The sequence below is a fragment of the Nitrospirota bacterium genome (genome assembly GCA_015233895.1).
Lineage (GTDB): Bacteria > Nitrospirota > Thermodesulfovibrionia > Thermodesulfovibrionales > Magnetobacteriaceae > Magnetomonas.
Window position 1 is genome coordinate 115,343 of sequence record JADFXG010000002.1, and the last position, 57,671, is coordinate 173,013.

Sequence of the window (57,671 nt, forward strand, 5' to 3'; positions counted from 1 at the left end):
CATCTCCGGCATCTGCACATCCATGAGGACAAGATCAAAACTGGCTTTAGCCAGTATTTTTACTGCCTCCAATCCGGTTACTGCAACTACCGGCATAATCCCTCGTTTTTGCAGAACCTTGACTGCAAGTGTTTGGTTTACTATATTATCCTCCGCTAACAAAATATTAAGAGACCTTTTTGACCTTTGCATCATATGACGAGTCAGAAGCGGCGCCAGAGGGTTATCCCAATTCTCTATTATCATAGAAAGTATTTCTTTTAAGTCAGATTTATAAATTGGTTTAACCATATAACCGCCAATACCCAGCTCACGGCATTTTGCATCATCTCCTTTCAAACCTGCTGATACAAGCATTATTACTTTAACCTGTGACAGTTTCTCTGTAAATTTCATGTTTTTTGAAAATGCAAAGCCATCCATATCGGAGAGTTGGAAATCCAAAATTACTATTTCATATTCCTTAGTTGAATAGTTAAGCATACCGAATGCTTCAAAACCGCTTGAAGCAATATCAACATAAAACCCCTCGCTTCTTAGCATGTCGGCTATTTTTTTGTTTTCGGACGTGTTGCTGCCTACTGCAAGTATGTTTTTAGTCCTGAATTCAATCCTCTCCATATTTGTGGCACTTGTGGCAGGTTGTGTCAATACTGAAAACTTAACAGTGAAATGAAACGTACTGCCCTTTCCCAACTCACTTTCCACCCATATATCGCCGCCAAGCATTGTCACAACCTTTTTTACAATTGCAAGTCCAAGCCCTGTTCCTTCATATTTTTTGGCCGCGGTATCTTCTAACATGGTAAAACTGTCAAATATCACGTCCAACTTTTCTGTGGGAATTCCTATTCCGGTATCAGAGATTGAAAAATGTAATATCTGTGTTTTTCCTTCACCGGGAGACACTGCTTGTAATACCTGCTGAGCCAAATCCACTTTCAACTCTATCTTGCCATGTTCTGTAAACTTTATTGAGTTGCCGGCAAGATTAACCAACACCTGCCTCAACTTTCCAGCATCGCCTTTTAATGCTGTTGGCACATCTGGTGAAATTTCAACACTAAATTTTATTCCTCTGTTTGTTGCCGTAATGGCCAAGGGTTCTATTGTGGTTTTTATTGTTTTAAATAAATCAAAATCAACTTCTTTTATTTCCAGCTTGCCAGCTTCTATTTTAGAAAAATCCAATATGTCGTTTATCAGATTAAGCAGATGCGTTGACGAGTTTTTAACTATGGTCAGATACTCCCTTTGTTCAGAGTCAAGAAGAGTATCCAGCGCAAGGTTAGTCATTCCAATTATCCCGTTCATTGGAGTACGAAACTCATGGCTCATGCTGGCTAAAAATGTGCTTTTTGACCTGTTTGCCGCCTCAGCTAATTCTTTTGCTTTAAGTAATTCATTTTCAATTTGTTTACGTTCCGATATCTCATCAATCAGCTTATTGTTAGAGTCGGTAAGTTCAATAGTTCTTTCATCCACTCTAATTTCCAATTCTTTATTTTTGTTTCTTATCTCATTCTCTTGTAGACGTAATTGCTGTATTGCATCTTGTAATTTATCTTCTACTATTTTACGTTCAATTATTCCAGCCACAGCATTTGCTACAGAAGTTAGGCAGTTCTCTTCTAATTCATTTCGTTTATGTCCTTCAATGGTATATAGGTTTATAACGCCTAACACCTTCTCTCTTGATATTATAGGAACACAATAATGTCCATGATTTTGCATATCCTCGAATGTTATATCATGCTCAACATCTAACGATGATTTAAATATCATTTTACCTGTTTCGGCAGCACGTCCACACAGGCATTTTCCTACCGGCAGGTAACTACAGGAGTTAAATAGTTCTGAAGAGACTCCTTTATGAGCTTTCATTACAAGAATATCTGGATTATCTTCCATTAAAAAGATACAGCCAGTAGATTTTTCTGAAAGCCATGATATAGTGCTGATTATTTCAAGTATCTCTTGTAACTGCTCTTTTAATGAAATCGGTTCAAGAGATACTAACAATATCTGATTTATCACGGATTGTATTAAGTAATTATTTATTATCTTTTCCTCAGCTTCTTTACGAACCATTACTCCTGCTATGGTATTTGCCACGCTTTTCAGGAAATCCTCTTCACTTTTGTTTCTTACATGTCCATCGTTTAAATAAATATTAATAATCCCGAAAAGTCTATCTTCTAAAATAATAGGTACACAATAATGACCATGTGACAGCATATTTTTGTATTTAATAGAATGTTCATTTTCTATACAATCAGATGAAAATACTACATCTCTTGTGTAAGCACACATACCACACAGGCATTTACCGTATGGCAATGATGAGCACGTTGTCTGTTGTTCATCAGAAAAACCCTGAGACACAGTAAGTTCAAGCATACGGGATTTTTCATCAGTAATGAAAATAGCGCCTTTTGAATGTATTGAAACCCACGAATTTTTCATTATAAGCTCTAATATCATTTGCAACTGTATCCGGAGGGAGTCGGATGATAACGATATTTTTAGAATAGAGTTTACAATATTTCGGGTTTTAATATTTTGTTTAATATTTATTTCTCTCCTATTTAACTGTTCTACCGTTTCCTGAAGTTTTTTCCTTGATTCATAATTTAATAGTTTAATCACTCCAACCATAGAGAAGGCTATAATAAAAGCACTGATTGCTCTGAACACTTGAACCGGCATATGCACATAAGTCAGAAAACTATCGGTATTAAGCATATTTGCAGGAAAGAAATTACCTTTAGGTACGATAAATCCTGCTAAAAAACCATATATAAAAAAAAATATTGCTGATAGTAAAAAATATCTATCAAGCTTTAAAATTTTAATCAGAGTCTCTTCTTTACAATAGTACCTAAAACCCACTGTAATCATGATGGCTCCTGGTAAAGCCAGAAAATACCTTGTTAATATTTGTACCACCTTTAAAGATTCCTGGGATTTGTACGAAATTATAAAAATAATCGTTAATAGAGCAGGCAATAACCACCATTTTAAATATTTCTGAAGGTTTTTCAGCAAAATGTTTTCACAAATTATTAATGTTCTTCTCCCAAACTCAAATAAGAAACAAAAAGATAATACAAGGCAAAACAAACTCAAAGATTTTAAAATTAGATGTGTCGGATGTATAAACGATAGCATATCAAGACATTCGTTTGCACCATGAATTAAAGCAAAGGCTGTTAATAACCACAGGATTTTTGATAACTTAAACTGATTGTCATTTTTGGGCTGTACAAGTATAGAAATGCCCATAAATATAAAGACAAATCCATAGGCTAGAAATACATAGTCCATATTACTCTTAAAAAATTGTTGTAATGAATCCAAATCCATTTCCCTCTTTACGCACTTACATACTGAAAATTGTAGGAAGAGTACTTAATACCATATCAACACTCTTATACTGCAAAACCAATATCTGTTTAATTTATCTTTCTCTTCAGCAACACTTCCATGTTTGTCATAATGATAAAAGTCATGTTTTATTTCTCATTGTAGGGTGTGTCCGCAGCATTTATATCTTTTAACTCTTCTACTTTATTCTTGATGTACCATTGCTCCAGGCTTTTTAAAGCGTATCTCTGCAGTGCTACCAACGCTGTTACAGTTCGTAGGTTATAGGCTTCTTTAAATTTAACCTCAGCATCATTAACCTTGAAGGTTCTGGCTATATATTCCCACAGCATGGCTTCAAATTCACCACTCAATTTGGTGATAGATGCATACTCGCTTGTTTTAATCTCTATATCGGTTGGTTGTATCTTAACCATGGGTTACAATAATTCATCCACCTTCTTGTACAGTTATTTCACCTAAATTCATCATTTAACATACTGTAACACAAAGCCTTTATAAATATCTGTCCCAGTCCGAAATGTTAAAAACACCCATGTGTCTGCGCAAACCTTAAAAGACATAAAAGGTGTGGGGAGTGTAGATACATCAACATAGGTCGCTATGACAATGCGGCATAAAAGAAAAGGATTGGTTAAAAGATAAGGATTTACGGATTTAGGATTGATAAAAAAATCAGTTGACCCAAGCCGACCAGTATATGTATGATAGCACTGTCCAGACTCGAAATGCTTTCTCAGGTGATCGACATCACCGTAACAGATGGGCAGTTTCACTGGATACGCACCACATTGCAAGATATTGTTACATTATAATAGAGGAGGTAAAAATTATGTCTGATAATGCTCATCTTGAGTTCAAGCCGCTCGACGACAACGACACGCGGAAGCTTCTTCTGGCCGCCATAGCGAAGGACATTGAGCCTGTAACGTTGCCCGAGGACGTGACGACCGTGCAGGTCGCCGAGCTGCCATTCTACGAAGAGTTCAAGTGCTACGCCATATCGGACACGACACTGCCACATCCCAACACTCGCTACGCGCTCTACAAGCCGGGCGACTTCCACCGAATGAACTGGACGAACCCACCGATCTACTACGTGAACGAAATAGCTCCGATTAAGCTCGACCGCGATACCGTCGCTCCATATGCGAGGTTCTTTTTTCATTTCGTGCGCGGCCAGCTCGGACGTTTCATCATTGTGGAGAAACCGGAGGATGTCGTGTGGCTGAACAACGCCAGCACCAAGGAAAAAGACGACGTCGCCAAAAACCTGATGCAGCTGACCTACAAGGGCATCGGGCGCGACAACCTCTTCACGCTCACGGCCACGGTAGTCTTCAAAAATGCGCTGTTCCGGACTGACATCAAGATCGCGCCCTTCGAGATGGAGGTGTTCGACTCCGAGACGGGCGAGCCAGAGCACTTCAGCATCGGCCAACAGAAACTGACCAATGAAAATCTGCTGTTGGAGGACCTGAACATCCCCATCGACCCCCCGCCGGGCGAATTTGGGTAGAACCCTGCGTCAGCAGAGGCAACAAAGTCCCCGTCAAGAATCTCATTTAAGCGAGGGATAGAATGAAGCGCTTCGACATACAGAAAAGCATGGTCGATTTTGGGCTTTTTCCTTATGGAAACGCACCATTGTCTTGATTTCTAACCGCAATTTTTAGGATTCTTAACATATATGGCATATGGATTTCTATGTCTGAGCATCCGTAAGCATCTGTCGTGCATTGGCAAGTCCTTCTATATTCGGAGCAGCACGCTCAAGCAGGTTCAGGTCAATAAGAGCCAGTTTAACGACGCCTTTTGCTGAACATATTGTAAGTGCCTTACGATAGGTCTCAAGAGACGCCTGGCTATCTCCGCTTGCAAGCAATGCCAGAGCAAGTTTATAGAGCTGTTTAAAGAGATCCGGCGTCTTTTCCAGAATCTCCCGGCAAATAGAGATTCCGCGCTTTATGGAATCTTCGGCATCTGCGGACTTGCCTTTTTCGAGCAAAAGTAAACCTAATAGAACAGCACTTTGACAGTTATCAAGGGGGTACTCTAATTTCAAAGACTCACGGTAATATTGTTCAGCATCACTCAGGTTGGAGTGGTAATGAAAGGCATATGCAAGATTTAAAAGAACATATGAGATTTGCACATAATCCTCAACGTTTTTTGCGATCTCAAGCGCTTGCAAAAAATATTCGACTGATTTATTAAAATCCTCTTCTATAAAGCAGACATAGCCAATGTTACCAAGAGTCTCTACTTCACCACGCTTGTACCCAGCCTCTCTGGCTATTGACAAAGCCTGCTCATAGTAGTCAATTGCCTTGCGTGTTTCGCCGAGATTTGAATAGACAATGCCAAGTCTATCAAGCCACCATCCTTCAACGCTCCTTTCCTTAATCTCTCTAGCTATCGCTAAAGCCTGCTCATAGTAGTCAATTGCCTTGCGTGTTTCGCCGAGAACCGAATAAGCATCACCAAAGTTACCAAGCAGTGTTCCTTCAAATTTCATCTCCCCAATCTCTCTGGCTAGAGCTAAGGCCTGCTCATAGTATTCAGTTGCCTTGCGTGGATCGCCTTTCTTAAAACAAGCACTGCCAAGACTGCCAAGCTGGTATCCTTTAAGGCGCTTGTCCTCAATCTCTCTGGCTAGAGTTAAAGCCTGCTCATAGTAGTCAAATGCCTTTTGTGTTTCACCTTTATTAAAATAAGCACTGCCAAGACTGCCAAGCCACCATCTTTCATGGCAACTGCCACCATCCTCTCTGGCTATAGATAAAGCCTGTTCAAAGTATTCAATTGCCCTGTATGTTTCGCCGAGATTCGCATAGGCAGTGCCAAAGTAAAGAAAGTTTGCACAAATAGCACCTTTATTGTTGTCGTTTACGATCTTGAGTGCTTGTTCCAAACACAAGAGAGACTTATACTTCCTGCCTATATCCATATATACTAAACTAAGATAGCTGAGGTTCACTATATTAAGATATATGTCTTTTAATTTTCCGATAAGTTGTTCGCGCTTTGCGATCACAGTTTCATGATATCCCCAGCGTTGCAGGTATTTGTAATCTATGCTATCTAACACGCTTTCTGCCTTTTCATATTGCCCGGCGCGCATCAGATGGTCAATCTCCTGCAATTGGGGCTCAAGGTCATTGATTGTTCCCCACTCTTCAGGTTTTAGCTGCTTTTCCCTGAAGAACTCTGCCGCCTTTTGATGAAACCACGAACGGGTAGGCAAGACGGCTTTTTCATCCTTGCCTTTACCATTATCCGATGTTTCACTCTCAGGGATCCTCTCATAGACACATGACCTTATAACCGGTTGCATGTCATAATAGTCATTGTCAAGGATTATGAGGCAGTTCCAAATAAGACGCGCCAATATAGCCGTTAAATCTTGTTCTTTTATATGAGGGAGTAGGTAGTTAATAGCCTCCAGCGGTGTTGATTTCGAAAATATTGATAATGCCGATAAAGCAAGGCGGGCATCTTGAGATAAGCCCTCGATCTGTTGCGAAATAAGTTTTTTAAGTCCCTTTTCGACATTACGATCATGAAAGTCAAACTCCAGAAACAAATTGTCATCTTTAAGAATATTGACTAGCTTTCTACCAGGATAATGGGCGCGAAGGTATCCAATCATTGATACTAGAGCCGCGGGAATGCAATGGACTCGCTTCACAAAAGCCCGCAGCACCTCTTCGTCCTCGTCATCAAGGCCGCATTTGGCACCTTCCTCCTTTAGATAGTCTATCGCATAATCCTCCGGCAGTCCTTCGAGGTCTATCGATTTGATTTTCTGGCTTCCATTAAACTTTGGTATTGCCCGGCTGGTAACGATCAACCTGACGTTATGCTTTATAGCTGCTGCGGCTTCCAGAAAATCACGAACTTCGGCATCCTTTATGCTATCATCGGTGTCAAGCAGGTCTTCGAAGTTGTCCATAACGAGCCATACAGTACCAACTTTGCTAAGCTCTTTGAAAAAAAACTGCAGTTTTCCGGTAGATGTCATCTTGCTTGCGTAAGCGTCCTCAAATTCATCCTTTTTCCCTGCTATTTCGCCGGCCCCGTCAAATATTTTACCCAGGATATTCTTTTCCTCCTTAGCGCATTTAATGTACAATATCCCATGGACGTCATCGGCTTCTATGCTGGTTCTGGGCGCTATCTCATTGAGCACCCTTGTGACCAGTTCTGTCTTGCCATAGCCTCCCGGAGCTATGATCACAACAAGTCGATTGTCATCGCTACGAAGGCAGTGCAAGATCGTGCCCAGCTTATCTTCACGATCTTTAAACAACCCGCTAAGCTGCGGGAGTAGTATAGGGATTCGATCACACTTGTCTGATTTCGGGAGTGGAGGGATTGGATCACACTTGTCTACTTTCGGAGCTTCTGGTGGCTTTGGTGGAAGTTTATCAATCGCATAAATTACTTTATTTGCAAGATCTTTGGGAGTAGTAAAAAATTTAAGTGATTTTTCGAGCTTGAATTCATTTCTCAATGCGTTGATGCGCAATTGATCTTGTGCGTCACCAAAGTGTCTGTGATGCCAGTCCTTTTTTTCGTCAAGCAAAAAAATTAGTGTTGATTTACCTGCATCTGCTGCTTTCCTGTATTCGAGTTCAGTTATTGATTTGCCATAACCGGGAGGAATGAAACCGTAACGCCATGCAAATATTCCAACATAGATATCGCATCTGCTTACATCAGCAAGACATTTATCAACAGGCCGTTTGTCATCCGATACATAATTTTCCATGAATATAGGATCGGTTTGGATCTTTTCCAGTTCCTTAATTACCGCAGCACGATGTTTTTTCAAATCATCAATAGTTGATGAGACATACACCTTTTTTAAATAAGATGATTCGGCACTCATAGTCCCTGTTCCTCCTTTTGCTGACCATCTGGTGGCCTTTGATACTTACCAACCGCAGTCATTACCTTAATTGCAAGATCTTGGGGATCAGTAAAAAAGTTACACGTTGTGACGAGCTTGAGTTTACTTCTCAATTCGTTGATGCGCGATTCATCTTGTGCGTCACCGCAGTATTCGTCAGGCAAGCAGACATTTTCGTCGAGCGTGAATATCAACGTTGGAATCTTTAAATCGATTGCTTTCCTGTATTCGAGTTCAGTAAATGATTTGTAATAACCTTCAGGAATGTCACCGTAACACCTTCCAAAGATCCCAACGTAAATGTCGCAGTTACTTACATCCTCAAGACATTGCTCAATAGGAGATTTGCTCGCCGCTACATATTTTTCCATACAGACCAGTCTGGTTTCCATCTTCTCCAGTGCGTCTATCAGCTCAGCACGATATCTCTTCAAGTCATTAGAAGTTGATGAAATATACACTGATAAATCATGTTTTTTTGTACTCATTTGTCCTCCCATAAGACTGATACGCAAATCACCTGCCCTCGTTTTGCTTAGCGTTTACAATATTAATAAAACATATTATCACTTTCTGATAATGTGTGTAAAGAAAGGGGCTGTTAAAGTGTGAGTTGTTGGGTTTGCCACGGTCAAGTTATTATTATAAATCAAGGGGTAACTCTGCTTATAACGTTATGCTGATGAATATTATAGACAAACAATACACAGAGAGGCCATTTTATGGAGTACGACGTATGACGGTATTCTTAAAGCGTTGTGGCCATAGTATAAACCATAAGCGTGTAGCAAGGCTAATTTGCTTAATGGGACTGGAGGCTATATACCCTAAAAGAAAACTAAGTCGAAAGGACAAGGAGCATATAATATATCCATACCTACTGAAGGAGCTGGAAATAACAAGGAGTAATCAGACAACAAAGTAGAAATCGGCACGCCTCTGGATTATGGGGCTATCCAACAATTCGGGGGTAAGGCAGGGAGGAATAAGCGAGTTAACCTGCACGTCTATTTCTCATGATTCAGGATGAGGATGTTGTTTTGATTAGCAAAGAATTAAAAGACTATTTAGAGGGGATTACTTAAAAAACTTAAAAAGAGCGAAGATAATTCCTATTTGGCTTGCCCAAAATATAAACAACCATCTTAATGTTTCAGATTTGGATTTTTCTATCTCTGCTTTTACAGATTCTATTTTGATTTCAAGATTTGATATATCTTCTTTTGTCGCAAGCCCCTTTTTTGCTTCTGTATCAATTTTATTAATCACCTCAACAAAAGCATCAGTGCCCTCATCGCCTAATTTCTCTCTTAAAGGCCTTGGAATCGTTATTACTGTCATAACTTCTATATCACGCTAAAAATTTCCTGTCATCACCCTTGACAATTCCCTATCGGAGTGGCTAAAGGGTAATTTCTATAGTCAACAATGGTCAACAGCCCTTTTTAAAAACTCCTCAGAGAATCTTTATAGAATGGCTAATTAAAAGGTAATAGCTGGTGCCCTCTGCGAGATTCGAACTCACGACCCCAGGATTAGGAATCCTGTGCTCTATCCTACTGAGCTAAGAGGGCTGCCCACGAAAGTTTACATGTTTTTTGTTTTTATTGTCAAATTAAATTGCAGCTTTGATTTTCTCACAGTTACTACTATGGGCAGCATTTGTTATCTAACTTTTTTCTGCTAAATATGCTAACATAGCTCAGTTTAACTTTTAATATTAAATTTTACTTTAGAATGCGATAAGAAAATGATTAAACGGCTACTTTTAAAAAAAGACATAAATTCGCTTTTATCAGGGGCATTCGATGAGTCCACTGGGCTCAAAAGAGCGCTGAGTACCTTTGAGTTGGTTTCACTCGGTGTGGGTGGAATTGTAGGGGCAGGCATTTTTGTGTTGACAGGTAATGCCGCAGCCCAGTATGCAGGGCCTGCTGTGACGCTGTCTTTTTTGCTTGCGCTTGTGGCCTGTGGTTTTGCAGGGTTTTGTTATGCAGAGCTTGCCTCTATGATACCGGTTGCAGGGAGCGCTTACACGTATGCCTATGCCTCTATGGGCGAATTTATAGCGTGGATAATTGGCTGGGACCTCATCCTTGAATACTTCCTCGGTGCTACCACAGTAGCCATAGGCTGGTCAGGTTACGTTGTCAGTTTCCTGAAAGACTTAGATATCACTTTTCCCAAAAAACTAAGCGGACCTCTCATTTCTTATGATGCCACGCTGCATAGTTGGCATTTAACCGGAAATATCTTTAATTTACCTGCCTTTACCATTATATTTATAGTAACCATCCTGCTGATTACCGGCATAAGAGCCTCATCACGAGCCAACACTGCTATTGTGGTAATAAAGGTTGCTATCTTACTTGTGTTTATAACAACTGGCCTTTTTTACATAAAACCGGAGCTCTGGCATCCGTTTATACCACCAAACACGGGGACATTCGGTTCGTTTGGAATGAGCGGCATACTCAGGGCGGCTGGGCTTGTTTTCTTTGCCTATATCGGCTTTGACAGTGTTTCCACTGCGGCATCTGAGGCTAAAAATCCTCAAAAATCACTACCAGTGGGTATATTAGGCAGCCTTGCTATTTGCACCTTACTATACATATCAGTCTCACTCATTTTGACAGGTATCGTGCATTATTCAAAATTAGGCGGACCTGCTCCCATTGCAACTGCCACTGACGCTATGGGGCTTACGTTTCTGGCCACACTCATCAAGATAGGTGCAATTGCAGGACTTACCTCTGTTATCCTTGTTCTTATCTTAGGACAGACCAGGATTTTTTACGCAATGTCTAAGGACAACCTGCTTCCTCCGATGTTTTCACTTATTCATAAAAGATACAGAACCCCGCACGTGTCAACCATAGTAGTGGGTGTTGCCGCCTCTTTAGCCTCCACCCTGTTGCCGATAGATATAGTTAGTGAGCTTGTCAGCATAGGCACTCTGCTGGCGTTTTTCATTGTCTGCGCAGGCGTACTGATACTTAAATACACCCGCCCTGAAATAAAACGCATATTCAGGGTTCCGTGGGGACCGGTTATACCTGTAGGAGGTATGATTTCTTGTCTCTATCTTATGGCAGCTCTGCCTTCAGGAACATGGTACAGACTGGTCATCTGGCTGATTTTGGGTTTAATTGTTTATTTTACCTACAGTATAAAAAAATCTTCGCTAAATAAGATAACTTAATGTTATCATAAAGCCGCTGATTATGGAATATCTTTTAAAAGCGCTTGACATGCTGATGCACCTCGATAAGCATCTTACTGATTTAACTGCCGTGTATGGGCAGTGGACGTATGCCGTGTTGTTTACTATTGTGTTTTGTGAAACAGGGCTTGTTGTTACTCCGTTTCTGCCGGGGGATTCGTTGCTTTTTGCAACTGGCGCCATATCAGCCCTTGGCACTTTGAGTCCCATAAAATTAGCCGGTACTCTTTTTTTGGCAGCCATCATAGGGGATAATACCAACTATTGGATAGGCCGATTTCTGGGCCCAAAGGTATTCAGCAAGGAGGACTCAATTATTCTTAATAAAAGGCATCTTGAGCGAACCCAGAAATTTTACGAAAAATACGGCACAAAAACTATTGTCATCGCCCGTTTTGTTCCAATAATCAGAACATTTGCTCCATTTGTTGCAGGCATCGGCAAGATGCGCTACAGTAAATTCATCTCATTTAGTCTCTTAGGAGGTTTGCTGTGGATTTCTCTTTTTATTTCCGGAGGATATTTTTTTGGAAACATCTCTGTTGTTAAGAGAAATTTTACAATCGTTATATTTGTTATAATAATCTTATCTGTAATGCCTGCTGTTATTGAGGTTTTGCGGCATAAATTTGAAAAAAGCAATACTCATAAGATAAACTGATTATACTAAAAAAAAGGAGTGAGGATGAAAACGATAGCCTTGTTAGTTAATAAGGGTACTATGCCTATGATGAGTTTTTCCTTAAAAGGCTTTGAAAAGATAGTTGATATCCGGTATGTAAAGGATGTTGCTCAATTAATGCAGGTCTTTTCCATGCAGCAGGAATGTTGTATGGCCATATTAGAAACTAAGATAAACGAAACGCTTATAACGGATTCACTCCCGGAAATACGCAAGAAATTTGAAAATGTAAAATTATTGCTTATTGACTCAGGCGATATAGCACAGGAGCAGATAATAGAGCTGATAAGAACCCATATGTGCCATAGTGTTGTGCTTAAACCCTTTACAGCACAAAAAATCTCAGACAACATATACACACTGTGCGGATTCCCGAAACCAAGTAAATCGTGGTACGAACACACCAAAAAAATAAACTGAAATGAAATAATAAACCACAGATTAACTTGGATGGATACAGATTATGGTGTTAGATTATCCATTCCCATCTGTGGTCAGGAATCTTTTTTCTCAATCAGAAAATCAGTCAACTGCAATTTTTTCTGTTTCAACCCCTTCAGTCTCACGCATAAGAGTGTCCGGCATTTGTTGTTGAATTTCAATGCCTGAATCGTCAGCAATCCCATTATCAGCGGGCAAACCATAGTCATAACGTGTCATATCAGCAAGAGCGAGCATATGTCTTTTTGTAAGGTCAGCTAAGTCTATATACGAACCGTCTGATAAAACAACTTCAAGGCTTACACGGGCTATACCCATTCTGTCAAGACCAATGTCCTTTGCTGCGATATATGATAAGTCTATTTCCTTTTTCCTGCCCCTGGGGCCCCTGTCGTTAATAACGACCACTGTTGACTTACCATTTGCGATGTTTGTTACCCTTACGAGTGTTCCAAAGGGAAGTGTTTTGTGTGCTGCAGTGCGTTTGTTCTTTTGGAAAACCTGGCCGGATGCAGTTTTCCTGCCGTTGTGTCTTTTCCCATACCATGATGCCTTATATGATGCTGCCTCCACACTAATCTCAAAAATTAAAAGCATCGAAACAATACATAAGACTATAGATAGCAAAATTCTTATCCTTTTCATTTTACCCCCTTGCTTATTGGACGAAAATCTGTACCCCAATACAGATTTTAAATTATATTTCGCAGTGAGCTATCTTAGCATATAATTAAGGCTTTGTCAAGAAAAAAATTTTAAGATGTAACATCAATGGCTTGAACAGAAATACCGTTTCGTGTATCATAATTATAACTCTGCTTGTGTAATCCGGGTTAATGAACAAATGCAAAAACTGAGAACACTTAAACTTTTCACCTTTCCTTTTACTGCTATGGGCACATCGTGCACACTTTTTATCTATAGCACTCAGAACCGAGCTAATAAAGCCGCCCAATATGCCATATCTGAGGCCAGAAGAATAGAGGCTCGATACTCAAGATACCGTTCTGACAGTGTTTTATCTAAAATTAACCGTGCTGCCGAGGTTGGTGCCTCTGTTAAGGTTGATGAGGAGACTGCTGCAATACTTGATTATGCGTATTCCTGTTATCTAAAAAGCGGCGGATTGTTTGACATCACATCCGGAGTTTTGCGCAGGGCATGGGATTTTTCACGTTCCTCACTGCCAAATCAACAATCAATAGATGAGCTTTTACCTCTGATAGGTTTGGAAAAAATTATATGGGAATCTCCACGCCTCACATTTACAATTCCAGGGATGGAAATGGACTTTGGTGGAATCTGCAAAGAGTACGCATCGGACAGGGCAGCCGATTTGTGTAAAGAACAAGGGATCAAACACGGACTGGTTGACTTAGGAGGTGATATTACCGTTATTGGCCCAATCCCTGACGATAAACCATGGCACATAGAAATACGCAATCCTGAAACGCCCGACACAGCAATAACTACAGTAGATGTAATAAGCGGCTCTTTGGCAACCAGCGGCAACTATGAGAGATATATGGATGTAGATGGCAAACGATATTGCCATATCCTAAACCCGCTCACTGGCTGGCCTGTATTCGGGTTATCCTCTGTAAGTGTGCTGGCTCCGCAATGCCTTATAGCTGGTAGTGTCTCAACAATTGCAATGTTGAAAGAAAAGGAGGGTATTCAGTGGCTTTCAGACATGGGATTACCCCATGTATGGGTTGATGACAATGGAGTAACTGGAAAGATGCTGCCTGAACTGATATCGCTTTAGATATGTGTAATATTGATTATTTGTCTGCCCCCAAAGGGGGCAGACAAATAATCATTAGGCATAAATATCAATGGATTTTCCGCTTTTCCCATTTTCAGCAGTGTTCTTACCCAGGGTGTCCAATAAGCTAAGGCTTTTTGCTAATGTCTGTGCAGGTGTTGTTGCACTTTTGGGCGCACTTTGCTGTGTGCTCTTACTCTGAACATTTTGAGCTTGAGACTTCACCTTACTGCTTGCTCCTGACGTTACACGTGGCATCCCACCACCTATACTGTTAACAGACATCAGACCCTCCTTTAATACAATTTCTTGCTTATTTACGGACTAGTTAGCTAATAAACCTTATCGGTTTGTTTAGCATAAAACTTTAATTGCTGTTTATGGCTATAATAATTAGAAAAAAACATTTTTAACGGTAACAAATTTTTGAGTTTTTTAGCTTGTAAAAAAATAAGAAGTGTGTTACAATCCTTCGTTAGGAAAGTTTTTTACTATATCAGGAGGGCATAGAAATGCCAAAGATGAAGACTCACAGGGGTGCAGCTAAACGGTTCAGTAAGACTGGCACAGGTAAGATAAAGAGAAACAAGGCCTATAAGAGCCATCTGATGACTGGAAAACCTGCAAATCGTACTCGCAAGTTGAAAAAGTCCGCCATAGTGGACAGCACTCAGCATAAGAACACAGCGAGAATGATACCGTATTTATAGTTTTTTTTTATTATAAATCGTGTAAATAGAAATTCAAATGAAGTCAGGAGGGGTATAAATGCCCAGAGCAAAAGGTGGATTTAAGACAAGACGCAGAAGAAAGAAGCTGCTGGATAAGGCACGCGGTTACTATGGCGGCAGAAGTAAGCTATACAGAGTGGCCTGCGAGGCGGTAGATCACGCCCTTACACATGCCTACACAGACAGGAAATTGAAAAAACGGGAATTCAGAGCTCTTTGGATAATCAGAATAAACGCAGCCGTAAGAGCAATAGGGCTTACCTACAGCAAGTTCATAGCCGGCTTAAAAAAGGCTAACATCGAGCTTGACAGAAAAGTCCTTGCAGACCTTGCACTTAACGACATAGCCCGTTTTAACGAGATAGCAGAATCTGTAAAGGCCAACTTAGCATAGGTGCGTGGATTACCTTGAATTAAGAAATTCATTTCTCAGTGAGCTCCACAGTGTGTCAAACACGGTGGAGTTACAGGCACTCCGCTCAAAATATACCGGCAAAAAGGGTGTAGTCACTCAGAAACTCAAAGAGATGTCAGCTGCGCCCAAAGAGCAGCGGGCGGCACTCGGTAAAGCAGTTAATGAAATCAAAGACTTTATCGAGACACAGGTAAAGGAAAAAGAGACCGCCCTTTCCAAAAAGGACACTCGCAGCTACGTTGATTTAACGCTTCCCGGAGCTTACATAAAGCCAGGCGGCAGGCATCCGGTAAAAATTATACTTAATGAAATCATAGATATTTTTGTTTCAATGGGGTTTGCCGTTGAAGATGGCCCCGAGGTGGAAACCGACTACTATAACTTTGAAGCGCTCAACATTCCTCAAAACCATCCGGCAAGGGATATGCAAGATACGTTTTATATAAAACCGCTGGGGCATACTGCCGCAACCTCAAGCTTGGAATCAAACGTTGTGCTAAGAACTCATACTTCACCGGTTCAGATTCGTGTCATGGAAAAAAAGAAACCGCCCCTTATGTTTATAGCCCCCGGAAAAGTCTATCGTTGTGATTCCGACACATCGCATACACCAATTTTTCATCAGGTGGAGGGACTTATGGTGGATGAGGGAATAACGTTTGCTAATTTAAAGGCAGTGCTTGAGGCTTTTTTGCACATCGTGTTTGGGCCCGATGTGCCGGTGCGTTTCAGACCGAGTTTTTTCCCATTTACAGAGCCATCGGCGGAGGTTGATTTGTGTTGTTTTGCCTGTAAGGGCTCTGGCTGCAGGGTGTGTAAGAACTCAGGGTGGATAGAGATACTGGGGGCAGGAATGGTTGACCCAAGGGTGTTTAATAAGGCAGGGATTGACACAGAGGTATATTCCGGGTTTGCTTTTGGGCTTGGGATAGAAAGAATAGCCAGCTTAAGGTACGGGATTGATGATATACGGCTTTTTTATGAGGGTGATTTGAGATTTCTGAGGCAATTTTAACTTATGCTATTACCGTTTGAATGGTTAGCGGATTTTATCGAAATAACTGAGCCTCCTGACAAAGTCTCTGCTATGCTTACTATGGCAGGGCTTGAGGTGGAGGCTGTTTATGGAGAGGGACACGACTCAGTATTTGAGGTAAACATAACTCCAAACAGGGGGGATTGTCTTAGTGTGTTGGGGTTAGCCAGGGATCTTTCGGCAATAACGGGAAAACCACTAAAATTAAACGACAAAGACAACAGCGTTATACAAACATCAGAAGAAATATCGGTTGAGATAACTGACACTGATTTGTGCATGCGGTACTCGGGGAAAATACTACGCGGGGTAAAAGTTACGAAATCTCCCGATTGGTTGATAAAACGGCTTGAAGCTGTGGGAGTGCGTGCAATCAACAACATTGTGGACATCACAAATTATGTCTTGTTTGAATTGGGGCAACCGCTTCACGCCTTTGATTTACGCAAACTGCGTGGAAACACCATACGGGTAAAAAGAGCAGGCGGGGCGGTTAAAGTACGTGTGCTTGACGGGACAGAGAGAACTGTTACAGGCGACAGCCTGTTAATTTGGGACGGTGAGGGCGCAGTTGCAATCGCCGGTGTGATGGGATGTGAAGGCTCTGAGGTAACTAATGAAACGACAGATATATTTCTTGAGAGCGCCTGGTTTTTACCTGAATCTGTACGTAAAACATCAAAAACACTTGGGCTTCGTTCGGAGTCTTCTTTTCGGTTTGAAAGAGCAACCGATATTGGCGGCACAGTTAGGGCGATAGACAGGGCTGCTGAGCTTATACTTGAGCTTTGCGGAGGCTCTGCAATGACTACCACAGATGTTTACCCACACAGGTACGAACCTGTTAATGTAGCGCTGAAAAGCAAAAACGTTAAAAGACTGCTTGGTGTGAATATTTCCGATGATACGATACGGGGTATTTTGGAACGTCTTGGATTTATCGTCTCAGGCAATAACGGAGTCTTCTCTGTATCAGTTCCCTCGCATAGAACTGACATTGAACTTGAGGCCGACCTTATAGAGGAAATAGCAAGAATTCACGGTTACAACAATATACCCTCTGTGATGCCGCGTGCCGTTGTCAGTGCTAAGGTAAGCAAGCATAAAGAAATATTATTGAGACCGCTAAGAAACCAGCTCAGACAGGCCGGATTTACAGAAACGATAAACTATAGTTTCATGCCACTGGATACGCTGGATACTTTTTTAATACCGGATTGGGATGAAAGACGAAAAGTGGTTGAGGTGCTAAATCCGCTTAGCAAAGAGCAGTCGGTGCTGAGGACTTTCTTACTGCCTGCGCTCATTGAAAACCTTAAATTAAATTTTAACTTCAGGCAAAATGATATACATCTATACGAGGCCGGCACAGTGTTCATAAACGATGGAAACGTGCTTCCAAAGGAGAGTTTTAAGCTCTCAATGGTTTCCTATATTGGAGCAGCTAAGAAATTATGGTCGGATGATACACCAATATTTTATAAATTAAAGGGGATTGTAGATGCGATAAAAGAATCTCTTTGGCCAGCAGACGAGAGGGACACTGAAGATGGGATATTGTTGTCATATGAGCATGATATTGGGCTGACACTTTCTGAGCAGCCTTTTCTTTCCGCTACGAACTCTGGTAGGATTGTGATTAAAAGAAAAAATGATGCGATACCTATCCCTATCGGGTATATTGGTCTCCTTAGCCCTGAGGTTATGCACAAACTTGGTTTAAAGATGCGAAATTCCGCAGTTGGAGTTGTTGAGTTATCTCTTAATGAGATTTTTAATGTAGGTCAATTGCCGTTGAGATACAGGCCATTTCCAAAGTACCCTTCGATAGTGCGGGATGTGGCTATAGTGGTTAACTCGGTTACCAGACCTGAAAAAATATATGAGTCAATCGAGGCTTACAAAAACACGCACAACATCGATTTAATCGAGTCGGTGGAAATTTTCGATGTTTATACCGGAAAATCAGTGGGTGAAGGGAAAAAGAGCATTGCCTGTCATATTGTGTACAGATCGGCTGAAAGAACCCTTGTGGATACGGAGATAGATGATCTGCATGGACGTGTCGTCAGCTTTTTATTAGAAGAAACCGGAGGGTCTCTCAGAAGTTAGGCAGTGTGCATCCTTTGGGTGCGCGAGTTATCTTAAAATAGTGTAAGGAAAATAGAAAATGAAAAATGTGGAAATGTCACTTTCAGGCAATATTTTAACAATAAAGGTTGATATATCAAAAGAATTTGGTTTATCCTCCTCAGGCAAAACCATTATTATAGGCTCAACTGAGGGTAACCAGAGTGTTGACGGAGCAGAAACGGTGAAGGTTGGCCTTAATGTGTACAAAAAGAAATAACTATTCCAAATAACCCCCCAAACCAACTTTAAAAAAGGGTATTCAATGTTACCACAGCGCATAGCAGTGGAGTATTAAAAATGAAAAAAACCACTGTTCATGCGGGTCTGTAAATTTTACGTCCTCCATGCTAAAATTAATTAAAAAATTTCTCTTTCAATGTTAAAATATAATAATTACAAAAAAATGCTTGTTTAATAAAAAACGAGAAAAAAGCCAGCAATAAAGGAGGTCAACATGAAAGAGATATTTAAATATATAGTGGTTCTTGCAGTTGTTATAACACTTTCGTACACTACTGTTACGGAATGTGCGGACAACAGCACCATTGCAAGCCCCTTTGGGTTTCACCCCGCAAGTGTTTACAAAAGTGGATATACTAAAGGAGCCTTTGACGCAGCAAACGATCTTGGCCTGAAATGGACGCGTGAGACCGTGTACGCATATTGGTCTGTAGTTCAACAAAAGCTTTCAGTCAAACAATATGATTTCACCCTCCTCGACAAACAGTTTGGTGCCGTCCCTAAAGGAATAAACATTCTTGGAAACATAACTGCACATGACCTCACCTCAAGCGGATATACAAAAACTGGTTCTTACATACCCACAGACACATCCTCATATGTGGCCTTCGTAAAGGCAGTAGTGGAGCGTTATGACGGTGATGGTACAGACGATATGCCTGGACTCAAAAACCCTGTAAAATATTGGCAGGTGGACAACGAACCAAGTTTAGAAATCGCAGATGGTTTCGCCACCCTGCAGAAAATAACGTATAATGCTATCAAGGCAGCCTGCTCAGACTGTACGGTACTTATGGGGGGTGTACCCGGCACTCCTCCGGCAGATACGTATCTGCAAGATTTCGAGAAAAACTACAAACCCTTTATAACCGAACTTAACGGAAACTACGTGGATGCCTTTGACTTCCACTGGTATGGTAACGCAACCGGTGACTATAAAGGCATAAAAGATGTCTATAACAGTATACGGCAAACACTCGATGATGCCGGCTTTACCTCTGCGCCTATATGGATTACTGAGCTTGGCTCCTATAGCGGCAAACCCTCTGACGAGGATTATTCTCAGACAGAAACTCAACAGGCTGCTGACTATGTAAAGCGCTATGTTTATGCTCTTTCTATCGGGATAAAAAAGGTGTTTGTAGCCTTCGGTATAATCGAGGGTTTTAAAAATACCGACAGTTACTTCGATCACACAGGGGTCATTTACGACGGAGTGGGTACAAATGACATGGGCGTGGGAGTCAAAAAACTTGCCTACTACGCATACAAGAAAATGGTGGAAACTCTTGATGGCTGTGACTGGTCCACTTCTGAAGAGGTTTTACAAGATAACGACATCTACGTGTACAGGGTTCTCAGAAACAATAAACCTCTCTACATAGCCTGGAATGACTCCGGAAACAGTAAATATGTGACCATATCTGAGACCGGTTACAGTACGGCTAAGGTAACGAAAGCCGTACCCCCGTATCTAAACGGAGCTAATGTAGCTAGCTATAATAGTGCCTTTAGTTCAGAAACTCATAACTTCCAGGGAGGGAGTGTATCGGTAAGTGTTGGACAAGTACCGGTTTACATAGAACTTAATTGAACGTAATAAAATCTTGACAAAGATTGTGCTTTAGTGCTAACTTACAATAGTGGTGGAGTAGAAATGAAAAACAAATCGGCTACTGTCGGATGAGGAGATAATGATTTCTTTAATTTGCTTATAAGAGAAAATAACAACACTAACAGTGTGAGATTCCTCTTCATCTCGTTGTATGTGTTGTTTTTTGTTGTAATTGGAGGCTTAAATAGTTACAGCGAAGCTACTGATAATACGATGGCAGCCACAGGCACATCAATTTATACATATATATATGATGAAAGCATTGGCAATCTAGCAATAAGAATTACCTACCCTTCAACTACCCGTTATACGGACGGCGCTCCTGCTATTATCTATACAGCCCCTGTGGTTGCGGGAACTATTAGTTTTTCAGACAATTCAAATATTAATAGCTTGGGCTTTATTGCAGTTGAGTTCTTATGGCCAGGTCAACAGGCACTTGTAAGCAATACCTATATTAAAAGTGACGGCAATTTTGATTATGGTGGCCAAAACTCTATTAAAGCTATGAGAGATATTGTTCGTTTTATTATGGGCCTAAGTAAAAATACTGACGGCAACTATATAGAAGACATCCTGCCGGTTACTCTCCTTCTAAACGATGTGGGTATATATGCTTATTCACAACCGGGAATGGAAGCCACCAATCTTTTAGCTCAATATGGATCCGATGTACAAAAATTAGCATATCTTGTCTTAATGGAATCTCCTACCGAGGATAAATTATATGATCTTGAAACAGGCTATTATGATGCCGATAGCATTGCGCAATATAATCCATATTATAGTTATCCGGACAATTATCGTTCAAGTGGTATAACTCCTGATTACTCAACCATAGGCTGGTGTGTAAACGTTAATCTTTACCCCGAGGGACGTCCATGCTTTAACTCTAAGAGTTCTAATCCTTTTGTTCTTAGAGGCGATTTCCCTACTATTTATGGAAAACGTACATATTCCATGGACTTAACAAATGCTCTCTATAAAAACGTGTTCTCTAATCGCCAATGGCCATCGGATGTAGCCACACCGGATGAAGCAAAACAAATATGGTCTTTTCGTTCAGTTGTTAGTAATTATTCGCTAATTGCTTCGTATAATTTAGAAACTAAAATAATGCTTGTTTTTTGCAGCCACGACCACAGACAAGTAGCAAATGACAAACCACATATACATCAGGCTTATGATGGATTCCATAAAACAGCAGGTCTGTGGGTTAGATTAAACCCGGATAGTTCCTATGTGCTACTGATGGATTCCTCTCTGGATTCCTCCTCTTTGCCTGACAAAGACGCAAACACTGAGCCCTCCGATTGGCAGTATGCAGAGTATTGGGGATATTCCGATTCTATTGGCAACCTTATAGAAAAAGTATCATTTGCCGCAATACTTGAAATGGCAGACAGGGTTTACAACAATGATTGGTCTGTAAATCTAAACAATGTTTTGGTAAACACTGCCCACCCTTATTTGCAATAGTTGTTTTACACAGCAACATTATAGTGGTTGTCAAGATTTTTTACATAATCTCTTTGCGGGTTATACATTCTTTGTCAAAAACTCCTTCAATTCATTTACGGAACCGGCTGTTTTGATAAGATTTTTGAACTCCTCTAATTTATCTAAAGTATTTATAGCTCTTACTATATTCATAAGCTCAAGCCCTGCAAAACCATGTTTGAGTTCAAGTCCTAACTCTATACCTTCAAGCAGCCCTCTCCGTTCACCTTCAAGCAGTCCTTTCTGTTCACCTTCAAGTAAACCCTTCTCCAGACCATCCAAATAAAGCACATCTTTTGTTATGTCAATAGTTACCGGCATTTTCTTAAACTCCCTTAATATCGAGGGTGCAAGGTTTATAAGTATTTTAATGTTTCTTCAACAGTCAGTCCTATGTCTTTTGCTATTTTTTGTAATAACACAGGCGAAACATCGTATCCTTTGTGAAATGGTACAGTCGTACAACGGCCATCTGAATGACGAAATTGTTTATGAGAGCCGCGTTGCCTAACTTCTTTAAAGCCCATTCTCTCAAGAATGTTTGTAACCTTCTGAGGTTTTAAGGCAGGGAATCTGCTCACAAATTAGGCTACTACTACGTTTTGCGTACCAACATATTCAGATACCATTACAGGTTCGCCGTCCTCAAGCAACATTTCGATTACTTCTTTTAAGTTATAATTCAATGCATCCAAGGTTTCAGCCTGTGAGTGTGCCCCGGGAAAACCAGGTATATACCCAACATATAAACCCGTATCAGGGCATCTTTCAATAACAGCCGTATATATTTTCATCTTTATGCCTCAACTATTAAAAATTCTCTTCTACTAATTATAGCAAACTTTAAAACAAAAATACTGTATTTTATATAGTGTCATGTCAACTGTACAAAGTTGGATAAGTACTATTATAGCCTGTCAGGAATGCCAATTAATTAACTTTGTCAATAACCAGAGTCCTTAGCAAAAATATCTGGACTTAGGAACTTAAAGTGTTTATAGTTTCAGATAGCAGGACATCCGGACGAGCATGTATAAATAATTAATGTTTCCCAATAGTCTCCAAATCCTTCATATAATTGTTCATTGGAGTTTGTTTGCCTTGATGTACCTTAAATATGATTTAACCAAGTGATAAAATACAAAGATTTGAGGAATGAAAAAACCTATGAGTCCATCTGTAAGACCAGTTAAACCATCACTTAAACCGCCTAAAAGTTCCATCTCCCCATCAGGGCGGTATCCCTCTTCACCAGGTCTCCATGGCCCTTGGTCTACTCTTATAGACCAAATAAATGGAAAACCACAAGAGGACGTAACGTCGCCATCATGTGATGTTACTGAACCGCGTGGATACCGTATAAATAGAAAAAATAAAATAAAACCAACAATTAAACAAATTATATAAGTCTTCTTATAGTTTGGAACAGGAACTTTTTTTATTCTTAAGAATGACCTAAATATTAATTTAACTATCAAAAATACTACGACTATCAAAAAAGCATAAAATGCAAACATGTAGTGTTCTTTTGGCATATTTCAACTCCTATTTTTCTATTGCCATTGCTTCACCATGAACCGGACAAATCCTTTTCACATCACAGCAACTGCAGCTCTATGCTCCAGGCCACCTATCAACGAACAATATCACTATTGTACAACTATAGGCTCGGGGTTTTAAGATATTAGGAACATAACATCCGGTTGAGTATAGATTGGGTACAAATTCTCTGTCCTCACCCCGCTCAATGTCCCAATAGCACCAACCCAAGCCTCCTATTACGTCACTTTAAGGTACAGTTTTTAAGGCGACTAACTATATCGTCTTCCTGCTACAGCTTCTGGTGGATTCTAAACAAAAAATAAAATTATGTCAAGTAAAAAATTACCACGTGTTTGCCCGACTTTATCACTTGAGAGTCCAATTACATATTAACTAAAACAGAGTATCTTTATAAATCTTTTAATCTGAACATCAGTTTTGCGGGCAGAGCTCGCAGTGAGACTTTTTAAGCGGCGGAACGCCGGTTAAAAATCTTTACCAACAGACACACAAACAACACAAGGGCGCCAGCCGGTCGCCCCTACAAGACCACCCAAACGCTAACACTAAAACGGGGGGTCACGGGGGAATCATTTCCCCGTGCGGGTGGGTTTAAGGGAGGGCAGCGCTCTCCCTTACTTAAATTACCTTATTATTTTACTTTTTTAACGGCTAATCGGTAGTAAGCAAAAAATCTCAAAAAAAATCCCTCATTTATTTAAAACAACACGATACCACATGGCGCAACTCTCCCGTTGGGTTATGAAGGTTGTAAAATTATGACTTGCTGACTATTACTTTGGCGCTACAACCATTATTATGCTCTTTCCATCAAGTTTGGGTTTAACCTCTATGTTGTAGTTACCCTGAAGTTTTTCAACGATATTGTCAAAGATGGCCATGCCATGCTCTGGCCTTATGATTTCTCTGCCTCTGAAATACATTGACACTTTAGCCTTATCCCCCTCACCCAAAAATCCTATCATCTGGTTGACCTTCCTCTCTAAATCATGGTCTGATATACGAGGCCGGATTTTCACCTCTTTAACGTCCGTTGTTTTCCGGTGAGAGTGCTTCTTACTGATTTGATACTTATACTTTCCGAAATCCATGATGCGGCACACGGGAGGATTTGCTCCGGGCGCTACCTCCACAAGGTCAAGCCCCTTTTCCTTTGCTGACCTTATAGCATCCCTTACCGCTACGATTCCAAGCTGCCCTCCCTCAACATCAATTAGTCTTATCTGCGGGGATTTAATCTGTTCGTTTACTTTAACCTTGTTGTTTATTGAACACCTCCTTAAGTTTTACCTTTTATCTCTTTAAGTAAAAAGGACAGAAAATCCTCTTTGCTCTGAAAAGATATATTGTCGCCATTTCTTTTCCTGACAGAAAGAGCGCCGCTCTCTGCCTCCTTGTCTCCTATTATAACGGCATACGGAATCTTTTTTACAGTGGACTGCCGCACTTTATAGTTAATCTTCTCATTGGCCGTATCCTTTTCAACCCTGATGCCTTGTGACTTTAAGTAAGATGACATTTCATCAGCAAAAGGGGCATGACGCTCAGATATTGTTAAAACCGACACCTGTACCGGCGAGAGCCATACCGGAAACGCTCCTGCGTAGTGCTCTATCAAAACTCCGAAAAACCTCTCAAGCGAGCCCATTAGCGCGCGGTGAATCATTATTGGCATGTGCTCCTTATCATCCGCTCCACGGTACGATATGTCAAACCTCTCAGGGTTATTAAAATCCACCTGTATCGTGCTGCACTGCCATTGCCTGTTAAGCGAATCCTTAACCTTTATATCAATCTTAGGGCCATAGAATACGCCTTCACCCGGGTCAATCTCGTACTTTAACCCCATAGTTTCAAGCGCCTTCCTGAGCGCATTAGTTGAAATTTCCCAGTGCTCAAGAGTTCCCACATACTTTTCCGGCCTCGTTGACAGATACACATCATAGTCCTTAAAACCAAATGTGTTAAGCACAAAAATCGTAAAATTAAGAATCGTTAAGATTTCATCCTCTATTTGCTCAGTTGTACAAAATATATGGGCGTCATCCTGTGTAAATCCCCGCACTCGCATAAGCCCATGCAGCACCCCTGAACGCTCATACCGATACACCGTACCCAACTCGGCATACCGAATCGGCAGGTCTCTGTAACTTCTCAGAGAGCTCTTATAAATAGCCACATGAAACGGACAATTCATAGGTTTAAGCTCAAAATCCACACCGTCTATATCCATAGGGGTGTACATGTTTTCTCTGTAGAAGTCAAGGTGGCCGCTCTTTTCCCACAAGTTGATGCGCGCTATGTGAGGCGTGTAGAGGAGTTTGTAGTCGGCCTTGATGTGTTCGTCTTTCCAGAAATCCTCTATGGTTTTTCTAATGATTGCGCCATTTGGGTGCCAAAGAATCAGACCTGAGCCGATTTCCTCGTTTATACTAAAAAGGTCAAGCTCTTTACCAAGCCGCCTGTGGTCACGCTTTTTAACCTCTTCAAGGAAATTAAGGTAATTTTTAAGCTCCTCAACATTTGCAAATGATGTGCCGTAGAGTCTTTGAAGCATTTTATTTTTCTCATCGCCTCTCCAGTACGCGCCGGCAGTTTTCAGAAGTTTAAAGGCGGTTATAAATCCGGTTGAAGGCACATGAGGGCCAAGGCATAAATCCGTAAACCCTCCCTCTTCATACAAACTTACCTCGTCTGCCTCAAGAGCCTCTATTATCTCCACCTTGTAGTGTTCACCTAAACCCTTGAAAAACTCCACAGCTTCCGCCTTTTTCATGACTTTACGGACAAAAGGCGAATTACGCCTTATAAGTTCTGACATCTTTTTTTCTATCTTTACAAGGTCATCCTCTGTTATAGGACGCTCAGTATCGAAATCGTAGTAAAACCCCTCCTCTGTTGCTGGCCCAATGGTTATCTTAACATCAGGAAACAGTTCCTTTACCGCGTGTGCCATTATGTGGGAGGCGCTGTGCCGGTTTAATTTAAGCCCCTCTGCACTCTCTACAGTAACCGGAATTAACTCCGAGGTGTCATCCATATTTTTTATCTCATTGACATCTATAAGAGCAGAACCAACTCTGTAGGCAAGAGTTTTGCTTTTTTTAGCCCTCTTTAAAATCTCCTCTGTGCTAAGCTCTGACTGTCCGTCTTCTGTTATAAGTTTAATACTGTACCTCCATCATTATGAGTTAGATAATAACTTATTCATTTGTGGTATTTCAATAACTATTTTGCAGTAGTTCCTCAGAGCCACAGGACTGAATCGGACAGTGCTCAGTGCTGTTGTCTAACGGCATCCCATCAGGAACACTGTTACATACCACCTGAGATGGTATGTCAGAAAACTCTGTATGCCAAATGCTGGCAATCTGTGTAAGCGTCATCCACTGCACTTTACCGGCAGTTACGTATGGCGCTAAGGTAAGTATATAATTCGAAACTGTGCTTATAAGCATAGGATCCAAAGCTTTCTGGGGGATAAATATAGAGGCCGTGTAAAAACCCATGGGATTTAAGCCGCCATTGTCTTTAGCAATAATCAGATCTTCTATCCCATACACACTGCCGCAGCCGCCGCCAATATAAAGCAACCTCTGAGACGGGTCATGATCATAAAACCCAAATCCATTTGTAGGCTTCCAAGCTCCGAAACTTTTATCATCCAGTGTACTATGGTCGTACGTAGCCGCTCCCCAGAGGTTATCAGCTTGCCAGAAATATGACGGGAACTGTTGGCCGTATATCCCAAATGAGAACTTTTCCCACGTTTGAGCCTCCGGAGGATAATATAAGAACCCTCCTACATTTCTTGAAGGGGTGACACCAAGCAGAGTAATCAGATAAGCTACATCTGCATAGTTATAAGATATCTCATGTGTGTGAGGGTCCACCTCAAATCCTAAATCCTCAACCATCCATCTGACTATGTTCTTACCGTTTGTGTCACTTACCACATCACCAACATCATAATTCAACACAGCAAGCAGATAGTTCCAGTCAGCCTGAAAATTCATCACAGCCCCGCTTGATTTCACCATCAGGGCAAACTCTCTAAGAAGCGCCCGGTTATCTAAATAGTATTGCGGATTATTAAGATAATCAGGGTGGCTATCATCCGGCTCCTCGTTGTGAACGACTATATTTACATAAACCGGTGTAGAAGCGCCCGCTCCATAAACCGGTTCTGTTAAAATAAGAAACATGAAAACCAAATACAATGCCTTTAACACAATCTACCCCCCTCAGAAAGACACTCTGACATCAGTTATGTTGAAAGCACATTAGCATACATATCCCTTACTTCTGCGAACTGCCAGTGTTGGTCTTTTTGCTAATATCATCCTTAGGAGAGCACGTCTCCTGATGGCTGGTCGCTCAGGTTCTTATCCCAAACTTTGGGAAAACAAAAACCTGTAGCACTATCCAGAAAACCAAAAAACCCAGTAAAACCCATACATCTGACATTTATTTCTTACCCTTTACAGTTTCAGAGGGCTTATGTGCAGTCTCGTAATCAACAAACTCTATAACTGCCATCTCAGCCTGGTCTTTTAACCGGCGACGAGTCTTAATTATCCTCAAATAGCCGCCATTTCTTGCGCTAAACCGCGGCGCTATGTCAGAAAATAACTTGGCTACTGTCTTTCTGCAAGGGACATCGGAAAAAGCTATACGCTTTGCGTGTAAATCCCCTCGCTTACCCAAAGTTACCATCTTTTCGGCCATACCCTTTATCGCTTTGGCCTTTGTTACAGTTGTCTCTATTCTTTCATACTCTATCAAGGCAACCAGCAGACTTCTGAATAATGCCTTGCGCTGATTCGCTGTTCTGTTAAAATGCCTTGTAGCTACTTTGTGGCGCATCACTTCCCTCCGTTTTTAGCCAGTAATTCTTTCTTTACCAAATCCATGTCTATTTTCATGTTAAAATCCAGACCCAGACTTAACAGCACATCCCTGATTTCATCCAGCGATTTCTTACCAAAATTCTTCATCTTAAGCATCTCGTTGTCACTTCTTTGGACAAGATCATAGATATACTTTACGTCAGCATTTTTTAAACAGTTCTGGCTTCTTACTGAAAACTCTAGCTCGTCAACTGTCTTTACAAGGTTTTTGTATAAGTCTCTTGTTGCAGACGATACTGGCTGCTCATGATTTTGATACACTGCAGGTTCATCTCCTGCTTCTGCCCTCTCAACAACCGGTTCATCCTCAGACACATTCTCTTGCTCTGCGGATTCCACTACGTCTGCAGCAAAGCTGAAATATCCCATGTGCTTAATCAAAATAGCAGTTGCCGTGCTTACTGCCTCTTTTGGACTTAAATTCCCATCCGTCCATATCTCAAGAATCAACTTATCATAATCTGTTGCTTTACCGACCCTTGTCTTTTCTACATTAAGCACCACCTTCTTAATCGGTGTAAACACTGCATCTATTGCTATAAAACCGATTGGTGCTCCTTCTTTTTTTAAGTCCTCAGCTTGTTTATAACCGCGCCCTTTGTCTATTGTAAGCTCTGCTACAAACTCAGCATCATCGTCCAGTGTGGCTATATGGGCATCTGTGTTTAAAAGCTCTAAAACCGAATCAGCCTCTATATCCTGAGCCGTTACCTCTCTCTTACCAGAAACATTTATCCTGGCTATTATCTCACCGTCTGAATGCAGTTTAAATCTTAGTTTTTTTAAGTTAAGAATTATCTCAACAACATCCTCTTTGACACCCTTTACGGTAGAAAACTCATGGAACACACCATCTATCTTAACAGAAGTTATAGCGGCACCTTCTATCGAAGAGAGTAATACCCTTCTGAGGGCATTGCCAATAGTAATGCCGTAACCTCGTTCCAATGGTTCAGCAATCAATTTGCCATAAGTCTGAGAATATGTCTCCTCTTCCAGGTAAACATTTTCCGGCAGCTGAAAACCACTATTTTCAAGAAACATATTGCCTCCGTTCATCTATCTCGAATAAAACTCTACGATTAACTGTTCCCTGGCAACAAGAGGAATATCATCTCTCTGTGGCACATGCAGTACCTTGCCGCTTAACGACGCTCCATCTAATTGCAGCCATGTCGGCACACCAGCGTGCTGCGCCTTTGATGTATTTTCCTCAAACACTGCCACAGTCTTGCTTTTCTCAAAAACCGCCACCGTGTCCCCTGCCTTTAATCTATAGGACGGGATGTTGACCTTTCTGCCGTTTACGACAAAATGCCCATGAGTGACCATCTGCCTTGCCTGATTCCTGTTTGAAGCAAAACCCAGCCTGAAAGCAATGTTGTCCAGACGTAGCTCAAGGAGCTGAAGCAAAAGCTCACCAGTTATCCCGCGCTTTTTTGAGGCCTCTTTAAAATACCTCCTAAACTGCCGCTCCAAAAGGCCATAAGCCAATCTAACCTTCTGTTTTTCCCTGAGCTGGATTGCATAATCGGAGAGTTTTCCCCTTCTTAAGCCGTGCTGCCCGGGTGCTGTCTTCCTCCTTTCGATGGAACACTTATCAGTGGTACACCTCTGTCCTTTAAGAAACAGCTTCTCATTATCCCTGCGGCATAACCTACAGAGTGGTCCTGTGTATCTGGCCATGCTACACTCGCCTCCTTTTTGGAGGTTTACACCCATTATGCGGCACAGGAGTTACATCCTTTATTAAATTAACATCTATGCCTGCCGCCTGTATGGCCCTTATAGCAGATTCCCTGCCGGCCCCCGGCCCTTTTATAAAAACATCAATCTGTTTCATTCCCATTTCTATGGCCTTTTTTGCCGCCGTCTCCGCCGCTATTTGAGCCGCATAGGGCGTTCCCTTTCTTGAACCCTTAAATCCCAGGCTGCCTGCCGATGACCACACCAACACGTTACCCGATGTGTCACTTATCGTTACAAGGGTGTTGTTGAATGTTGTCTGCACGTGGGCAACCCCGCTGGCTACACGCTTCTTTTCTTTCTTTGGCCCTTTACGCTTCCTCGGCGGCATTATTTACCTCCTTTTTTCTTGATCGCTGACTTAGTAGGACCCCGTCGTGTTCTTGCATTTGTCTTAGTTCTCTGCCCCCTTACAGGCAGTCCCAGTTTATGTCTTAAACCTCGGTAACAGCCTATATCCATTAACCTTTTGATACTCATAGAGACCTCTTTCTTTAAGTCTCCCTCTACCTTATAGTCTCTGTCTATCACTGCCCGAAGTTTTGCCACATCATCCGGACTCAAATCATTTACCCTCGTATCAGGGTTTACGCCGGACTCTTTGAGAATCTTTCTGGAGGTCGGTCTCCCTATTCCAAATATTCTCGTTAACCCTATCTCCACCCGTTCTTTTCTGGGTAAATCCACTCCTGCTATTCTTGCCATCTTATTCCCTCACATTTAACCTTGCCGCTGTTTGTGCTTTGGTATCTCACATATCACCCGTAGTACACCCTTTCGCTTTATCAACTTGCACTTTGTACATATTGGCTTAACTGATGCCCTTACCTTCACTCTATATCCCTCCTTAACGACGTCCGACCCTTGCCTGCCACAGTTCTGCTAAGCTCAATGTCTTTACGCCAGAATTATTTGTACCTGTACGTAATCCTGCCCTTTGTCAAATCATACGGTGACAATTCCACTAAAACCTTATCCCCAGGAAGTATCTTTATATAGTGAATCCTCATCTTACCGGAAACATATGCCATTACAGCCTGTTTATTTTCCAATTCCACTCTAAACATAGCATTTGGCAGAGCCTCCTGTATCGTGCCCTGTACCTCAATACTATCCTCTCTGGCTGACTCCTTTACCTCATCAGTTGCTTTTTTGTGCTTATCGCTTCTTGACTTCTTATAAAATTTCAATTTTTCAACACCGTCAACACCTCCGGCTCTCCCTCGGTAACCAATACCGTGTGTTCAAAATGTGCAGAGAGTGTCCCGTCCCCTGTAATTGCTGTCCAACCATCCTCAAGAACTTTCACCTCATGCCCGCCAATGTTTACCATCGGTTCTATTGCTAAAACCATACCTCGCTTTAGCCTGGGGCCCTTGTGGGGCGCACCGTAATTAGGTATCTGAGGCTCTTCATGAAGGTCTCTGCCTACCCCATGGCCAACAAACGTCCTAACCACAGAGTATCCGTTACTTTCAACATAACTCTGAATTGCATGTGATATATCTGACACCCTTTTTCCAGACACTGCCTCATTAATTCCCTTATAAAGAGACTCCTCTGTCACTGCAAGCAGTCTCACAGCATCCTGTTTTACCTTTCCAACAGCATAGGTCTTTGCCGCATCCCCTATAAATCCCTTATAAACCACTCCTAAGTCAACGCTCACTATGTCTCCATCCTTCACCACACGTTTAGGCGACGGTATGCCGTGCACTACTTCATTGTTTATCGAAACACACAGACTTGACGGATATCCTCTGTAGCCTTTAAACGCTGGGGTTGCCCCGTGTTGTTTAATTAAACTTTCTGAAAACAATTCTAAATCCTTAGTTGTTATTCCAGGTTTTATAAAATCTCCAATTTTCTCCAATATCTCAGCTACTATTTTAGATGCCTTTGATATTTTTTTAATTTCATCATCTGACTTTATTATAATCACTTAAGCCTTGTTTTAACTACCCTCGTCTTCCTTTCAGTTTTCCCTTTTTAAGAAGGCCGTCGTATGATCTGGTAAGAAGGTGTGACTCTATCTGTGACACTGTATCAAGTGCTACTCCTATTACAATCAGAAGCGAAGTGCCGCCAAAATAAAATGGCACCTTAAACCTGCTTATTAGTATGCTTGGCAGCACACAGACAACGGAAAGGTAGATGGCGCCAACAAATGTCAGCCGTGAAAGCACCCTGAATATGTAATCTGAGGTGTTTTTGCCCGGCCTGATTCCTGGGATATAACCGCCGTATTTCTTAAGATTATCCGATATATCCACGGGATTAAACACTATTGCAGTGTAAAAATAGCAGAAAAACACTATCATCATCACATACATTAAATCATGAAGGGCTGACCCAGGAGACAATTGCTTAGCAAAAGCTTGCACCCATGGCACTGCTATAAAACCTGCGATGGTTGCCGGAAACATTATTATTGAGGATGCAAATATTGGAGGGATAACCCCTGAGGTGTTGATTTTAAGCGGCAGATGTGTGCTTTGCCCACCATAGACTTTCCTTCCAACAACACGTTTAGCATACTGAACAGGCAGCTTTCTCTGCCCTCTTTCCATATAAATTATACCCGCTATAACCGCTATCATCATGACAACCACTATCAGCACCAGTATGATTGATAACTCACCAGCTTTTATGAGTCTGCCAGTGGTTATTATCGCATTGGGAAGCCTTGCCACAATACCAGCAAAGATTATCAGCGAAATACCGTTACCTATGCCTCTTTCAGTTATCTGCTCACCAAGCCACATTATAAAGGCTGTGCCTGCGGTAAGTGTCAACATCGTTAGAATCCTAAAGCCCCAGCCAGGGTGCTGAATGAACTGCCCGTTAGCCATTGTTTCAAGCCCCACGGATATGCCAAACGACTGGACCATGCTGATTACAACTGTGCCATAACGAGTATATTGCGTAATTTTCTTGCGGCCCTCCTCACCCTCCTTTGCAAGCTTTGCAACGGCCGGAATTACCACAGTAAGGAGTTGAAAAATAATGGAGGCGCTAATGTAGGGCATTATACCAAGGGCAAAAATTGTCACTCTGGAAAGAGCGCCACCAGAAAACATATCAAAAAAGCCCATAAGAGCGCCGCCCTTATCGGTAAGAAATTTGCTTAACTGTTCGCCATTTATCCCTGGTGTCGGCACATGTGCACCGATTCTATAAACGATAAGAAGAGCAAAAGTAAATAATACCCTCTTTTTTAATTCCTCTATTCTGAATATGTTTCTAAAACTTGAAAGTGTTCCCAATACCTATACCTCTGCCGCGGCTATAGTACGACGGCCTGTCCGCCGGCTTGTGCTATTTTTTCTTGTGCTGTTTTACTAAAAACATTTGCCACCACCTTCACTGGCCGTGTCAATTCGCCTCTGCCTAACACCTTTAAACCACTGTGGAATTTCTTTATAACCCCCATTTCAAAAAGTGCTTCAGGAGTTATCTCGTTTAAGTCCTCAAGTGCATTTATATCGTCCACATTTATGATTCCATACTCAGTCTTAAAAGGAATATTCTTAAATCCCCTTTTAGGGAGCCTCCTTTGTAACGGCATCTGGCCGCCTTCAAATCCCATTCTTTTACCAGCCCCGGCACGCGCCTTCTGTCCCTTATGTCCCTTGCCCGAGGTCTTGCCACGACCGGAGCCCGTGCCGCGCCCTATTCGCTTTACGCTCTTTGTGCTGCCCTCAGCCGGGCTTAGCTCATTTATATTCACTTTACAGCCTCCAAATATCTCTTTCTTACACTACCGAACAGGTTAATCTCCCTGCTGCCGATACTTTTTTTCTTTTAACTTTTAGTTTGCAAGACCTCTACCGTAAGTAAATGTGACACCTTGCGAATCATCCCTCTTATAGCTGGGATATCCTCTTTCACCACCACCATACCGGGCTTTCTTAGGCCAAGTGCCGCCAGAGTCCTTCTCATTTGCTCCGTTAATCCGGCATAGCCCCTCTTTTGCGTTATCCTGTACATCACTTACCTGCCTCTTTAGCGTGATAATTTTCATCAGTACGCCCGCGTAATTTCAACACTGCCTCGGTATCTTTTAACTTTGTCAATCCATCAACCGTAGCTCCTACTGCGTTGAAAGCATTTGTGCTACCTACTGATTTAGCCACTACGTTATGAACGCCAGCCACTTCTAAAACAGCTCTTACAGGACCGCCGGCTATTAACCCTGTTCCCTCTTTGCCAGGATTTAGCACAACCATTCCAGAGCCGCAGTAGCCAATTATCCTGTGAGGTATCGTACCATCTTTAACAGGAAACTTAAGAAGCCCCTTTTTTGCTTTCTCAACTGCTTTTCGTATAGCCTCAGGCACTTCATTAGCTTTACCCTTGCCAACTCCAACTATTCCATTACCATCTCCCACTACAACAAGAGCGCTAAATGAAAATCTGCGTCCGCCTTTAACAACCTTCGCCACCCGGTTTATAAAGACCACCTTTTCCTGTAAGTCCAACTCTTCGTGCTCTATTCTACCCACTATGCCTCCGGTTCAATTTTGAATTAAAACTCAAGACCTGCCTCTCTGGCTGCCCGAGCTACGGCCTCAACTCTGCCATGATACTTAAAACCGCCTTTATCAAAGACCACCTTCTGGATTCCCTTGTCCTTAGCACGTTTGGCTATAATATCACCTATCAGGCTGGCAGATTTAACATTACCCTTATGGCTTGCCGACTGCCGCATTTCTTTCTCCAGTGTTGACGCACTCACAAGCGTACGCCCTACCGTGTCATCTATTATCTGGGCATACATATGGTTTAAGCTTTTATAGACAGTTAGCCTCGGTCTTTCCTGTGTACCAGTAACCTTCTTTCTTACTCTTAAGTGTCTTCTTTCCCTTAATTCTATCTTATCTCTGTTCAATTTCTGGCTTAGCCTCCTTTGTAACCCGTCTCTACTTAGTGCCTGTCTTGCCGGGTTTTACCTTTATGACCTCTTCAGCATACCGTATGCCCTTTCCCTTATACGCATCCGGCACCCTGATACTTCTTATATCTGCCGCAAGCTGCCCAAGCATCTCCTTATCAGTTCCCATCAGAACCAGCTTAGTCTGCTTTTTATCGACCTCTGCGGTTATTCCGGCTGGCAGCGTCATCTCTACAGGATGTGAATAACCTACAGTGAATTCTATCTTATCTCCTTTAACCAGTGCCCTGTAACCAACGCCTACAAGTTCCATGTTGCGTGTAAATCCTGCGGAAACTCCCGTGCACATATTACTTATGAGGGTTCTTGTAAGCCCGTGAAGCGATCTGTGCTCTTTGCTGTCACTTTGGCGCTGTACGGTTAAAGTGTTTCCGGATAGCGTTAATGCCACACCCTCTGGTCTGCGCCAGTTTAATGTTCCTTTGGGTCCGGTTACAACCACCTCGGGGCCTTCTATCTTAACCACTACACCAGCCGGTATATCTATCGGTTTTCTTCCTACTCTTGACATCTCTCCATGCTCTCCCTGTCAAATTCTCCATATAGAACCTGGGGCATTACAATTGCCCCGGTATTTACCAGATATGGGCTATTACCTCACCGCCCACTTTATCCTGCCTGCTTGTATTATCCGTCACAATTCCCTTAGGCGTACTGAGTATTGCAATACCAACGCCTCCCATCACACTTTCAACGTCCTTGTAACCCCTATATACTCTGCGGCCCGGAGTGCTGACTTTTTGGAGTCCGGTTATAACGCTTTTGTTTTCAACGTACTTCAAAGACACTCGCAACACTCCCTGCTTTTTATCCTTTAATATCTTATAAGCCCGTATAAAACCCTCTTCTTTCAATAACTTTGCTATTTCCAGTTTAATCCGGGACGCCGGTATATCCACCTTCTCAGCCCGTATCATTATGGCGTTTCTTATTCTTGTCAGCATGTCTGCTATTGGATCTGTCATCATGATCTGATTACCCCTACCAACTTGATTTTACCACACCGGGGACTTTCCCCTGTAGTGCCAACATTCTAAAACATATACGGCAAAGGCCGAATTTCCTCAAATACCCACGAGGTCTCCCGCACAACTGACACCTGTTGTATGCCCTCACTTTAAACTTTGACGGCCTCTTACACTTCTCTCTCATACACGTCTTTGCCATTTACCCTCCAATTCCATCTTCACACACACATGCCCCATCTATCAATTCTGAAAGCATTAATCCCTAAAGGGCATTCCAAACTCTTTGAGCAGTGCCTTGCACTCCTTGTCGTTTCTTGCCGTTGAACACATAACTATGTTTAGTCCGTGGACTGTGTTAACTTTATCGTAATCTATCTCGGGAAAGATAAACTGCTCTCTGACCCCTGTTGAGAAATTGCCTCGTCCGTCAAAAGACTTACCGGATATACCCTTAAAATCCCTGATTCTCGGTAACGAGAGCGTTATAAATCTGTCCAGAAACTCGTACATCATATCCCCGCGCAGCGTTACCATACAGCCTATTGGCATTCCTTTTCTTAACTTAAACCCTGCTATAGACTTCTTAGCTTTTGTCACAACCGACTTTTGTCCGGAAATCGCTTCAAGCTCTTTCTGGGCTGCATCGAGAAGTTTTATATCCTGTATAGCCTCGCCAAGTCCTACATTTAGCACCACCTTGGTAAGACGCGGTACCTGCATTATGTTTTTATATGAAAAGTCCTTCATCAACTTAGGTACTATTTCCTTTACGTATTTATCCCTCATCCGCACATCCATAACGTTTAATCCATAACCTCCTTGCATTTCTTGCAAACCCTGACCTTCTTACCACCCTCAAGCACTATAGTGCCCACTCTGGTTGGTTTGCTGCAACGGCTGCACAAGAGCATCACTTTTGATATATGCAGCGGGAACTCCTTCTCTATTATGCCACCTTGAGTATATTTCTTATTTGGCTTCATGTGTTTCTTTATTATATTGACATTTTCTATTAACACACTGTCTTTATCGGGCAGGCTCTTTATAACACGGCCTCTTTTCCCCTTTTCTTTGCCTGTTAACACAATAACTGTGTCTTCTTTTTTTATGCTAAGTCCCATATTATCTCACCACCTTACAATACCTCTGGCGCCAGTGATATTATTTTAGTAAATTCCTTCCACCTTAATTCCCTTGCCACAGGGCCAAATATACGTGTCCCTACAGGTTCAAGAGCCGCATTAATTAAAACCGCAGCATTTTGTTGAAACCTTATATATGTACCATCAGCCCGCCTTGTCTCTTTACGGGTTCTAACAACAACAGCTTTGGCGACTGAGCCCTTTTTAACGTTACTTAACGGTATCGCCTCCTTTACACTTACCACGATTATATCGCCTATACGGGCGTACCGCTTCTTATATCCGCCAAGCACTTTTATACATTGGACTTTTTTGGCTCCGGAATTATCCGCCACATCCAACACCGTCTCAACCTGTATCATCAGTGTGCTCCTTGTTTTCCTGTTTATTTACTACTACCCACCGTTTTGTCTTACTGATAGGTTTGCTCTCCACCACCGACACCGTATCGCCTACCTTACACATGTTCTTTTCGTCATGTGCTTTGACCTTTAACGTGTGTTTCATTGTCTTTTTATAGAGCGGATGCTGGTATAAGGACGTTATGGCAACTGTCACAGTCTTGTCCATCTTATCGCTAATCACATCTCCGGTATAAAGCTTCTTAGGCATTTCTTTTTCCCGCCTTAAGTTGTGTTTTTATAGTCAACACCCTTGCAATGTCCTTTCGTACGGCTTTACACCGCATTGGGTTTTGTATCTCGCCGGTTGCGCTTTGAAACCTGAGATTGAAAAGCTCCTTCCTCAGTTCCCGCTCTTTTACCATAAGCTCATCCTCAGTAAGGGATCTTAATTCTGCCACTTTTTTCAAATCACAGCCTCCTCTCGCCGTACAAATTTAGTAGATATAGGAAGCTTAAATGAGGCCAGTCGCATGGCTTCTTTTGCTATCTCCTCAGTTACACCGGATACTTCATAGAGCACCCTGCCGGGTTTTATCACAGCCACCCAGTACTCAAGATTACCCTTTCCTTTACCCATTCTTGTCTCAGCAGGCTTTTTAGTTATAGGCTTATCAGGAAAAATCCTTATCCATAGCTTACAGCCTCTCTTAGCATATCTGGTAATAGCCACTCTGGCAGATTCAATTTGTCTGCTGCTTATCCAGCCAGGTTCAAGAGCTTTAAGGCCAAATTCACCAAACGAGACCTCTGAGCCGCGCATGGCCTTACCATTCATATTACCCTTCATCATCTTTCTGTATTTTACCTTCTTAGGCATCAACATGTCGTGTACTCCTTACCTCTCATTATCCCCATCTCAGGCTGCGCCCTTTGTCTCCGGCAGCACATCACCTTTATAAATCCACACCTTTACGCCAATTATCCCATACGTTGTCTTTGCACGTGCTGTGCCATAGTCAATATCAGCCCTGAATGTATGAAGTGGCACACGCCCTTCTTTATACCACTCGGTACGTGCTATTTCTGCTCCTGAAAGACGTCCTGCACAGGCTATCTTTACTCCCAGAGCACCGAACCGAATAGAAGACAAAACTGATTTTTTCATAGCCCTGCGGTATGCCACACGCTTTTCAATCTGCATTCCTATATTTTCCGCTACCAATTGAGCGTCAAGTTCTGGTTTTCGAATTTCTTTTATATCAATGCTCACTTGCTTTGTAATAGATGACTCAATAGCTTTTTTGAGGTTTTCTACCTCAATACCCTTCTTTCCAATGATTATTCCGGGACGCGCCGTGTGTATTATGATCTTTATCTTCTGTCCGGCACGCTCAATTTCAACCTTACTTATACCTGAATGGTACAACTTTTCCTTTATATACTGCTGTAACTTTAAATCCTCATGCAATTGCTGGGCATAAGCACTCTTACTGTACCACTTAGAATCCCACGTCTTTATAATTCCTAGTCTGTTACCTATGGGATGTGTCTTCTGGCCCAAAAGCCACCTCCATCACTCTGATAGAACCACTGTTATGTGGCTCGTTTTTTTCTTGATTACATTAGCCCTGCCCATTGCCCGCGGCATAATGCGCCTCATCATAGGCCCCTCATCGACATACACACGCAGAAGCTTCATATTGTCAGGGTCTGCGACATCATGTTGCTCAGCATTTGCCATTGCCGATTTCAGCAGCTTTTTTATTAGCACTGCCCCTCTGTAGGGCATGTACTCTAACATCGTCATGGCCTCCTGAGCCCTCTTACCGGCTATCAGCCTTACAACTCGCCGCGCCTTCTGCGGCGTAATACGTGCATACCGTAATAGTGCTTTTGATTCCATAATATTTATTTACCTTTTACCGAAGTAGATTTTGCTGTTTTTGCAGATTTATCAGCACCAGAATGCCCCTTGAAAGTCCGCGTCGGGGAAAACTCACCAAGCTTATGACCTATCATATTTTCTGTCACATATACCGGTATAAACTTTTTACCATTATAAACTGCAAACGTATAACCGATAAACTCAGGCACTATGGTTGAGCGCCTTGACCATGTTTTAACAATCTTCTTCTCGCCGCTTTCTTGTAATTTCGTTATCTTAAACAGCAACTTTTCCTCTACAAACGGACCTTTTTTTACTGACCTGGGCATACGTGCTCCCTCTTATTTCCTTCTCCTGACAACAAACTTGTCAGTGCGTTTGTTTTTCCTTGTTTTAATCCCCTCAGGCGTACCCCATGGCGTACAAGGCGGCCTGCCGCCGGAACTCTTACCTTCGCCGCCACCAAGCGGATGATCTATCGGGTTCATGGCAACACCTCTTACTATAGGTCTCTTACCTTTCAACCTGTTCCGCCCTGCCTTACCAATGGATATGTTTTCGTGTTCAGCATTGCCAACCTGTCCTATAGTTGCCATACATTCCATAGGTACCAGCCTTACCTCACCGCTGGTTAACTTCACCTGGGCATACCCTTTATCTTTTGCCACTAACTGAGCCTGTCCTCCGGCACCTCTTATTAATTTGCCGCCCTGACCAGGCTTTAACTCCACATTGTGAATTACTGTGCCTATTGGAATATCTTTTAGTTTCAGAGCATTACCTGGCTTGATCTCTGCCTCGGCACCACTCATTACGTCATCGTTGACATTTAAACCCATAGGCAAAATTATATAGCGTCTTTCACCGTCTTTATACTTTAGCAGAGCTATTCTTGCTGTCCTGTTTGGATCATACTCAATGGTTTCTACCTTTGCAGCAATTCCTGTCTTATCCCTTTTAAAGTCAATTATTCTGTACTGTCTTTTTGTGCCTCCACCTCTGTGCCATGCCGTAACACGGCCTGTGTTGTTTCTACCGCCAGCTTTCTTCACCGGAGCAGTCAATGGCTTATAGGGCTTTTCTGCAGTTACATTATCAAAATCTGAAACAGTCTGAAAACGTCTGCCTGCCGATGTCGGTTTATATCTTCTTACTCCCATTTAAACACCTTCTATAAAGTCTAACTTTTCGCCTTTTCCAAGTGTAACTATGGCTTTCTTTATCGTCTGAGTCATACCTATAGACTTACCATACTTTTTCCACTTGCCAGGCTGTGTTATTGTTGACACTTTAACCACCTTGACCTTAAAAATCTCCTCAAATGCCCTCTTTATCTCTATCTTATTAGAAGACATATCAACCTCAATCAAAAGCTTACCGTTTAGCTCTTTAATAAAGGTACCCTTCTCCGTAAACATGGGCCTTTTAATTATCGTGTATGCGTCCTTCATCGTTTAACCCTTTTACTGAATTTAGTGCGTCTTTTGTTAATAACAAAAATTCATGGTTTATAATATCATAAGTATTGATGTCTTGTACCCTGACCACCTTAACGCCCACTATATTTCTTGAGGAAAGCACAAGTGTGTCGTCCTTTTCAGGCACCACTATCAGTACTTTTTTATCCACAAGACCTATATTTTTTAGTATCTCCAGGACCTCTTTAGTTTTTGGCTTTGCTATCTGAAAAGCATCTAGTATAAATATATTGCCAGTGCTGCTTTTTTCTGACAGAGCAAGCCTTACAGCAAGACGGCGCAGCTTCTTATTTACTTTGTAGGAATAATCCCTTGGCTGCGGGCCAAAAACTGTTCCGCCGCCTTTCCAAAGCGGTGACCTGATACTGCCATGTCTTGCCCGTCCGGTGTGTTTCTGCTTCCACGGCTTTTTTCCGCCGCCACTTACCATACCTCTGGTCTTTGTTGCATGGGTTCCCTGCCTTTGATTTGCCAGATAATTTTTCACAACGTCGTGTAAAATATCAGGTCTGGACTCAAGGCCAAAAACATCCTCAGGCAGTGCCATACTTTCCATTTTATTATTATTTTTATCTCTTATCTCAATCTCTAACATGTCTGCTTAGCCCTTGTCATCTTAAGTTGCAGGCTTTAAAAACCCTTCCTTATTTCCACTATATCGCCCTTTGCTCCGGGCACCGCACCCTTAACTATTAACACATTTTGCTCTGCCCTGACTCCTACTATAGTGAGATTTCTAACCGTAACTCTCTCTGAGCCCATGTGTCCAGGCATTCCCTTATTTTTCCAAACCCTTGAAGGAAACGAACTAGCACCAATTGAGCCCGGCGCTCTGTTAAACATCGAACCGTGGCCGCCAGGACCTCCGGCATAATTATGCCTCTTCATTACTCCCTGAAAGCCCTTTCCTTTTGACACTCCTGCTACCTTTACCACATCGCCTGCTGCAAATCTATCCACTGTTACAAAGTCACCTACTTTCAGTCCGTCTATTGGAAACTCTCTGATTACCCGTGTTGGCTTTAGACCTGACTTCTCAAAAATTCCCTTCATAGGCTTGTTAGCCTTCTTTGTCTCTATAAAGCCAACCTTCACAGAATCATACCCATCTCGTTCAACGGTCTTTATCTGGATGACACTACACGGACCTGCCTCTATTAAAGTTACAGGCACAACGTTCCCTGTCTCTGTAAATATCTGGGTCATTCCCAACTTTCTGCCTATTATACCGGTTCTTTCAGCGTTCATAGCTTTATCTCCACATCAACTCCGGCTGCTAACTCTAACTGCATAAGGGCATCCACTGTCTGCTGAGTTGGGTCATGAATATCAATCAGCCGTTTATGTGTCCTTATCTCAAACTGCTCTCTGGACTTCTTATCCACATGAGGCGACCTCAAAACAGTGAATTTCTGAATATGCGTTGGCAGCGGCACAGGCCCTGCTATTCTTGCGCCTGTTCTGTGCACAGTGTCAACAATTTCCTTTACAGACTGATCAAGCAGTCTGTGGTCAAATGCCCTTAGTTTTATTCTGATTTTTTCGTTCAAGTTCCTACTCCAAAACCTCTGTAACAACACCGGCACCAACTGTTCTGCCACCCTCACGAATTGCAAAACGCAGTTCCTTTTCCATTGCTATCGGCGCTATTAACTCCACTTTTATGCTTATGTTATCACCAGGCATTACCATCTCCACTCCCTCTGGCAGCTCACACACTCCTGTCACGTCTGTCGTCCTGAAGTAAAACTGCGGCCTGTATCCCTTAAAAAACGGCGTATGTCTGCCGCCCTCCTCCTTTGTCAACACATATGCCTCTGCCTTAAACTTAGTGTGCGGCGTTATGCTGCCAGGTTTCGCTAACACCTGGCCCCTTTCTACCTCATCTTTGCCCACTCCTCTTAAAAGCGCTCCTATGTTATCTCCGGCTCGCCCCTCATCAAGAAGTTTCCTAAACATCTCCACCCCGGTCACTACCGACTTTCTTGTGGCTGATATCCCCACTATCTCTACATCCTCACCCACTTTGACTATGCCACGCTCCACTCTGCCTGTTACTACCGTCCCTCTGCCGCTTATTGAAAATACATCCTCTATCGGCATCAAAAATGGCTTATCCAACGGCCTCTGTGGCTGTGGTACATACGCATCCACCGCATCCATCAGTTCCGCTATACACTTGTACTCGGGCGCTGACGGCTCTGTTGCCGTGCTCTCTATTGCCTTTAACGCACTGCCCTTTACTATCGGTATCTCATCCCCGGGAAACCCATACTTACTCAATAGCTCTCGTATCTCAAGCTCCACCAGCTCAATGAGCTCAGGGTCATCCACCATGTCTGTCTTATTCATAAACACCACTATACAGGGCACTCCCACCTGCCGTGCCAACAAGATGTGCTCCCTCGTCTGCGGCATAGGGCCATCAGCGGCACTCACCACTAGGATTGCCCCATCCATCTGTGCCGCCCCGGTTATCATGTTCTTTACATAGTCAGCATGCCCAGGACAGTCCACATGCGCATAGTGCCTGTTGTCCGTCTCGTACTCAACGTGCGCCGTTGCTATTGTTATACCTCTTGCCTTTTCCTCCGGTGCATTATCTATCTGATCGTAGGCTGTAAACTTCGCCTGCCCCTTCATTGCCAACACCTTGGTTATCGTCGCCGTCAGTGTTGTCTTACCGTGGTCAACGTGCCCTATCGTGCCAACATTGACGTGCGGCTTTGTCCTTTCAAACTTAGCCTTTGCCATCTCTTCTCTACCTCCTTAGTTTCGTGTCTTTTCACAGACAGCCGAATCTGAAGTTTATCTTAATATATTTTTAATAATTCGCTATATTACTGACGAAAGTAGGTATCTTAGCAGAGATTTTACCATTTGTCAAGTAAAATATTTAAAGCCCCTTAATTTTTTTTATTACCTCTTCAGCTACACTTTTAGGGAGCTCCTCGTATAACGCAAGCTGCATTGTATAGCTTGCCCTACCCTGACTATTTGACCTTAAATCAGTTGCATAACCAAACATCTCTGACAGAGGCACATGAGCCTCAATGACCTGAGTCTTACCTCTTTTATTTATCTGATGTATCTTTCCTCGCCGTGAATTGAGGTCTCCTATGACATCCCCCATGTAATCCTCAGGGGTCACTACCTCGACACTCATTATAGGCTCAAGAAGCACAGGTTTTGCCCTGGAAACAGCCTCCTTTAAAGCCATTGAGCCTGCAATTTTGAAGGCCATCTCTGATGAGTCCACCTCATGGTAGGATCCGTCATACAGAGTGGCTTTTACATCCACAAGGGGATATCCGGCCACAACACCAACATTGATGGCCTCCCTCATGCCTGCCTCTACTGCTGATATATATTCTCTCGGCACTGATCCGCCGATTATCTTATTTTCAAACTCAAACCCTTTACCTCTCTCAAGAGGTTCTATCCTTATCTTTACGTGGCCATACTGACCCCTGCCCCCGGTTTGCCTGATGTACTTACCCTCGGCATCGGCACTGTCCTTTATGGCTTCTCTGTATGCTACCTGTGGTTTTCCAACATTTGCGCCAACCTTAAACTCTCTGATCAGGCGGTCTGTGATTATCTCAAGATGTAGCTCGCCCATACCGGATATAAGAGTCTGTCCGGTTTCCTCGTTATATGACATCTTAAAAGATGGGTCTTCTTGTGTAAGTTTTCCCAGCGACTGAAACAGCTTATCCCTGTCGTCTTTAGTTTTAGGCTCTATCGCTACCGAGATAACAGGCTCCGGAAACTTCATAGACTCAAGTATGACCGGACTCTTCTCAAAGCAAAGAGTGTCGCCGGTAAGTGTATTTTTAAGCCCTACTATGGCCGCTATATCACCGGCACTTATCTCATCTATCTCTTCGCGCTTATTAGCGTGTATTCTTAATAGCCTGCTGATTCTTTCCTTTTTTGCCTTTGTGGAATTATACACGTAAGAACCACTTGCCAAAACTCCTGAGTAAACCCTTATAAAGGATAACTGCCCAACATATGGGTCAGTCATTATTTTAAAAGCAAGCGCAGCAAAAGGCTCATCATAAGAAGCCGTGCGGATGGCCTCGCTATTGTCATCGGGATTTATCCCTTTAATGGCTTCAACGTCAAGCGGCGATGGCAGGTACTTTATTATACCGTCAAGGAGCATCTGTACACCTTTGTTTTTAAATGCCGCTCCGCACAGTACAGGAGTTATCAGTCTGGCTGCCACACCTTTTCTTATTGCCTCATTTATCTCCGGCTCCGTTATCTCTTTCCCGTTTAAATATTTTTCCATTATTGCATCATCAAGCTCGGAAACAGACTCAAGGAGTTTTTCTCTGTACTTAAGGGCTAATTCCATTAACTCGGTTGGGATCTCATCCTCTACGTAGCTTGACCCCAGTGCCTCGTCATCAAAGTAATAGGCCTTCATTCTAACCAGATCAACCGGCCCTCTGAAGTTTTCCTCTGAGCCCATAGGAATCTGTAAAGGAACCGGATTTGCCCCCAACTTTTCCACCATAGAATCCACAGACATGTAAAAATCTGATCCCATTCTGTCCATCTTATTAAGAAACGCTATTCTTGGGACTTCATACCGCTCAGCCTGCCTCCACACTGTCTCTGTTTGAGGCTCCACCCCCGATACGGAGTCAAGCAGTATTACTGCCCCGTCAAGAACCCGAAGGGATCTTTCCACCTCTATGGTGAAATCCACATGCCCGGGTGTATCTATTATATTAATCTTGTTATCTTTCCAATAACAGGTAGTTGCCGCAGAGGTTATCGTTATTCCGCGTTCCTGCTCCTGAGGCATCCAGTCCATCACGGCAGTGCCGTCGTGAACTTCTCCTATTTTATAAGTAACTCCGGTGTAGTAGAGAATTCTCTCCGTAGTCGTTGTTTTACCTGCGTCAATATGAGCCATAATGCCGATATTGCGGGTTTTTTCAAGTGAAAATCGTTCAGACATTTATTTGTATTACCATCTGTAGTGAGCAAAGGCTTTATTAGCTTCTGCCATTTTATGAGTATCTTCTTTTTTCTTTATAGAACTTCCAACACTGTTGAAAGCATCAACAAGTTCGCCTGCAAGCCGGTCGGTCATCGTTTTTTCATTACGGCCTCGGGCATAATTAATTATCCACCTGAAGGCAAGAGCGAGCCTTCTCTGGGGCCTTATTTCTACAGGCACCTGATATGTCGCCCCACCAACCCTGCGGGGTTTTACTTCTATAAGAGGTTTAACATTCTCTATAGAGGTTTTAAACACCTTCAGAGGATCCTCGTTTGTTTTGGTTTTAATGACATCAAAAGCACCATAACAGATTCTCTCAGCTATCGCCTTCTTGCCATCCTCAACCAGTATGTTAATAAACTTTCCGACCAGCTTGCTATTATATAAGGGGTCGGGCAATATTTCTTTTTTCTCAGCTACTCTTCTTCTTGGCATTTCCTAATCCTCATTATTTAGGCTTTTTGGCTCCGTACTTAGAGCGCCCTCGTCTTCTGTCGGCAACACCGGTAGTATCAAGTGTTCCTCTTATTATATGGTACCGCACACCTGGAAGGTCCTTTACACGTCCTCCCCTAATCAACACAATCGAGTGCTCCTGCAGGTTGTGGCCAACCCCAGGTATATAGGCTGTTACTTCAAAGCCGTTTGTCAATCGCACTCTGGCAACTTTTCTCAATGCCGAGTTCGGTTTCTTGGGCGTAGTAGTATAAACTCTCACGCACACTCCCCTTCTCTGAGGACACTCCTCTAAAGCTGGACTCTTGGTCTTCTTTATGACCTGCTCTCTACCTTTCCTGACTAACTGCGATATAGTCGGCAATGTTCCTCCAAACTAATTTGTATTAGTATTTTTCACAAAGGTGAATTATAAAACAGAAGTTTTAACTTTGTCAAGTATAAATTTACTTTTTTTAGAACTTAATTTTTTGGTATCTCCCTAAACAAATTAATATCATAAAACCGTATCATGGAAAGATTATATATAATCTAATATTAGAAAGTAAAGCACTCAAAAAAAATAATTGAATGCAGTAAGCTCCGGAAATGAAACATTGAATTCCTTCTTTCGGAGTTAACACAATAAGCTTTTGCATTATTTATTGATATATAGTCACTGAAGATTTCTAAAAATTGACAAAATATATGTTATTTTAATAAAATCACTTGAGTGTGAAGTAAGGATTCACTATTATGTTAATCCTAAAATAAAGTATCAAGGAGGCATGGATATGGAAAACACTATTATTGAGGGTAAAAAAATTCTTACATTAGCAGAAGTTAACGCAAGGCTTGCTGAAACTGACAAGCTAATCAAAAATCATGCTCTGTACTCTATAGGCGTTGGTCTTATACCGATGCCTGTTGTGGATTTTGTTGCATTAAACGCCCTGCAATTAAATTTGATCCGTAAGCTGTCTAACCTGTATGATGTACCGTTTCTAAAAGAAAAAGGCAAAAAAATGATAGGCACTCTTATTGGCAGCGGTATTCCTGTAGTATTGTCCAGCACTGTGGCAAGTTTGCTTAAATTCATTCCAGTCATAGGTTACACTACCGCTTCACTCAGCATATCAATAGTAGGCGGAGCCTCCACATATGCTCTCGGTAAGGTTTTTGTGCAGCACTTTGAATCAGGCGGCACTTTTCTTGATTTTGACCCGATGGCAGTTAAGGAGTACTTCGCTAAGGAATTTAAAGAAGGCCAGGGTCTTTTAAGTGAATTGAGCGGGAGTGCCACTCGTTAAAATTATCCCCCTGTCAAAGCCCGGCTCAAACACATCGGTCAATGACGGCAGGATAGATGTCTCAGCTATTGTCAAGGACTGTATTGCAAGTGTCCTTGACAAAAAGGGGTTAAGCAGTTTTTCAGAGGACACTCCCTTTGTGGAAATAGGGGTTGATTCTTTGGGACTTACTGAGATAAGTTCAAAACTGGGGCAGCAATTAGGTGTGGATATTGATGAAACCGCTTTTTTCCAGTACTCTACACCGTCTGCTATGTCAGGTTATCTGAGTTCAAAGATTTCTCCTGACAATGTAAACGTGAGTGATTTGCATAATGACTCAGACACCTCAGCCTCTGCAGTAGATGGACAGTCAATAGCCGTCATAGGTGTGGCTTGCCGTTTTCCGGGTAATGTTAACACTGCGGAGGATTTCCTGGCACTCCTTAAAAACGGTGTTGATGCTGTTACGGATGTGCCAAAGAGCCGGTGGGACGCAGAGGCTTACTATGGCGCTGCCGCTCAAACCCCCGGAAAGATTATAAGCAAACGAGGCGGATTTATAGACGGCGTTGATATGTTTGATGCCGATTTTTTCAATATCTCTCCACGTGAGGCAGCACGCATGGACCCTCAGCAGCGGCTTTTACTTGAGACCACATGGGAGGCGCTTGAAGCTGCCGCCATAGTGCCGGAAACGCTTAAGGGAACACGCACAGGTGTGTTTGTAGGCGCATTTACCCACAACCTCAGACATTCCGGCACAGAGGATTTCGATATGTACTATGCTACCGGTAACTCGGTCTCTATGCTGGCCGGACGTATCTCATATGTGTTTGGCTTAAGAGGACCCGCTATGGCAATTGACACAGCGTGTTCCTCCTCTTTGGTTGCCGTGCATCTTGCTGCAAGAAGCATTATAGACGGAGAGAGTGACATGGGGTTAGCATTTGGAATCAACCTTATTCTCTCTCCCGAATTAAGCATCGCTTTTTCACAGGCGGGAATGCTTGCGCCCGATGGAAAGTGCAAAACGTTTGACGCATCGGCAGACGGCTATGTAAGAAGCGAGGGCTGTGCCGCTATAGTGCTAAAACCTCTGTCAAAGGCAATAGCGGATGGCAATCAGGTTTTAGCAGTAATCCGGGGCAGTGCTGTAAATCAGGACGGCGCAAGCAATGGTCTGACCGCTCCGGATGTCGGCGCTCAGGAGAGAGTCATAGCTGATGCACTTAGAAGAGCCGGCGTTGCACCACATGAAATATCGTATGTGGAAACTCATGGTACGGGTACCCCTCTTGGAGATCCAATTGAAATAAAAGCAATAGAAAACGTATATGGTAAAGACAGAGGAAACGACAACACTCTTGTGATAGGCTCGGTAAAGACAAATATTGGTCATGCTGAGGCAGCATCGGGAATAGCTGGACTCTTAAAAGTAGTACTATCATTAAAATATAGCTTCATACCGCAACACCTGCACTTTAGTGCTCCCAATCCAAACATTCATCTTGAAAAAATACCGGCTGTCATACCGGTAAAAAAATTTCCATGGGAAAGAACCGTTACAAAAAAACGGCTTGCCGGCGTCAGCTCTTTTGGTTTCAGCGGGACAAACGCTCACGTCATAGTTGAAGAGGCGCCTCTCCCTTTACCATCATCAGATGGAGCCAGACCTTTTAATTTGCTAACTATCTCTGCGAAAACCGTTACAGCTTTAAAAGAGACTGCTGACAGATATGTTTTATATATAAAGTCACACAATGAAATCCCTGTTGAGGATATCTGTTTCACTGCCAATACCGGACGAACCAAATTTGGAAAACGTACGGCAATTGTGGCAGACTCTGGCAAATCGTTGGCTGAAAAGCTAATATCTTTCAGAGACGGCGTACAAACAAGTGGGGTATTGACTGTAAGCAAGCAGATTGACAACCCCGCTGTTGCGTTTCTCTTTACAGGACAAGGTTCACAGTACAAAGAAATGGGACGGGCGCTTTATGAGTCGGAGACTGTGTTTAAGGATACTCTAAACACTTGCAGTGAAATATTATCTGAACGGCTAAAACCGACAATCGTTGAGCTCCTTTATAGCAAGGATGTGGACGGTGCGTTGCTTGATGAGACAATTTTTACGCAACCCGTAATTTTTGCCGTTGAGTATGCCCTGTGCGAGTTATGGAAATCGTGGGGGGTTAAACCGTCCTGCGTTATGGGACACAGTGTGGGAGAGTATGTGGCGGCATGTATAGCCGGAGTCTTTAGCCTTGAAGATGCCCTTAAGTTAATCAGTGTACGAGGCGCTCTGATGCAAAGAATTTCTGAGCCAGGAGCAATGGCTGCGGTTTTATCCGATGAAAAAACAGTACTACGGTTTATTGAAAAATACGCCGACAGTGTGTCTTTGGCTGCCTTAAACGGCCCCGATAACACAGTAATATCCGGCAAAAAGGAAACAGTTGACGCGCTTATCCGGACGTTTGAACAAAACTCCATACCAGTGCGCAGTTTAAAAGTCTCACATGCCTTTCACTCACCGCTTATGGAACCTATGCTTGAAGAGTTTCGCTCAGTTCTGCAAACCGTCAGTTTTTCTAAGCCTGAAATTAATATTATATCCAACGTAACCGGAGATTTTATAACCGATGAGCTCACATCTCCCGGCTACTGGATAAACCACGTGATGAAACCGGTTCGCTTTGCCGATGGGATGAAAAAAATTGCCGATGCCTCATACAAATTGTTTTTAGAGGTTGGCGCAAAACCAATACTTACCGGTATGGGAATGAGAGCTTTAAAAGGAAATGATTTTATTTGGTGTCCCACTCTTAAAGAAGGTAAACACGATCTTCAGGTGATGTTAGAAAGTCTTGGGACAATGTCTGTTTATGGCGTTTCCGTTGACTTTGACGGCTTTTATCGTAATGTTAAAAAGCAAAAAGTTATGCTCCCTACGTATCCGTTTCAAAGACGCCGGTATGAGCTAAATTATAGCTCAGTTATGCAAAAGAAGGATTTTTCAGATGATTCATGGAAACAATTACTATATAACGTAGTGTGGGAAAAGTCAGGCACCCGTAAGTTTTCACTTCACAATATTGACTTACCTGATACCGGTGCAAAAAAATACGGCACACTTGTTTCTGAGCTTGAAAAGCTAAGTCTTGAGTTTATAATTGACGCCCTCAGACAGCTTAACTGGACATTTCATGAAGGCGGGTTTGTCACAACAGATGAGATAGCAAATCGTCTTGGAATAACAGAGCGTCATAAGCGGCTTTTCAACCGCCTCCTTGAAATTCTTAAAGAGGAGGGTATCGTTGTTAGTAAAAATGATACATGGGCAAACAAAACAATTCCGGAAAATATCAATCCTTTGTCACATGCTAAAGTTATTGGTGAGACATACGGTGAGGCTGAAAACGAGCTTTCAATTCTAACCCTGTGTGGGAAAAATCTTTCTGATGTCTTAATTGGTAAAACCGACCCGCTGCATCTTCTTTTTCCCGATGCCGATACCACTAAGCTTACCGGACTCTATCAAAACTCACCAACATTTAGTCCGCTAAATACACTACTTGTGAATTTAATTCCAAAACTCATAACCTCCTCCGGTTCAGACATAAGCGTTCTTGAAATAGGTGCTGGCACAGGCGGCACTACAGCGCGGGTCCTTCCCGCCCTACCCTCTGATTTAGCTAAATACATGTTTACAGATGTAGGCGCTCTCTTTATAAACAAAGCACGGCAACGCTTCAGTACAAAATATCCGTTTATGCAGTATCGTGTGCTTGACATGGAAAAGCCGATAGAGCCACAGGGATTTACAGGAGAAAGATACAACATCATCATTGCTGCTAATGTTTTGCATGCTACAAAAAATTTACGCTTAACACTTGAGCGCCTAAAGACGTTGTTATCTCCTGGCGGTATCCTTATAGCCGTAGAAGGTGTGGCAAAAAGACGATGGATAGACTTGATTTTTGGCCTTATTGAGGGCTGGTGGAGGTTTGATGATTTTGATCTGCGTCCCTCATATCCTCTCATATCCAAAGAGCAGTGGGAGACCACCCTTGTTGAATGCGGATTTAAGGATGTGGCGACTTATGCGGTAGTTGACGATGAGGCAGATGAGCTGTTCCCTCAACGGCTTGTCGTAGCGGTTAATGATGTGAAAATTGTCAGCTTTGCCTCTGACCAGACAGTTATGATTCTTGGTGATTCAACAGGCACTGGCACTGAGCTTGCCACTGCACTAAACGATAAACACATTTCTACCATTACAGTAACCAGTGGTGACACATTTAAAAAGCACAACGGTAATCTATATACGGTTAATTATGAAGACGCAGATAATTTTAAAACTCTTCTACAAAATGTGAAATCCTCCGGCGTAACGTTAAAAAATATTGTTCACACGTGGAGTCTCGGCTTAAATCTTACAGAAGAGATGAACTTATTCGACATAAACCGCACAATTTCTAAAAGCTGCCTTAGCGCCCTTAATCTGTTAAAAGCCCTTGTGTCGGATGGTAGCAACAATTATCCGGCACTTATGTTTGTAACTGCCGGTGCACAAGCTGTTGATAACAATACACCTGTAATTTTACATCCGGCACAGGCGGCGCTGTGGGGACTTGTACGCACAATGGCCTCCGAGCACCCTGAGTTTCATCCTAAACTGACAGATCTTGAGCCGGGGAATCAATCCCGTTGGACTGATATTTTATTCAATGAGCTTATGGATGTTAGCAGTGAAAGCGCGGTTGCCTACCGTAACTCGGAGCGGTATTTGCCAAGACTTAAGGAGTCGCTTGAGCCTCTGTTAGAGCCTGTGAGTTTTGATGCCTCTGGCACATACCTTATCACAGGGGGTACAGGAGGCATTGGGCTAACACTTGCAAGGTGGATGTCTCAACAGGGAGCAGGTGAGATTATTCTTATCAGCCGCAGCGCTCCTAACCCTCAAATGCTTACTGAGCTTACTGCTAAAGGATACAAGATTAGACACGTCGTTGCCGACGTTTCAAAATCAGAAGAGCTTCGTGCACTGTTTGACAATATAGAACAGACAGGAGCAAGACTCAAGGGAGTTATTCATGCTGCCGGAGTCTTTGACGACAGGCTTTTAGTTGACCACAAATGGGAACTCTTTGAAAAAGTGTTTGCTCCAAAGATAACCGGAGCGTGGAACCTCCACTGTCTTACCAAAAATATGAATTTGGACTTTTTTGTTTTATTTTCATCAGTGACATCAATTATAAACACCACAGGGGTTGCTAACTATGCGGCTGCAAATGCTTTTATGGACAGCCTGGCTCACATGAGGCGCTCAATGGGGTTATGCGCTTTAAGTATCAACTGGGGCCCGTGGACAGATACCGGTATGGCCCATGCTGTTGGAGACCAGCGAAGCAGACAGTGGAGCGCTGACGGAATTGAAACCATCTCGCCTCATGATGCCTTAAACGTTCTTAAACATCATCTTAATTATAGCGGTGCGGGTTTATGTGCAGCAAAGATAGATTGGTCAAAATTTTCTAAAAAGTTTTCTAAAGTTGAAGTTAAAACTGAAACAGCAGTTGCAATTACTGAAAAGTTAAAATCCATAGAGCCCACTAAACGCAGGGAGTTGCTCGCAGACTATGTAACCCGAGTGGCAGCAGCAGTTTTGGGTTTTGACGACGCTACATCTATAGACACAGTGAAAGGTTTTTTCCAGATGGGTATGGATTCTCTTACCTCTGTTGAATTAAGAAACAGATTGCAGGCGGATTTCAACATTCCCCTTTCTACGACATTTACCTTTAAGTACCCAAACATAGGGGCAGTTACCGGGTATCTTATGGATGTGCTTTTTAAAGAAAATACTGAGAGAACCGTTAAAATTACTGAGACGGAAAAGTTGCCTGAGATTGGTTTACAATCAGAGGACATTGATGATGAGGACATAGATTCAATGATAGAACAAGAGCTTTCAGGGCTTGAAGATTTATTGAGGAAATCTGACCTATGATAGAAAACTGGATTCCTGCTTTCGCAGGAATGACAGAAAAGGAAAAGGAATGACAGAAAAGGAATTAAAAGAAAAGGAAAAGGTAGGAGCGAATAATTATTAGCCCCTACCTCTGTCATTCCCGCCTACGAGCGGGAATCCAGTCCTTTTTTTTCAATCTTAAATTTCTTATGAGGACAAATTGATAGTAGCCACTATAAGGATTTATGGAAGATAAAGCAAAAGAAACATCGTCAAAGAGAGTGCTTGATGCGCTTAAGGAGGCACGCTTACGGATAGGGAGTCTTGAAAGCGCTAAGAGAGAACCTATAGCCATAGTGGGTATGGGTTGCCGTTTCCCTGGAGGATGTAACAGTATTGACTCCTACTGGCAGTTTCTCAGAGACGGAGGAGACGGAATTGTTGAAATCCCATCCTACAAGTGGCCTCTTGATGAGCATTACAGCCCTGATCGTAACGCACCGGGGAAAATATACATTACTCGCGGAGGATTTCTAACCGGCATAGATCAGTTTGACGCAGCGTTTTTTAGAATATCACCAAGAGAAGCAGCAAGCCTTGATCCTCAGCAAAGGTTGCTTCTTGAAGTGGCATGGGAGGCGCTTGAAAACGCAGCGATTGCTCCCGATAGCCTATATGGAAGTAATACCGGAGTTTTTATAGGAATTGGACAGAATGATTATTCAAGGCGTGGGCTTACATCGGGCGACCTCAGCCAGATAACCACTTATGACGGCACCGGCAACCTTTTTTGTTTTGCCTCAGGGCGGCTATCATACGTTTTAGGGCTTCACGGCCCTGCTGTTTCATTAGACACGGCGTGTTCATCCTCCCTTGTGGCTATACATTTGGCCTGCACGGCTCTTAGACAAAAAGAATGCTCAACGGCTTTAGCCGGAGGAGTACATTTAGTGTTATCGCCTGAGATGACGATTTTTCTTTCCAGAGCTAATGTGCTCTCCCCCGATGGCTGCTGTAAGACCTTTGATGTAACAGCGGATGGGTTTTCACGCGGTGAGGGCTGCGGTATTATAGCGCTTAAGCGTCTGTCCGATGCCATATCTGATGGAGATAATGTGCTTGCTCTAATACGAGGGTCAGCCGTTAATCAGGACGGCCCTGGAAGCGGTCTTACCGTACCTAATGAGGCAGCACAAGAACGCGTAATACGAGCTGCCCTTCTTAACGCCGGTGTGGAGGCTTCTGAGGTCAGTTTCATAGAGGCACACGGCACAGGCACAGCCCTTGGCGACCCCATAGAGGTGGGCGCTCTGGGAGCAGTGTTTAAACCAGTAAAAAGTAAGGGAAATCCCCTTGTTATAGGCTCAGTAAAGACAAACTTTGGGCATTTAGAGGCAGCCGCAGGTGTAGCTGGGCTAATAAAAGTGGTGCTTTCAATGCAGCACAGTAAAATTCCGCCGCATCTGCATTTTAAAACTCCAAACCCACACATTGACTGGGCATCTTTACCAATAGAGGTGGCAGCAGGCGGACAAACTTGGAGCGGAAAAAAAATTGCCGGAGTCAGCTCCTTTGGCTTTAGCGGAACAAACGCTCACGTTGTGTTAGAGGAGGCTCCAACGCCTCAGAGAGTAGCGCCGGAACTAAAACGCCAGCTTCATATCCTGACCCTTTCAGCTAAAACCGACGATGCCCTAACTGATCTGACCATCCGATACAGAGAAATGTTGGCCACATCACCCAATATTGAAGTCTCTGATCTCTGTTATACGACAAACGTTGGACGCAGCCATTTTGCTAAACGCAGATTCGTAATAGGTGCAACGACTGAGGAGCTTCTAAAGGGTCTTTCTGAAACTAATGAATTCCAATTACCAATAGAGCCGAAAAATGCGGAGGAAAACGGCTTGCGGCAGGAACTGGAAACTCTTGGCAAACTTTATGTAAGCGGTAAAGACATTGACTGGAAAAACTTTAATGCTCCCTACGGCTACAGAAAGCTTACTACGCTGCCCACATACCCGTTTGAGCGTAAGAGCTACTGGTTAGATAAGCCAGAGATTTCTAAAGTAACAGATGTGACGTGGAAATCTCCCGGAGAGCGTATCAGGCTTCCCATGAGTAAAGAGGTGCGGTTTGAATCTGTTTTTACCCCCAAGTCTCCTTCCTATATTTCAGACCATCGTGTGTTTGGCAGACTCGTTGTAGCCGGAGCATCTCACCTTTCAATGGTGTTACAGGGTTTACAGGAGGCATTTGGCCTTAATTCATGTACTATTTATGACGTCTTTTTTAGCGCACCTCTTGTGATAGATGAAACACAATTACGACTTGTACAGTTAATAATAGAGCCGCATGAAAACGATGTTTTTCTTTTTAAACTTATAAGCCAAAGTGAAAAAGACGGCGACGACTCATGGATCACCCATGTAACCGGGAAGGCTGCCCCATTGCGCAACCCTGGTGAGCATTTGCCTGAGTTCAATATAAATGTTGAAGAGATTCGTACCAGATGCCAAAATGTAACAGATGGTGATAAGTTCTATGACAAGCTGTACAAGGCTGGTTTTGATTTGGGACAAAGTTTCAGGTGGAACAGTGAAATATGGTTTAATAAGGATGAGGTCTTATGCAGCATAGCCTCAAACATTAATTTGCGATATGAGCAATATCAACTGTATCCAGGCCTTATGGACAGCGCCTTTCAGCTGCTAAGTAATTTCTGGAATGTGGATTCAACAGAGCCAGGCGCCGTAAGTTATTTGTATGTTCCATTTAGAATATCCGATATATCGTTTTATGGCAAGCCAAACTCTGATGACAAATTACTGTGTTATGCGGCAGTTACCGGGAAAAACGATGACGAAAGCAGATTCCCTCCTACAAAACTCCTCATTCTGACAACATCAGGCACACCAATTGCTTTGGTAAACGGGTTTGAATTCCGCAAAGCTGACACGGCTGCACTTTTTAAGGCTAAGACAGAAAGCATTAATATACGCAACGAATGGCTTTATGAAATTAAATGGATAGAGGCTGAAGTAAAAACAGTTACTCAAAAACGGCTGTATGGAAAGCACTTTTTAATTTTTGCCGAAGACTCAGTTTTAGTTACCACGCTGTCTGATATGTTTAGAAAGTCGGGAGCATTAGTCACACATGTATCTTATATTGAAAAACCAGAGGACTATTCTGATCTAATTAAAACTATTGATAACATTACCGATGTTCTGTTTTTTGCAGGCATTGAGGAAACCCATATCTCAGACATTGAAGAGAGTCAGAACAAAGGTGCAATATCGTTAGCGTATCTTGTGTCGGAAGTGTTAAAAGCAAATCTGCCAAAAGTCCCGCACCTTTATGTGATTACAAGAGGTGCTCAGTTTATAAACGGAAAATTTCTTGAGACTTCTCTTGGCTACTCAACCATTTGGGGTATGCCACATGTGATTGACCTTGAGGCTCCGGCACTCAGAGCAAAATTTATTGATCTTGATCCGGTAATAAAGAATAACGAAATATCTGCCCTGTTTTATCACATTACCGATGACACGGCAGAGTCACAGGTGTCTTTTAGGGATGGAGTGCGGTATGCGGCAAGGATTTTAAATACTAAAGCAGTCAACGGCACTCTGCAGCTTGACGGTAATTCTACTTATATTATAACCGGCGGGCTGGGCGCTTTAGGGCTTGAGCTGTCAGCATGGCTTGCCAAAAAGGGAGCGCGTCATATAGCGCTTACAGGCAGACATGAAGCAGGTTCAGAGGCAAAAAATAAAATCTCACAACTTGAGACTCAGGGAGTTTCTGTGAATGTGATTTCAGCCGACGTATCTGTCACAGAAGACGTTGAACGGCTCTTTAGCACAAT

General features: G+C 42.6%; 64 protein-coding genes and 1 tRNA gene (2 of these 65 running past the window's edge). 16 read left to right on the plus strand and 49 right to left on the minus strand.

The features are described from left to right. Both HQK88_02680 and HQK88_02685 read right to left on the minus strand, forming a co-directional pair. On the minus strand, positions 1-2,901 hold the 5' portion of the coding sequence (locus HQK88_02680) for a response regulator (protein MBF0615704.1). It extends 675 nt beyond the left edge of the window; only the first 2,901 of its 3,576 coding nucleotides appear in the window; its start codon is at positions 2,899-2,901; the stop codon falls past the left edge of the window. 614 nt (positions 2,902-3,515) lie between these two features. Further along, positions 3,516-3,803, minus strand: coding sequence for a hypothetical protein (locus tag HQK88_02685; GenBank protein MBF0615705.1), 288 nt, complete (start codon positions 3,801-3,803; stop codon positions 3,516-3,518). A gap of 416 nt (positions 3,804-4,219) precedes the next feature. Between HQK88_02685 and HQK88_02690 the strand changes: the two genes are divergently transcribed. Then, complete coding sequence (locus HQK88_02690) at positions 4,220-4,906, plus strand: hypothetical protein (GenBank protein MBF0615706.1); 687 nt, start codon at positions 4,220-4,222, stop codon at positions 4,904-4,906. A gap of 186 nt (positions 4,907-5,092) precedes the next feature. Here HQK88_02690 and HQK88_02695 read toward each other — a convergent pair whose 3' ends face one another. Together HQK88_02695 and HQK88_02700 are read right to left on the minus strand one after the other, a co-directional pair. Further along, a complete protein-coding gene (locus HQK88_02695) occupies positions 5,093-8,281 on the minus strand; it encodes a tetratricopeptide repeat protein (GenBank protein MBF0615707.1) in 3,189 nt (1,062 codons plus the stop codon). After that, positions 8,278-8,790 carry a DUF4062 domain-containing protein gene (locus tag HQK88_02700; protein ID MBF0615708.1) on the minus strand — a complete coding sequence of 171 codons (513 nt, stop codon included), beginning with the start codon at positions 8,788-8,790 and terminating at the stop codon, positions 8,278-8,280. The genes HQK88_02695 and HQK88_02700 overlap by 4 nt, the downstream gene beginning before the upstream one ends. 134 nt (positions 8,791-8,924) lie before the next feature. Here HQK88_02700 and HQK88_02705 point away from each other — a divergent pair, with 134 nt between their 5' ends. Then, complete coding sequence (locus HQK88_02705) at positions 8,925-9,227, plus strand: transposase (GenBank protein MBF0615709.1); 303 nt, start codon at positions 8,925-8,927, stop codon at positions 9,225-9,227. 152 nt (positions 9,228-9,379) lie between these two features. On the opposite strand, the gene HQK88_02710 is transcribed toward HQK88_02705, so the two are convergent. Further along, positions 9,380-9,643, minus strand: coding sequence for a hypothetical protein (locus HQK88_02710; GenBank protein MBF0615710.1), 264 nt, complete (start codon positions 9,641-9,643; stop codon positions 9,380-9,382). Positions 9,644-9,799: 156 nt separating this feature from the next. Then, positions 9,800-9,876 (minus strand) — tRNA-Arg (locus tag HQK88_02715). A 176-nt stretch (positions 9,877-10,052) separates the two neighbouring features. On the opposite strand from HQK88_02715, the gene HQK88_02720 reads away from it, so the two are divergent. The 3 genes from HQK88_02720 to HQK88_02730 are packed head-to-tail and all read left to right on the plus strand — an operon-like array spanning position 10,053 to position 12,627. Further along, positions 10,053-11,504, plus strand: coding sequence for an amino acid permease (locus tag HQK88_02720; GenBank protein MBF0615711.1), 1,452 nt, complete (start codon positions 10,053-10,055; stop codon positions 11,502-11,504). A 22-nt stretch (positions 11,505-11,526) separates the two neighbouring features. Next, entirely contained in the window at positions 11,527-12,186 is a 660-nt protein-coding gene (locus HQK88_02725) for a DedA family protein (GenBank protein MBF0615712.1), read from the plus strand. Between the two features lie 24 nt (positions 12,187-12,210). Continuing rightward, on the plus strand, positions 12,211-12,627 hold the full coding sequence (locus HQK88_02730) for a hypothetical protein (protein MBF0615713.1): 417 nt from the start codon (positions 12,211-12,213) through the stop codon (positions 12,625-12,627). 102 nt (positions 12,628-12,729) lie between these two features. On the opposite strand, the gene HQK88_02735 is transcribed toward HQK88_02730, so the two are convergent. Further along, entirely contained in the window at positions 12,730-13,293 is a 564-nt protein-coding gene (locus HQK88_02735; GenBank protein ID MBF0615714.1) for a septal ring lytic transglycosylase RlpA family protein, read from the minus strand. Between the two features lie 199 nt (positions 13,294-13,492). On the opposite strand from HQK88_02735, the gene HQK88_02740 reads away from it, so the two are divergent. Next, positions 13,493-14,416 carry an FAD:protein FMN transferase gene (locus HQK88_02740; protein ID MBF0615715.1) on the plus strand — a complete coding sequence of 308 codons (924 nt, stop codon included), beginning with the start codon at positions 13,493-13,495 and terminating at the stop codon, positions 14,414-14,416. 54 nt (positions 14,417-14,470) lie between these two features. Here HQK88_02740 and HQK88_02745 read toward each other — a convergent pair whose 3' ends face one another. Next, positions 14,471-14,701, minus strand: a complete 231-nt coding sequence (locus HQK88_02745) for a hypothetical protein (GenBank protein ID MBF0615716.1) — start codon at positions 14,699-14,701, stop codon at positions 14,471-14,473. 227 nt (positions 14,702-14,928) lie between these two features. Between HQK88_02745 and rpmI the strand changes: the two genes are divergently transcribed. The 7 genes from rpmI to HQK88_02780 all read left to right on the plus strand — a co-directional run bounded on the left by rpmI (position 14,929) and on the right by HQK88_02780 (position 22,065). Then, a complete protein-coding gene (rpmI, locus tag HQK88_02750) occupies positions 14,929-15,126 on the plus strand; it encodes a 50S ribosomal protein L35 (protein ID MBF0615717.1) in 198 nt (65 codons plus the stop codon). Positions 15,127-15,184: 58 nt separating this feature from the next. Further along, on the plus strand, positions 15,185-15,541 hold the full coding sequence (gene rplT, locus HQK88_02755; GenBank protein ID MBF0615718.1) for a 50S ribosomal protein L20: 357 nt from the start codon (positions 15,185-15,187) through the stop codon (positions 15,539-15,541). Between the two features lie 4 nt (positions 15,542-15,545). After that, entirely contained in the window at positions 15,546-16,577 is a 1,032-nt protein-coding gene (gene pheS, locus HQK88_02760) for a phenylalanine--tRNA ligase subunit alpha (GenBank protein ID MBF0615719.1), read from the plus strand. Positions 16,578-16,580: 3 nt separating this feature from the next. Further along, positions 16,581-18,710 carry a phenylalanine--tRNA ligase subunit beta gene (locus tag HQK88_02765; protein ID MBF0615720.1) on the plus strand — a complete coding sequence of 710 codons (2,130 nt, stop codon included), beginning with the start codon at positions 16,581-16,583 and terminating at the stop codon, positions 18,708-18,710. A 58-nt stretch (positions 18,711-18,768) separates the two neighbouring features. Then, positions 18,769-18,948 carry a hypothetical protein gene (locus HQK88_02770; GenBank protein ID MBF0615721.1) on the plus strand — a complete coding sequence of 60 codons (180 nt, stop codon included), beginning with the start codon at positions 18,769-18,771 and terminating at the stop codon, positions 18,946-18,948. A gap of 237 nt (positions 18,949-19,185) precedes the next feature. Further along, positions 19,186-20,565, plus strand: coding sequence for a hypothetical protein (locus HQK88_02775; protein MBF0615722.1), 1,380 nt, complete (start codon positions 19,186-19,188; stop codon positions 20,563-20,565). 114 nt (positions 20,566-20,679) lie between these two features. After that, the gene (locus tag HQK88_02780; protein MBF0615723.1) at positions 20,680-22,065 is read left to right on the plus strand and encodes a hypothetical protein; all 1,386 of its coding nucleotides are present in this window, start codon (positions 20,680-20,682) and stop codon (positions 22,063-22,065) included. Positions 22,066-22,125: 60 nt separating this feature from the next. Here HQK88_02780 and HQK88_02785 read toward each other — a convergent pair whose 3' ends face one another. From HQK88_02785 to HQK88_02985, 41 genes are all read right to left on the minus strand, one after another. Continuing rightward, on the minus strand, positions 22,126-22,407 hold the full coding sequence (locus tag HQK88_02785) for a hypothetical protein (protein MBF0615724.1): 282 nt from the start codon (positions 22,405-22,407) through the stop codon (positions 22,126-22,128). Between the two features lie 35 nt (positions 22,408-22,442). Further along, positions 22,443-22,667 (minus strand): type II toxin-antitoxin system HicA family toxin, encoded by a 225-nt coding sequence (locus tag HQK88_02790; protein MBF0615725.1) that lies wholly within the window; start codon positions 22,665-22,667, stop codon positions 22,443-22,445. A 3-nt stretch (positions 22,668-22,670) separates the two neighbouring features. Further along, positions 22,671-22,880 carry a type II toxin-antitoxin system HicB family antitoxin gene (locus HQK88_02795; GenBank protein ID MBF0615726.1) on the minus strand — a complete coding sequence of 70 codons (210 nt, stop codon included), beginning with the start codon at positions 22,878-22,880 and terminating at the stop codon, positions 22,671-22,673. Between the two features lie 288 nt (positions 22,881-23,168). After that, positions 23,169-23,621, minus strand: a complete 453-nt coding sequence (locus tag HQK88_02800) for a hypothetical protein (protein MBF0615727.1) — start codon at positions 23,619-23,621, stop codon at positions 23,169-23,171. A gap of 801 nt (positions 23,622-24,422) precedes the next feature. After that, a complete protein-coding gene (locus tag HQK88_02805; protein ID MBF0615728.1) occupies positions 24,423-24,917 on the minus strand; it encodes a translation initiation factor IF-3 in 495 nt (164 codons plus the stop codon). Positions 24,918-24,928: 11 nt separating this feature from the next. Continuing rightward, on the minus strand, positions 24,929-26,818 hold the full coding sequence (thrS, locus tag HQK88_02810; protein MBF0615729.1) for a threonine--tRNA ligase: 1,890 nt from the start codon (positions 26,816-26,818) through the stop codon (positions 24,929-24,931). 52 nt (positions 26,819-26,870) lie between these two features. Continuing rightward, positions 26,871-27,881, minus strand: coding sequence for a hypothetical protein (locus HQK88_02815; GenBank protein ID MBF0615730.1), 1,011 nt, complete (start codon positions 27,879-27,881; stop codon positions 26,871-26,873). Between the two features lie 235 nt (positions 27,882-28,116). Next, positions 28,117-28,515 (minus strand): 50S ribosomal protein L17, encoded by a 399-nt coding sequence (gene rplQ, locus HQK88_02820; protein MBF0615731.1) that lies wholly within the window; start codon positions 28,513-28,515, stop codon positions 28,117-28,119. Next, the gene (locus HQK88_02825; GenBank protein ID MBF0615732.1) at positions 28,515-29,603 is read right to left on the minus strand and encodes a DNA-directed RNA polymerase subunit alpha; all 1,089 of its coding nucleotides are present in this window, start codon (positions 29,601-29,603) and stop codon (positions 28,515-28,517) included. The genes rplQ and HQK88_02825 overlap by 1 nt, the downstream gene beginning before the upstream one ends. 15 nt (positions 29,604-29,618) lie before the next feature. Further along, the gene (gene rpsD, locus HQK88_02830) at positions 29,619-30,245 is read right to left on the minus strand and encodes a 30S ribosomal protein S4 (GenBank protein ID MBF0615733.1); all 627 of its coding nucleotides are present in this window, start codon (positions 30,243-30,245) and stop codon (positions 29,619-29,621) included. Between the two features lies 1 nt (position 30,246). Beyond that, entirely contained in the window at positions 30,247-30,636 is a 390-nt protein-coding gene (gene rpsK, locus HQK88_02835) for a 30S ribosomal protein S11 (protein MBF0615734.1), read from the minus strand. Further along, a complete protein-coding gene (gene rpsM / locus HQK88_02840; GenBank protein MBF0615735.1) occupies positions 30,636-31,010 on the minus strand; it encodes a 30S ribosomal protein S13 in 375 nt (124 codons plus the stop codon). The genes rpsK and rpsM overlap by 1 nt, the downstream gene beginning before the upstream one ends. A 15-nt stretch (positions 31,011-31,025) precedes the next feature. Then, positions 31,026-31,139 (minus strand): 50S ribosomal protein L36, encoded by a 114-nt coding sequence (gene rpmJ / locus HQK88_02845; protein ID MBF0615736.1) that lies wholly within the window; start codon positions 31,137-31,139, stop codon positions 31,026-31,028. A gap of 74 nt (positions 31,140-31,213) precedes the next feature. After that, positions 31,214-31,495 carry a translation initiation factor IF-1 gene (gene infA, locus HQK88_02850; GenBank protein MBF0615737.1) on the minus strand — a complete coding sequence of 94 codons (282 nt, stop codon included), beginning with the start codon at positions 31,493-31,495 and terminating at the stop codon, positions 31,214-31,216. Beyond that, a complete protein-coding gene (map, locus tag HQK88_02855) occupies positions 31,492-32,247 on the minus strand; it encodes a type I methionyl aminopeptidase (protein MBF0615738.1) in 756 nt (251 codons plus the stop codon). Before map ends, infA begins: the two co-directional genes overlap by 4 nt. A gap of 16 nt (positions 32,248-32,263) precedes the next feature. Next, on the minus strand, positions 32,264-33,571 hold the full coding sequence (gene secY / locus HQK88_02860; GenBank protein MBF0615739.1) for a preprotein translocase subunit SecY: 1,308 nt from the start codon (positions 33,569-33,571) through the stop codon (positions 32,264-32,266). Positions 33,572-33,591: 20 nt separating this feature from the next. Then, on the minus strand, positions 33,592-34,035 hold the full coding sequence (gene rplO / locus HQK88_02865; protein ID MBF0615740.1) for a 50S ribosomal protein L15: 444 nt from the start codon (positions 34,033-34,035) through the stop codon (positions 33,592-33,594). A 74-nt stretch (positions 34,036-34,109) separates the two neighbouring features. Beyond that, entirely contained in the window at positions 34,110-34,295 is a 186-nt protein-coding gene (rpmD, locus tag HQK88_02870; protein MBF0615741.1) for a 50S ribosomal protein L30, read from the minus strand. Then, the gene (gene rpsE, locus HQK88_02875) at positions 34,295-34,813 is read right to left on the minus strand and encodes a 30S ribosomal protein S5 (GenBank protein MBF0615742.1); all 519 of its coding nucleotides are present in this window, start codon (positions 34,811-34,813) and stop codon (positions 34,295-34,297) included. The genes rpmD and rpsE overlap by 1 nt, the downstream gene beginning before the upstream one ends. 20 nt (positions 34,814-34,833) lie before the next feature. Then, complete coding sequence (locus HQK88_02880; GenBank protein ID MBF0615743.1) at positions 34,834-35,196, minus strand: 50S ribosomal protein L18; 363 nt, start codon at positions 35,194-35,196, stop codon at positions 34,834-34,836. A 31-nt stretch (positions 35,197-35,227) separates the two neighbouring features. Next, positions 35,228-35,770 (minus strand): 50S ribosomal protein L6, encoded by a 543-nt coding sequence (gene rplF / locus HQK88_02885; GenBank protein MBF0615744.1) that lies wholly within the window; start codon positions 35,768-35,770, stop codon positions 35,228-35,230. 64 nt (positions 35,771-35,834) lie between these two features. After that, positions 35,835-36,230 (minus strand): 30S ribosomal protein S8, encoded by a 396-nt coding sequence (gene rpsH / locus HQK88_02890; GenBank protein ID MBF0615745.1) that lies wholly within the window; start codon positions 36,228-36,230, stop codon positions 35,835-35,837. Positions 36,231-36,240: 10 nt separating this feature from the next. Beyond that, positions 36,241-36,426 (minus strand): type Z 30S ribosomal protein S14, encoded by a 186-nt coding sequence (locus HQK88_02895; GenBank protein MBF0615746.1) that lies wholly within the window; start codon positions 36,424-36,426, stop codon positions 36,241-36,243. A 56-nt stretch (positions 36,427-36,482) separates the two neighbouring features. Continuing rightward, positions 36,483-37,025, minus strand: a complete 543-nt coding sequence (gene rplE / locus HQK88_02900; protein MBF0615747.1) for a 50S ribosomal protein L5 — start codon at positions 37,023-37,025, stop codon at positions 36,483-36,485. Positions 37,026-37,030: 5 nt separating this feature from the next. Next, complete coding sequence (locus HQK88_02905) at positions 37,031-37,348, minus strand: 50S ribosomal protein L24 (GenBank protein MBF0615748.1); 318 nt, start codon at positions 37,346-37,348, stop codon at positions 37,031-37,033. A gap of 14 nt (positions 37,349-37,362) precedes the next feature. Next, a complete protein-coding gene (gene rplN, locus HQK88_02910) occupies positions 37,363-37,731 on the minus strand; it encodes a 50S ribosomal protein L14 (GenBank protein ID MBF0615749.1) in 369 nt (122 codons plus the stop codon). Next, complete coding sequence (rpsQ, locus tag HQK88_02915) at positions 37,718-37,981, minus strand: 30S ribosomal protein S17 (protein MBF0615750.1); 264 nt, start codon at positions 37,979-37,981, stop codon at positions 37,718-37,720. Before rpsQ ends, rplN begins: the two co-directional genes overlap by 14 nt. Further along, positions 37,974-38,135 carry a 50S ribosomal protein L29 gene (gene rpmC / locus HQK88_02920; GenBank protein MBF0615751.1) on the minus strand — a complete coding sequence of 54 codons (162 nt, stop codon included), beginning with the start codon at positions 38,133-38,135 and terminating at the stop codon, positions 37,974-37,976. Before rpmC ends, rpsQ begins: the two co-directional genes overlap by 8 nt. 41 nt (positions 38,136-38,176) lie before the next feature. Beyond that, the gene (gene rplP, locus HQK88_02925; protein MBF0615752.1) at positions 38,177-38,596 is read right to left on the minus strand and encodes a 50S ribosomal protein L16; all 420 of its coding nucleotides are present in this window, start codon (positions 38,594-38,596) and stop codon (positions 38,177-38,179) included. 33 nt (positions 38,597-38,629) lie between these two features. After that, the gene (gene rpsC / locus HQK88_02930) at positions 38,630-39,274 is read right to left on the minus strand and encodes a 30S ribosomal protein S3 (GenBank protein ID MBF0615753.1); all 645 of its coding nucleotides are present in this window, start codon (positions 39,272-39,274) and stop codon (positions 38,630-38,632) included. A gap of 12 nt (positions 39,275-39,286) precedes the next feature. Then, the gene (rplV, locus tag HQK88_02935; protein ID MBF0615754.1) at positions 39,287-39,616 is read right to left on the minus strand and encodes a 50S ribosomal protein L22; all 330 of its coding nucleotides are present in this window, start codon (positions 39,614-39,616) and stop codon (positions 39,287-39,289) included. Positions 39,617-39,621: 5 nt separating this feature from the next. Then, positions 39,622-39,927, minus strand: a complete 306-nt coding sequence (rpsS, locus tag HQK88_02940) for a 30S ribosomal protein S19 (protein MBF0615755.1) — start codon at positions 39,925-39,927, stop codon at positions 39,622-39,624. Between the two features lie 12 nt (positions 39,928-39,939). Continuing rightward, the gene (gene rplB / locus HQK88_02945; GenBank protein ID MBF0615756.1) at positions 39,940-40,758 is read right to left on the minus strand and encodes a 50S ribosomal protein L2; all 819 of its coding nucleotides are present in this window, start codon (positions 40,756-40,758) and stop codon (positions 39,940-39,942) included. Further along, complete coding sequence (gene rplW, locus HQK88_02950; GenBank protein MBF0615757.1) at positions 40,759-41,049, minus strand: 50S ribosomal protein L23; 291 nt, start codon at positions 41,047-41,049, stop codon at positions 40,759-40,761. Further along, positions 41,024-41,671: a 50S ribosomal protein L4 gene (gene rplD, locus HQK88_02955; GenBank protein ID MBF0615758.1), complete on the minus strand. Its 648-nt coding sequence runs from the start codon at positions 41,669-41,671 to the stop codon at positions 41,024-41,026. Before rplD ends, rplW begins: the two co-directional genes overlap by 26 nt. Positions 41,672-41,706: 35 nt before the next feature. After that, positions 41,707-42,324 (minus strand): 50S ribosomal protein L3, encoded by a 618-nt coding sequence (rplC, locus tag HQK88_02960; protein ID MBF0615759.1) that lies wholly within the window; start codon positions 42,322-42,324, stop codon positions 41,707-41,709. After that, positions 42,321-42,626 carry a 30S ribosomal protein S10 gene (rpsJ, locus tag HQK88_02965; GenBank protein MBF0615760.1) on the minus strand — a complete coding sequence of 102 codons (306 nt, stop codon included), beginning with the start codon at positions 42,624-42,626 and terminating at the stop codon, positions 42,321-42,323. The genes rplC and rpsJ overlap by 4 nt, the downstream gene beginning before the upstream one ends. Before the next feature lie 4 nt (positions 42,627-42,630). After that, positions 42,631-43,830, minus strand: coding sequence for an elongation factor Tu (gene tuf, locus HQK88_02970; protein ID MBF0615761.1), 1,200 nt, complete (start codon positions 43,828-43,830; stop codon positions 42,631-42,633). 142 nt (positions 43,831-43,972) lie between these two features. Continuing rightward, positions 43,973-46,054: an elongation factor G gene (gene fusA / locus HQK88_02975; GenBank protein ID MBF0615762.1), complete on the minus strand. Its 2,082-nt coding sequence runs from the start codon at positions 46,052-46,054 to the stop codon at positions 43,973-43,975. 9 nt (positions 46,055-46,063) lie between these two features. Then, complete coding sequence (rpsG, locus tag HQK88_02980; GenBank protein MBF0615763.1) at positions 46,064-46,534, minus strand: 30S ribosomal protein S7; 471 nt, start codon at positions 46,532-46,534, stop codon at positions 46,064-46,066. A 13-nt stretch (positions 46,535-46,547) separates the two neighbouring features. Continuing rightward, positions 46,548-46,919, minus strand: coding sequence for a 30S ribosomal protein S12 (locus HQK88_02985; protein MBF0615764.1), 372 nt, complete (start codon positions 46,917-46,919; stop codon positions 46,548-46,550). Between the two features lie 409 nt (positions 46,920-47,328). On the opposite strand from HQK88_02985, the gene HQK88_02990 reads away from it, so the two are divergent. The 3 genes from HQK88_02990 to HQK88_03000 form a co-directional block, all read left to right on the plus strand. Beyond that, entirely contained in the window at positions 47,329-47,844 is a 516-nt protein-coding gene (locus HQK88_02990; GenBank protein ID MBF0615765.1) for a DUF697 domain-containing protein, read from the plus strand. Beyond that, positions 47,831-53,839, plus strand: a complete 6,009-nt coding sequence (locus HQK88_02995) for an SDR family NAD(P)-dependent oxidoreductase (GenBank protein ID MBF0615766.1) — start codon at positions 47,831-47,833, stop codon at positions 53,837-53,839. The genes HQK88_02990 and HQK88_02995 overlap by 14 nt, the downstream gene beginning before the upstream one ends. Positions 53,840-54,045: 206 nt before the next feature. Beyond that, positions 54,046-57,671, plus strand: the 5' portion of a protein-coding gene (locus HQK88_03000; protein ID MBF0615767.1) for an SDR family NAD(P)-dependent oxidoreductase. 961 nt of this gene lie beyond the right edge of the window; the window shows 3,626 of its 4,587 coding nt (coding positions 1-3,626); it begins with the start codon at positions 54,046-54,048; its stop codon lies beyond the right edge, outside the window.

What these genes read in the sequence shown, in the direction of transcription:
- rpsQ (MBF0615750.1), bottom strand. Translation starts at nt 37,981, where the DNA reads ATGCCTAAGAAGCTTTATACCGGAGATGTGATTAGCGATAAGATGGAC.
- rpsD (MBF0615733.1), bottom strand. Translation starts at nt 30,245, where the DNA reads ATGGCCAGATACACAGGACCACTCTGTAGGTTATGCCGCAGGGATAAT.
- HQK88_02795 (MBF0615726.1), bottom strand. Translation starts at nt 22,880, where the DNA reads ATGAAAATATATACGGCTGTTATTGAAAGATGCCCTGATACGGGTTTA.
- HQK88_02825 (MBF0615732.1), bottom strand. Translation starts at nt 29,603, where the DNA reads ATGTTTCTTGAAAATAGTGGTTTTCAGCTGCCGGAAAATGTTTACCTG.
- HQK88_02700 (MBF0615708.1), bottom strand. Translation starts at nt 8,790, where the DNA reads ATGAGTACAAAAAAACATGATTTATCAGTGTATATTTCATCAACTTCT.
- rpsK (MBF0615734.1), bottom strand. Translation starts at nt 30,636, where the DNA reads ATGCCGCCGAGGAAGCGTAAAGGGCCAAAGAAAGAAAAGAAGCGTGTA.
- HQK88_02740 (MBF0615715.1), top strand. Translation starts at nt 13,493, where the DNA reads ATGCAAAAACTGAGAACACTTAAACTTTTCACCTTTCCTTTTACTGCT.
- HQK88_02770 (MBF0615721.1), top strand. Translation starts at nt 18,769, where the DNA reads ATGAAAAATGTGGAAATGTCACTTTCAGGCAATATTTTAACAATAAAG.
- HQK88_02725 (MBF0615712.1), top strand. Translation starts at nt 11,527, where the DNA reads ATGGAATATCTTTTAAAAGCGCTTGACATGCTGATGCACCTCGATAAG.
- HQK88_02685 (MBF0615705.1), bottom strand. Translation starts at nt 3,803, where the DNA reads ATGGTTAAGATACAACCAACCGATATAGAGATTAAAACAAGCGAGTAT.
- rpsS (MBF0615755.1), bottom strand. Translation starts at nt 39,927, where the DNA reads ATGCCCAGGTCAGTAAAAAAAGGTCCGTTTGTAGAGGAAAAGTTGCTG.
- HQK88_02775 (MBF0615722.1), top strand. Translation starts at nt 19,186, where the DNA reads ATGAAAGAGATATTTAAATATATAGTGGTTCTTGCAGTTGTTATAACA.
- rpmI (MBF0615717.1), top strand. Translation starts at nt 14,929, where the DNA reads ATGCCAAAGATGAAGACTCACAGGGGTGCAGCTAAACGGTTCAGTAAG.
- HQK88_02745 (MBF0615716.1), bottom strand. Translation starts at nt 14,701, where the DNA reads ATGTCTGTTAACAGTATAGGTGGTGGGATGCCACGTGTAACGTCAGGA.
- rplF (MBF0615744.1), bottom strand. Translation starts at nt 35,770, where the DNA reads ATGTCAAGAGTAGGAAGAAAACCGATAGATATACCGGCTGGTGTAGTG.
- HQK88_02735 (MBF0615714.1), bottom strand. Translation starts at nt 13,293, where the DNA reads ATGAAAAGGATAAGAATTTTGCTATCTATAGTCTTATGTATTGTTTCG.
- HQK88_02905 (MBF0615748.1), bottom strand. Translation starts at nt 37,348, where the DNA reads ATGGGACTTAGCATAAAAAAAGAAGACACAGTTATTGTGTTAACAGGC.
- rpmC (MBF0615751.1), bottom strand. Translation starts at nt 38,135, where the DNA reads ATGGTAAAAGAGCGGGAACTGAGGAAGGAGCTTTTCAATCTCAGGTTT.
- HQK88_02695 (MBF0615707.1), bottom strand. Translation starts at nt 8,281, where the DNA reads ATGAGTGCCGAATCATCTTATTTAAAAAAGGTGTATGTCTCATCAACT.
- HQK88_02710 (MBF0615710.1), bottom strand. Translation starts at nt 9,643, where the DNA reads ATGACAGTAATAACGATTCCAAGGCCTTTAAGAGAGAAATTAGGCGAT.
- rpsG (MBF0615763.1), bottom strand. Translation starts at nt 46,534, where the DNA reads ATGCCAAGAAGAAGAGTAGCTGAGAAAAAAGAAATATTGCCCGACCCC.
- rplN (MBF0615749.1), bottom strand. Translation starts at nt 37,731, where the DNA reads ATGATACAGGTTGAGACGGTGTTGGATGTGGCGGATAATTCCGGAGCC.
- rplC (MBF0615759.1), bottom strand. Translation starts at nt 42,324, where the DNA reads ATGAACGCTGAAAGAACCGGTATAATAGGCAGAAAGTTGGGAATGACC.
- fusA (MBF0615762.1), bottom strand. Translation starts at nt 46,054, where the DNA reads ATGTCTGAACGATTTTCACTTGAAAAAACCCGCAATATCGGCATTATG.
- rplQ (MBF0615731.1), bottom strand. Translation starts at nt 28,515, where the DNA reads ATGCGCCACAAAGTAGCTACAAGGCATTTTAACAGAACAGCGAATCAG.
- rplE (MBF0615747.1), bottom strand. Translation starts at nt 37,025, where the DNA reads ATGGATGTGCGGATGAGGGATAAATACGTAAAGGAAATAGTACCTAAG.
- HQK88_02765 (MBF0615720.1), top strand. Translation starts at nt 16,581, where the DNA reads ATGCTATTACCGTTTGAATGGTTAGCGGATTTTATCGAAATAACTGAG.
- HQK88_02720 (MBF0615711.1), top strand. Translation starts at nt 10,053, where the DNA reads ATGATTAAACGGCTACTTTTAAAAAAAGACATAAATTCGCTTTTATCA.
- HQK88_02895 (MBF0615746.1), bottom strand. Translation starts at nt 36,426, where the DNA reads ATGGCAAAGACGTGTATGAGAGAGAAGTGTAAGAGGCCGTCAAAGTTT.
- rplP (MBF0615752.1), bottom strand. Translation starts at nt 38,596, where the DNA reads ATGTTGATGCCTAAGAAGGTAAAATACAGAAAGATGATGAAGGGTAAT.
- rpmD (MBF0615741.1), bottom strand. Translation starts at nt 34,295, where the DNA reads ATGTACAGGATAACGCAAAAGAGGGGCTATGCCGGATTAACGGAGCAA.
- HQK88_02990 (MBF0615765.1), top strand. Translation starts at nt 47,329, where the DNA reads ATGGAAAACACTATTATTGAGGGTAAAAAAATTCTTACATTAGCAGAA.
- rpsM (MBF0615735.1), bottom strand. Translation starts at nt 31,010, where the DNA reads ATGGCAAGAATAGCAGGAGTGGATTTACCCAGAAAAGAACGGGTGGAG.
- HQK88_02800 (MBF0615727.1), bottom strand. Translation starts at nt 23,621, where the DNA reads ATGCCAAAAGAACACTACATGTTTGCATTTTATGCTTTTTTGATAGTC.
- tuf (MBF0615761.1), bottom strand. Translation starts at nt 43,830, where the DNA reads ATGGCAAAGGCTAAGTTTGAAAGGACAAAGCCGCACGTCAATGTTGGC.
- rplB (MBF0615756.1), bottom strand. Translation starts at nt 40,758, where the DNA reads ATGGGAGTAAGAAGATATAAACCGACATCGGCAGGCAGACGTTTTCAG.
- HQK88_02690 (MBF0615706.1), top strand. Translation starts at nt 4,220, where the DNA reads ATGTCTGATAATGCTCATCTTGAGTTCAAGCCGCTCGACGACAACGAC.
- HQK88_02730 (MBF0615713.1), top strand. Translation starts at nt 12,211, where the DNA reads ATGAAAACGATAGCCTTGTTAGTTAATAAGGGTACTATGCCTATGATG.
- rplT (MBF0615718.1), top strand. Translation starts at nt 15,185, where the DNA reads ATGCCCAGAGCAAAAGGTGGATTTAAGACAAGACGCAGAAGAAAGAAG.
- HQK88_02785 (MBF0615724.1), bottom strand. Translation starts at nt 22,407, where the DNA reads ATGCCGGTAACTATTGACATAACAAAAGATGTGCTTTATTTGGATGGT.
- rplD (MBF0615758.1), bottom strand. Translation starts at nt 41,671, where the DNA reads ATGTTAGAGATTGAGATAAGAGATAAAAATAATAATAAAATGGAAAGT.
- rplV (MBF0615754.1), bottom strand. Translation starts at nt 39,616, where the DNA reads ATGGAATCAAAAGCACTATTACGGTATGCACGTATTACGCCGCAGAAG.
- rplW (MBF0615757.1), bottom strand. Translation starts at nt 41,049, where the DNA reads ATGAAGGACGCATACACGATAATTAAAAGGCCCATGTTTACGGAGAAG.